Consider the following 55,267-nt stretch of genomic DNA (forward strand, 5'->3'; position numbering starts at 1 on the left):
CCCCCACGAGGGGGGTGGTCGCCGAGGCTCTGGTAGGCGAGGGCCCACCAGAGCTCGGCGAGGGTCGCGTGGTCGCGGAGGTCGGCGCCGGTGACCTCCTCGAAGCGGCGCAGGCGGTTGCGTAACGTGTTGGGGTGGATGAACAGCGTGCGTGCCGCGTCCTCGACGTGCATGCCGCCCGAGAGGTACGTGACCACCGTGCGTTCGATGTCGGGCAGGTCCTGCACGGGGGCCAGGTAGCGCTCGTACAGCAGCGTCCCGACCTCGTCCTCGGTGACGACCGCGGAACGCAGCCCCAGGTCCGACAGGTCGTACACGCCGCTCAGCCCGAAACGTGCGGCGGTGTCGAGCGCGCGGGAGGCCCGGTCGAACGCGTCCACCGCGTCGGCGGGACGGACCGAAGGGCCGATGCCGACCACCACGTCGCCCGGGACGCGCTCGCCGGGACGGCGGGCGAGCAGGCCCGCCACGTCGCCGTCCAGCAGCGTCACGGGCGGGCTCGTGTGCGGGAAGTAGGGCACCAGGGCCGTGACGATGCCGCGGGCGTCACCACCGCCCCTGGCACGGAACGGGACGTACTCGCGATCGGCGTTGAGCCCGAACGCGGCCGCCTGCAGATGCAGCCCGGCACGGTCGAGCGTGCCCGACAGCAGGGCCCGGATGAACGCCCCGCGCCGCTGCTGGGCGTCCAGCGCGGTCTCCAGGTCGACCCGGCGATGCTCGCGGGCGGCCCGGACCATCACCCCGTCGGCCCACTCCCACACGCGCTCGGCCAGCTGGAGGACCTCGCCGGGGTCGGCGTCGTTGCGGCGCGCCTCGCGGGCGAAGCGTTCCCAGACCGTACGGACGCCGATGCGGTAGGCATGCATCACATCCTCGACCGGGATGCCGCGTTCGGCCCGGTCGGCGCCCACCGCGGCCGCGTCCGCCGTCACCGGCAGCCGCTCGCCGTCGACCAGGAACTCGATCCCGTCGTGCACGCTGGCGGCCACACCGGGCCGCAGCCGGTCGCGCGGGACGGCGGCATAGGACGGGATCTCCGCGACGATCCGGTCCACCACCAGATCCACGACCCGTTCCGCCTCACGCCGCAGGGACACGACGGTCTTGGCCACCACCGCGGACCTGTCCACCGCAGCCTCCCAGAAGACGGCTCTGTAACCGGGGACTGACAGGTTACGAAGATCTCACCGCCCGGTACAGGGCCGATCAACCATGGGCTGAATCAACCATGGGCTCGATCGACCACGGGATTCGGCCGACCGCGGGGCCGGGCGGCCGCGGGCGCGTTCAGCTGACCTCGATCGGGCTGGTCGGGTCGTCGTGGTCACGCTGCGCCACCTCCGCGACGCCGTCGTCGGGTACCGAGACGGCACCGGGCAATTCCCAGCCGTGGGCGCCGAGGGCCCGCAGGAACGCCGCCACCATGTCGGGGTCGAAGTGGTCGCCGGCGCAGTCGCGCAGCTCCGCCACCGCCTCGTCGATCGTGCGGGCGGCACGGTACGAGCGGGTGGAGGTCATCGTGTCGAACGCGTCGGCGACGGAGATGACCCGCGCGAACTCGGGGATCTCGTCGCCGACCAGGCCCATCGGGTAGCCGCGGCCGTTCATCTTCTCGTGGTGGTGCATGATCCCCTCCAGCGCCTCGTCCAGGAACCCGATGTCCCGGACGATCTCCAGCCCGCGCATCGGATGCAGCTGGATCGCGGCGAACTCCTCGTCGGTCAGCGGGCCGTTCTTCTGCAGGGTCTTGGTCGGGACGCCGAGCTTGCCGACGTCGTGCAGCATCCCGGCGTACCGGATGGCCTCCACCCGGTCCGAGCGCATCCCGATCTCACGAGCGATCATGACCGAGCCGCGCGACACCCGCTCGGAGTGCCCCCGGGTGTAGTAGTCCTTGGTCTCCACCGCCTGGCACAACGCCGCCAGCGTCGCCGCGTACGCCTGCTGCTTGGCGCGGGACTGCTCCAGAGCCCATCGGGCCACGAACAGCGGCAGCGCCACCATCACCGCCGCGTACGGGCCCACCGAGGACCACAGCCCCGCGATCAGCAGGCCGAACATCCCGTACCCCAGGCAGCCGAACGCCAGCTGCCCGCAGTCGCCCAGCAGCTCGCACGGCGTCGCCTGCTTGCTCAGCAGCAGGATGCCCGCCACCAGCAGCAGGTTGACCAGCATGAACGTCACCTGCGCGGCCAAGAACGGGCCGATCACGTTCAGCACCCAGCCGACCTCACCGGCCCGGAACCGGTCGCCGCCGAGCAGGTCGAACACGACCCCGGCGCCGTAGCCGCCCAGCGCGAACTGCGCGCCGTTGAACAGGCGCTTCACCGGGGAGATCGAGCGCTGCGCGTTGACGATCGCGCACGCCCCGACCAGCGCGGCGCCCGCGGGGCCCAGCAGCACCGCCGAGGCCAGGCTCGCCGCGAAACTCAGCGACACCCTGGCACGCTCCACGTTCAGCAGCGCCGGGGAGGAGTCGCAGACCAGGAACAGCAGGGCAAGGACGACGAGGGTCGGCCAGGCCATCCCCTCGTACGACGACGTCGCGATGAGCCCCGCCGCCAGCGCGACGACTCCGCAGACGTACGCCCAGGCGGCGAGGGGTAGTCCGGGCATGCGGTTCCTCCAGGAATCGTGCTTTGTCCCTCACGATAACCAATCCATGCGCGCTGGGTGAGCGATTCATCACACACAGCAGCAGTGGGGACCTCCGGAGGATCGGGCGGCGGCCCGCTGAGGCGCGCGGCGGCGCGGCCGCGTACACCCGGATATGACGGCGACACGGAACGGATTGCGGTCCCTGGCCGCCCTGGTCCTCGGCGTCGCGCTCGCCGCGACGGGCGGCTGCGATCTCGCGGCCATGGACTTCGGTGACCCCCTCATCAGCGCGGCTCCGCCCCAGGACCAGCCGCGTGCCACGGCCGAGGCCCCTCCCCCGGCCCGCCCCTCGCCCCAGGCGCGGGCCACACCGGACGGCGGTACGGGCACGCCCGGCGAGGCCGAGTTCGCGGCGGATCTGCGGACCGCCGAATCGGTCGTGGACGGGTTCTGGCGCACGCACTGGCAGGAGCTGTTCACCGGCGACTACCGGCGGCCGACCGTGCGCGGGCTGTACGACGGGCGCGACCCGGCCGGCGCGCCCGTGTGCGCGAACGAGCGGCTGGAGCCGGACAACGCCGCGTACTGTCCCTCCGCCGACTTCCTGGCCTGGGACGTCACCCTGATGCGTACCGGCTACGCGCGGGGCGACTCCTGGGTCTACCTGGTCATCGCGCACGAGTGGGGCCACGCCGTCCAGAACCGGCTGCGGCGCGGGCTGGTGTCGGCGGCGGCCGAACTGCAGGCCGACTGCCTCGCGGGGGCGGCGCTGTACGGGGCGGCCGCGGACGGGACGCTGGCGTTCGAGCCGGGCGACGCGGAGGAGATCGTCCGCGGGTTCCGGGTGATCGGTGACGACGTGCCGTGGACGCGGCCCGGCGACCACGGATCCGCCGCCCAGCGGCTGCGCGCGTTCTCGCGGGGCGGTGACGGCGGCGTGAAGTCCTGCTTCACTTGAGTCCTGCATCACTTGAGCGGAGAGGGAATCACCGGCCGGAGGGTTGGCAACGTTGCGCGTACGCGCGATGCTTTCGTGTCACCGCCAGATCCGTGTCACTGTGTATTCGTGTCGCCGTGACACCGTGGCGCCGTGCCACTGCGTCAACGCATCATCGCGCCACCGCGTCACCGCGGACATCGGATCACGCAGGACATCGGGTCTCGGCGGACATCGGGTCTCGGCGGACATCGGTCACGGCGAGCATCGGGTCACCGTGGACATCGGGCTCCGGCCGGACACGGCACCGGCCAGACACGGGTCCGGCCAGACACGGGCTCCTGGGAGCCCAGAGTGAGGACGCCATGAAGGACACCGCCGTCGACATGGTGGTCGTTGAGGGCGACCGGCATACCGACGTGCTGCTCGCCGGCGAGATGGACCTGCTCTCGGCCCCCTCGGTCAAGGGCCGGCTGCGCGATCTGGTCTCGGAACGGCCCCTGGTGCTGGAGGTCTCCGGGGTCTCGTTCTTCGACGCGGAGGGGCTGCGCACGGTCGCGGCGACGGCCCGCCGCGGGCTGGAGTGCGGCACCGGGATCGCGCTGGTGGGGATGCGCCCGTTCCAGGCGAAGATGTTCCGCATCCTGCGGATGCACGAGGAGGTCCCGCTGTGCTCGTCGGCGGAGGAGGCGCTGTGGTGCCTGCTGCCGCGCACCGACGACGAGATCCGCGGCTGGCTGGGCCGCTGAGCCGCTGGGCCACTGAGCCGCCGGCCCCTTGAGGTTCGGGTCTCAGGGCTGGTCGGGTCTCAGCGCTGGTCGGGGTCTCAGGGCTGGACGACCTGGCGGACGACGATCTCGTGCAGCCGGCGCTCGACGACCACCCCCACCGGCCAGTCGCGCACCAGGCAGCGCAGCAGCGCGGCCTCGTGCTCGGCGAACGACGGATCGCAGCCCTGCTGCTCCAGGCTGGAGCGGATCGCCAGCACGTAGTCGTCCTCGGTGAATCCGGGCACCTCGCGGACCATCGCCGTCGTGGTGGCGCGGTGCGAGTTGAGCCCGGCGAACGAGCGCGCGCAACCGCACCCTCCGTCGGGGTCGCCGTCGTCGCGCGGGCAGACCACGCCTATGTGCACGAGCTCGCCCTCAACGCACAAGGCGAAGTCGTTGCCGCGCAAACCCTGGGAAACGTTGGTGGCGGTGAGCAGCTTCAAGGCCGTACCCCCTTGGCGCGTCCGTCGACACGCCTACGGTACGACGCGGGTCCGACAACCTGACGGCGGGTACGGGGGTGGGCATGAGTGATGTCCTCACCGAGCGCGACGGCGGCCCCTTCACCACGATCACGATGAACCGCCCGCGACGGCGCAATGCGCTCTCCCGCGACTTCCTTCTCGAGTTGACCGAGGCCTTCCGCGAGGCCGGTCGTACCGACGCGCTCGGCATCGTCCTGGCCGCGGAGGGGCCGGTGTTCTCCGCCGGGCACGACTTCGCCGACATGGCCGGGGCATCGCACGCGGACGCCCGGAGCCTGCTGCTGACCTGCGCCGATCTCATGCGGACGATCCAGTCCGTACCGCAGGTCGTGGTGGCGCGGGTGCACGCGCTGGCCACGGCGGCGGGCTGCCAGCTGGTCGCGAGCTGCGATCTGGCGGTGGCCGCCGAGAGCGCGGGCTTCGCCGCGCCGGGCGGCAAGGGCGGCTGGTTCTGCCACACGCCGATGGTCCCGATCTCCCGCGGCGTCGGCCGCAAGCGCGCCATGGAAATGGCGCTTACGGGTGACATCGTCAGTGCCCGTACGGCAGCCGAGTGGGGCCTGATCAACTACGCCGTACCGGACGGGGAGCTGGAGAAGGCCACCCGCGAGCTTCTCGAACGGGCCACCCGCGGCAGCGCCCGCAGCAAGGCCCTCGGCAAGCAGGCCATGTACGCGCAGCTCGACCGTCCCGAGCAGGACGCCTACACGTACGCCATCGAGGTGATGGCCGCCTCCAGCCAGACGCCGGAGGCGCAGGAGGGCATGAACGCCTTCCTGGAGAAGCGCCGCCCGGCCTGGCCCGCATAGGCGGCGGCTCCAGGCCGGACGGTGGACGTCAGAGGCGGGCGGGGCAGGGGCGGGCAGGGGTCAGGAGCCCGCGGCCGCCGTCAGGGCCGGGAGGTAACCCTTCAGGTGCCCCTCGGCGTTCGGGTGGACGTTGCCGCCGTCGATCCAGGGATCGGTGGTGCAGACCTCGTGGCCGGCGAACGCCGGTCGCGCGTCGGCGAAGGTGAATCCGGCGGCCTCGGCGCGGGCCTTGATGGCCTCGTTCAGGCCGTCCGAGCCGTCGTTGATCAGCGAGCGCTTCTCGGCGCTGAGCGAGCCGGAACCGGTACAGGTGCCGCCCTCCTTGTAGAGGTACGGGTAGCCCAGCACGACGACCTTGGCCTGGGGCGCGCGGGACCGGATCTCGCCGTACAGGGTGTCCAGCCGTCCCGGAAGCTCCTCCTCGATGAACTCGCGGCCGTTCTCCAGGACCGACCGGCACCAGCGCGCGCTGAACAGCTGGCAGACGATCATCGTCGAGGCGAAACCGGAGTCGTTGCCGCCGATGCTGATGCTCACCAGCTCGGTGTCCGCGCTCAGCGCCGACAGCTGCCCGCTGCGCACATCGGGGATCTGCGCGCCGCCGCACGCCACGAACTTGAATGACGCGGGCGCGTTCGCCTCGGCCCATTTCGCGGGGAACGAATTGGCGCTGCGGGTGCATGCCTGATCAATGTAATCACCGGCGCCGCTGCCGGACGAATAGGAGTCGCCCATCGCGACATATTCACCCGCGGCGGCGGGAGCAGCGGCTACGGTAGGGACGGGGAGCAGGGAGGCCGCGGCGAGGGCCAGTACGCCCACGGCGGTCGACGCGGCACGGGAAAAACGCATGGATGTCCTCCAGCGGACGAGACGGGGCCCTCAGTATCACCGCGCCCCGTGCAGCGGAATAGCCGTCGCGCCAGTGAATCCAACCAATTCGTTCATGCCGCGAATGTGACATCACACATTCTTGACAAAAAGGCGCGTGTCAGCGGGCTGCGCATTCCTGTCCCCGCGACCCCCGGCCATCGCCCCCCGACCACCGCTCCCCCGGCCACCGCTCCCCCGACCACCGGCGCCGAGCACTCATCGGGCATCATGCCGGGACCGGAGAGGAGCACCATGAACCCGTCCCCCGACATCCGCGAGATCCTCGGTGAATCGCCCGGGCCGTTCGACCGGCTCATCGGACTGCGGCTCACCCACGCCGACGAGGTCCGCGTCGAGGCGGTCCTTCCCGTCAAGCCCGAACTGCTGCAGGCGCACGGCATCGTGCACGGCGGGGTCTACTGCTCGGCCATCGAGGTCACCGCCAGCGTGGGCGCGTCACTGCGCGCCGGGCTGGACCGCCAAGTGGTCGGGATCAGCAACCGCACGCAGTTCCTCCGGGCGACGACCGAAGGCACGCTGACCATCACGGCCACCCTGGGCTCGGACGACGACGGCCGCTACCTGTGGGATGTGGTCATCGCCGACGACCGCGGCCGCAACGTCGCGATCGGCCAGGTCCAGCTGCTCCGCCTCGACCCGAAGGACTGAAGCGCCCCAAACAAGAATCGACCCAAAGCACCGAATCGTCCCGAAGGAGTGAGGCCTCGCCCAGACCGAGGCCTCGCCCCAGGGGAACGGGGCGGGCGTCTCCGGTAGGGCGGGCGGGACTCGAACCCGCGACCCAGAGATTATGAGTCTCCTGCTCTAACCAGCTGAGCTACCGCCCCGGGCGTGCGGGCCGGAGATCCGGTGGTCCGGTGATCCCTGCCACGCCGGGAGCCATCCTAGCGGCGGCGCTCGCTCGCGGGCCACCGGGAAAGGCAGGCTCAGCCGCACGGGGGACGCGATGTCATACCCGGTACCGAGTGACGGGGCGGGTGACCGGTCGGTAGGGTCCGCCTATGTCCAGACTGCGCGGTCGTCATGTGCTGTTCATCCCGATCCTGTCCGCCGCCCTCGCGGTGAGCGGCTGCTCGGGCGGCAGCGGCGACGGGAACGGGAACGGCGACGCCAAGCCGCCCGCCGCCGCGCCGGCCTTCGACGCGACGCAGACGCTCCAGAAGGCCGCGACGGCGATGGCCGATCTCAAGAGCGTGGGGCTGACGCTGGCCAGCGAGGGCAAGCCCGCCGTACCGGTACGGGGCGGCGACCTGAAGCTGCTGCGCGGCGGCGACGCCGACGGGACGATCATGCTCGAGCAGTCCGGCCAGACGGTCGAGATGAAGCTCATCGCGGCCGGGGACGGCGTCTTCATCAAGGGCCCGACCGGCGGATGGCAGCGCTATCCCAAGGCGGTCGCGGCGACGATGTACGACCCGTCGGCCGTGCTCGATCCCCAGCGCGGCATCTCGGCCCTGCTGAAGAAGGCGACCGCGCCCAAGGCCGAGGCCACCGAGAAGGTCGGTGGCAAGGAGGCGCACCGGATCCGCGCCACGCTGCCGGGCGACGCGATCGGCGGGCTGGTCCCGGGCATCACCACCGACGTCTCCGGCCAGATCTGGGTGAGCGCCACCGACCACCGGCTGCTCAAGGTCAAGGGCGAGATCCCGGCGGCGGCCGGCGGCCAGAGCGGCTCGGTCATCATCACGTTCACCGAGTTCAACGCCCCGTACAAGATCAAAGCACCGGCGTGAGCCACCGCCGGGTCGCGATCGGGGCCGGCGGCGCGGTGGTGCTGCTGGCCGCCCTGGACGCCTACGTCGTCACCACGATCCTGATCCCGATCGTCGAGGATCTGCGGATCCCGATCAACCGGCTGGAGCGGGTGACGCCCGTCCTGACCGGCTTCCTGCTGGGGTACGTGGCGGCGATGCCGCTGCTGGGCCAGCTGTCGGACCGGTTCGGGCGCCGGGTGCTACTGCAGGCGTGCCTGGTGTTCTTCGCGGTCGGCTCGGTGGTCACGGCCCTGGCGCAGGATGTCCCGGTCCTGACGGCCGGACGGGTCGTGCAGGGCATCGCGGGCGGCGCGCTGCTGCCGGTGACGATGGCCCTGGCCGGTGATCTCTGGGACGAGCGGCGCCGGTCGGTCGTCCTGGGCGCCGTGGGCGCCGCGCAGGAGCTGGGCAGCGTGCTCGGCCCGCTGTACGGGGTCGCGATCGTCGCGCTGCTGGACGACTGGCGGATGGTCTTCTGGATCAACCTGCCACTGACCGCGCTGGCGATGATCGCGGTACAGGTGTCGGTCCCCGGCGGCCGGCCCCCCGGCCAGGACGGGCAGGACGGCGCCGGGCGGCCCGGCGTCGACTGGGCCGGCGGGCTGCTGCTGGCGGCCGGGCTCGGGCTGCTGGTCGGCGGCCTCTACAACCCCGAGCCGGAGGAGTCGGCCCTGCCGCCCTGGGGCCTTCCCGTGGTGGCGGCGGGATTCGCCGTCCTGCTGCTGTTCGTGCTGTGGGAGACGAGGGCGCGCACCAAGCTGCTGGACCTGTCCGGCGTACGGCGCGGGCCGCTGCTGGCGACGCTGGGCGTGAGCCTGCTGTCCGGGGCGGCGCTGATGGTCACGCTGGTGGACGTGGTCCTGGTCGCGCAGACGCTGCTGGGCAAGGACTCGATCGAGGGCGCGCTGCTGCTGACGCGGTTCCTGGTGGCGCTGCCGATCGCAGCCGTCCTGGGCGGGCTGCTGGCCCGGCGGGTGGGCGAGCGGTGGCCGATGGCCGCGGGGATGGCGATCTCGGCGATCGGCTACCTGCTGATCGCGGGCTGGCCCGCGGACCTGGCGAGCGCCTCGTACGGTCCGCTGCCCCGGATGGACGTGGACCTGATCGTGACCGGGCTGGGGCTCGGACTGGTGATCGCGCCGGTCTCGTCGGCGGTGCTGCGCGCCGTTCCGGCGGCCCGGCACGGGGTGGCCTCGGCGGCGGTGGTCGTGGCCCGGATGATGGGGATGCTGCTCGGGATCTCCGCGCTGTCGGCCTGGGGGTTCTACCGCTTCCACGCGCTGACCGCGGACCTGAAGACGCCGCTGCCGTTCCTGAAGCCGGCCGCGCAGTTCCAGCGCGAGTTGGCCGCGTACCAGACCGCCCTCCAGGACGCGCTGCGCACCGAGTACCGGGAGATCTTCTGGATCACCGCCGCGCTCTGCGCGCTGGGCGCGGTGCTGGCGCTGGCGGCGGAGGCCCGCGGCCGGGACGAGGACAGCCCGGCGGCACCCGCCGAACGGATCACCACGAGCTGACCGGGCTCGCTCCCTCCCCGCACGATCCCGCGCGCCCTTTCGGTCGCCTGCCCCGTCTGGCGCCCGCCCTTTCTGGCGCTCGCCTTTTCTATCCATGTCTGACAAGGGACGGCCGCCCTTTTGTGGCGCAACAGCGTTCTCAACCGTCCCTTCTTGACACATGATCCACCCTGGTGCGAGGTTGATCCGAGCCGAAGTGACCGCTAGGTCAGTACGGTCCGGTCCGCTGGGAGGCCCGATGGAACCGCTGGTGGAGTCGCGTCCCGGTACGACTTTGCGGTCCCGGCTGACCGCCCGCGGGCTGCGGATGACGATCGGCCCGGTGCTGTCGCACTGGCCGCTCAGCCCGCGCGGGCTCCGGCCGGCGTTCGCCATCGACCTCGCCGCCCCGCTGGCGCTGCCGGCCCCGCGCTGGGCCGCCGTGGAACGGCTGGACTTCACCGACTTCCCCGCCGAGTGGGTCCGGGCGCCGGGCGCCGAGGACGGCCGTGCGGTGCTCTACTTCCACGGCGGCGGGTTCTTCTCCTGCGGGCTGCGCACCCATCGCCGGATGATCGCCAGGATCTCGGCGGCGTCCGGGGCACCGGTGCTCTCGGTCGCCTACCGGCGGCTTCCGGCCGTACCGCTGGCGGTGTCGGTCGCCGACTGCGTCGCCGCGTACCGGCGGCTGCTGGACGACGGCATCCCGCCGGAACGGATCGTCGTGGCAGGTGACTCGGCGGGCGGCTTCCTTGCGTTCGCGGCCATCCTGCGGGCGATGGAGGAGGGACTGCCGTCCCCGGCCGGGATCGTCGCGCTGGCACCGCTGACCGATCTGGACCACACCGCCAAGGTCGCGCACGCCAACGCAGCCCTGGACGCCTACCTTCCGGCACGGCGCGTGCAGCGGCTGGCCGAACTGCTCGCGGGCGCCGAGGGCCCGCTCGACCCGCTGCTGTCGCCGGTGAACGGCGGCCTGGCGGGACTCCCGCCGGTCCTGATCCAGGTCGGGTCGACCGAGATGCTGCTCCCCGACGCCGAACTGATGGCGCGGCGGCTGGCCGAGGCGGGCGTACCGTGCCGGCTCCAGGTCTGGGAAGGGCAGATGCACGTCTTCCAGGTCTTCGCCGACCTGGTCCCCGAGGGGCTGGCGGCGCTGCACGAGGTGGGCGCGTTCGTCCGCGAACGCATGGCCGCCGAAGACAGCCACCGCTGCACGGACAGCACCGTCGCCGCCTGAGGCCCCGCTCGCCAGCCCGCCGCCACTTGAGGCCCCGCCACTTGAGGCCCCGCCGCTTGAGGACAATTGTCATCTTGTCCGATTGGGCGGGGCATCGCCGGGAAGGCCCAGACGAACCTTCCTCGGTGAGAACGGACGATGCGCCATGGCGACAGGCGGCGGAACGGACACCCCCGGGACGGGTACCCCGGGAACGAGTAGCCCAGGAACCGGCGGCGGCTGGGAGCGGCTGAGCGGGCTGGACGCCGGGTTCTACTTCGCGGAATCCCCCGATACTCCCCTGCACATCGCGTCGGTGACGGTCTTCGAGGGACCGGCGCCGTCGTACGGGGAGATCGTCCGGGCGGTCCTGGGCAAGCTGGCGGGGATACCGCGCTACCGGCAGCGGGTCCGGACCGTACCGCTGCATCTCGGCAGACCGGTCTGGGTGGACGACCCGCACTTCAACATCCTGTACCACGTACGGCATACGGCCGTACCGGCGCCGGGACGGCCCGAGGAGCTGCGCAACCTGGCCGGGCGGGTGCTGTCGCAGCGACTGGACCCCGACAAGCCGCTGTGGGAGATCTGGCTGGTCGAGGGGCTGGAGAACGGCTGCTGGGCGGCCATCACCAAGGTCCACCACTGCGTCGTCGACGGGGTCGGCGGTGTTGACCTGATGACGGCGCTGTTCGACATCACCCCGGACGTGAGACCACCGGAGTCGACCGAGCTCCCGCCCGCCGAGCCCGCCCCGTCCGGCGTGTCGCTGCTGGCCGGTACGGCGCGCGGCGTGGTGGCCGCGCCCCTGCGCGGCGTGGCGGGGCTACCGGGCCTGGCCCGCCGCATGACCAGCCCGCAGACGCTGCGCGGGCTCGGGATCGAGCTGCCCAAGGCGCTGGAACGGCTGGCCCGTCCCACCACCGGCTCCCTGAACGGCCCGATCGGCCCGCATCGCCGCTGGATGTGGACGCACGCGGACCTGGACGAGATCCGGCAGGTGCGCAAGGCGTTCGGCGGGACGGTCAACGACGTGATCCTGGCCGCCGTCACCCGGGGGTTCCGGGACGTCCTGGACGGGCGCGGCGAGCTGGAGCCGGGCACCCGGGTACGGACGCTCGTCCCGGTGTCGGTACGGGCCGAGGCCGAGCGCGGCGATGTCCGCAACCGGGTTTCGGGCGTGCTGGTGAACCTGCCGGTGGGCGAGGCGGACCCGCGCCGCCGGCTGTTCAAGATCCGCAGCCAGATGAACGAGGTGAAGCGGACCCATCAGGCGGCGGGCGGGGAGGCGCTGGCGAAGCTGGCCGGGTTCGCGCCGACACTGATGGCGCTGGGCTCGCGGTACGCGCTGAGCCAGACCCAGCCGCTGGTGCAGACCGTGGTGACCAACGTGCCGGGACCGCCGTTCCCCCTGTACGTGCTCGGCCGCAAGCTCGTCGGGCTCTACCCGTTCGTCCCGCTGGCGCTGGGCGTGCGGGCCGGGGTCGCGGTCTTCTCGTACGAGGGGCGGCTGACGTTCGGGCTCACCGGCGACTTCGACGGGATGCCGGATCTGGACGTGCTCGCCGCCGGGATCCGGGCCGGCTTCGACGAGCTGGTAGAGCGCGCCAAGGACGCCTGACCAGGCCGGACCGGACGGTCCTTACCGGCTCGCCGGGCGCGCTGACCGGAACCGGCCCCCCTGTCAAGACGAATAACCGTGAAGCTGAGTCAGGGCCCGAGTCAGAGGTCCGAGTTCATTAAGAGGACTGAGCCGACGCGGCGAGTCGGCCCGACCCCGCGACGAAGGCCCCGCACTGAGGGACCCCGCGACAAGGATGGTGTGGCCGTGCAACGGATGAGCGGACTGGACGCCAGCTTCTACCTGCTGGAGGACGAGAACACCCCCCTGCATGTGGCCTCGGTGATCGTCTTCGAGGGCCCGGCCCCCTCCTACGGCGATCTGGTCCGCCAGACGGTCTCCCGGCTCCCCCTCGTACCGCGCTACCGGCAGCGCGTCCACTCCGTACCGCTGAACCTGGGCCGGCCCGTCTGGGCCGACGACCCGCACTTCCAGATCCTCTATCACGTACGGCACGCCGCGCTGCCCGCCCCGGGCACCGGCGAGCAGCTGCGCAACCTGGCCGGGCGGGTGCTCGCCCAGCGGCTGGACCCCGGCAAGCCGTTGTGGGAGGTGTGGCTGGTCGAAGGGCTGGCGGACGGCCGCTGGGCGATGATCGCCAAGGTGCACCACTGCATGATCGACGGCGTCGCCGGGATGGACCTGATGACCGTCATGTTCGACATGTCTCCCGAGCATGAGATCCCGGGCGAGCCCGCCGCATGGGAGCCCGAGCCGTACCCCTCCCCCGCCGGCCTGCTGCTCGACGCGGGCCGGCGGAGCGTGACCCAGCCCGTAAAGCAGTTCGGCGACATCGCGCGCAGCGCCGGGATCGTCCGCAACGCCCGGCAGCTCGGCTCGTTCGCGCTGGGCCTGTCGCGTACCACCGCCCGCTTCACCCGCCCCTCAGCGGGCAGCCTGAACGGCCCGATCGGCCCGCATCGCCGCTGGTGCTGGCAGGACGTCCCACTCGCCGACGTCAAAACCATCCGCGCGGCCTCCGGCGGCACCGTGAACGACATCGTGCTCGCCGCCGTGACCGCCGGCTACCGCGACCTGCTGAACGCCCGCGGCGCCCTGGGTCCCGGGACGATCGTGCGCTCGGCCGTCCCGGTGTCGGTCCGGACCACCGGCGAGCGCGGCGAGCTGAACAACCGGGTCGCGGCGGTGTTCGTGAACCTCCCGGCGGGCGTCGCCGACCCGCTGGAACGGCTGCGCCTGATCCGCGAGCAGACCGACGACCTCAAGCGCAGCCACCAGGCGGCGGGCGCCCAGACCATCACCCGCCTCACCGACACCGCCGTGGCACCCGCGCTGCTGTCGCTGGGGGCCCGTATCCCGGTACGGCTGCGCCAGGACATCGTGCAGACCGTCACGACCAACGTTCCAGGACCACCCGTCCCGCTGTACGTACTGGGCCGCAAGGCACTGGCGATCCACCCGTACGTACCGCTCACGGGCGGCATCCGGGCGGCGACGGCGATCGTGTCGTACTGCGGCACGCTGCATTTCGGCGTGAACGGCGACTTCGACGCCATGCCCGATCTCGAAGTGCTGGCCAAGGGCGTCCAGGGAGGCATCTCCGAGCTGCTCTCCATTCATTAAGCCCCGGCCCACGGTGCTCGCCTAGCGGCTCGCACCGTGACCGGTTCTTGGGCGAGCGCGGCATCGCTTCGCGATCTGGCCGGTGAGGCTCGCCTTCGGCTTTGCCTCACCGGCCAGGTAGCGCGCTCGCGCGGTGGCTGAGGCCGCTGCGAGACAAGCCCTAGACCCCGAAATCCCGCTGTGCTTTCCGGACGGCTGTGTTGTCTGGACGGCTGAGCTGTCTGGACGGCTGAGCTGTCCGGATGGCGCAACGAGGAATATTCTGGATGGAGAAGGCAAGGGCCTCATACCGGGAGTACGGCGGACATGCGCTCCCCGGGAGGTGACGAGGATGGGCGGCGAGGGTGGTCGGCGTCCCATGGCGGGGCGCCCCTGGCCGCGGCGCAAGCTCCGGCGGCGGCTCGGCCTGGAGCGCAACCGACTGCGCCGGCCGATCGACCGGGTGCAGCGCTGGATCGCGCTCGGCCTGCTCCTGCTGCTCGCGGTGATCGCCACGCCCGCCGCCGTCTGGGCGGCGGGGCTGGCCTACGACGGCGGGATGCGGGTCGAACGGACCGAACGCGCCGAGCGGCACCAGGTCGTCGCCACCGTCGTGGCCACCGGGGTCGGCTCGTCCGGCGACCACTACGTCCACGAGACCGTCCAGGCCAACTGGCCGCGCCCGGAAGCGGGATCCGGCCAGGACGCGGCCAAGACGCGGACCGGCACGCTGCCCGGCTGGAAGGACGCCGAACCCGGCCAGAAGAAGCGGATCTGGGTCGACCGGCAAGGCGATCCGGCCGTACAGCCACGGCCGCACAGCCGGACCGTGACCGACGCGGTGTACGCCGCGTTCGCCGCCGTGCTCGGGGCCGGGACGCCGATCCTGGCGATCTACCTGCTGGTACGCCGCCGCTGCGACCGTTACCGCGACGGCCTCTGGGACGAGGCCTGGGCCAGGATGGACGCCGACCGGCACCGCAACCATCCGTTCTGAGCCCGCCTTCCTCACTCAGAACTCAGCCTCGTTCAGATGCGTCCCGACTTGCGCTGGGTGGCCAGGAGCCAGACCAGGTAGGCGCCGCCCAGCAGTCCGGTCACCACGCCCACCGGCAGCTGGTGGCCGGGGAACAGCCGCTGCCCGGCGAAGTCGGCGGCGATCATCAGCGCCGCCCCCATGAACAGCGAGGGCAACAGGTTGGGCCCGGTCGTCCGGGTCAGCCTGCGGGCGAGTTGCGGCGCGGTCAGCGCGACGAACGCCACCGGCCCCGCCGCGGCCGCCGCGAACGAGACCAGCAGCACCGCCGCGGCCAGCAGGATCAGCCGGGTCCGCCCGATCGGTACGCCGAGCGCGTTCGCGGCGTCGTCGCCCATCTCCAGCATCCGCAGCTGCCGGCCGAACGCGAGCACGAGCGGGACCAGCACGGCCATCGCGATCAGCAGCGGCGCGGAGTCGCCGAAGTCGCGCCCGTCCAGGCTGCCGGTCAGCCACAGCACGGCCCGGGCCGCCTCGGTGATCTGCGCCCGGGTGATCAGGTAGCCGTTCACCCCGGTGAGGATGGCGGCGAGGCCGATCCCGACCAGGACCAGCCGGGTACCGTGCGCGCCGTTCCGGCCGGTGATGGCGATCATGACCACGCCGGTCAGCAGCCCGCCGCCGACCGATCCGGCCGCGACCGCCAGGCCGCCGCCGCCGAACAGCACGATCATGGTGAGCACTCCGGCCGCGGCCCCCTGGGTGAAGCCGAGGATGTCGGGGCTGCCCAGCGGGTTGCGCGACAGCGACTGGAACAGCGCCCCGCCCAGCCCGAGCGCGGCGCCGACCAGCAGCGCGGTCGCGACCCGGGGCAGCCGCAGCTCGTGCACGATGAACGTCTCGGCGGTCCCGCCATCGCCCAGCAGTGTCCGCAGCACGACGCCGGGGCTCATCGGGTAGTCGCCGCCGCCGATGGACAGCACGCTCACCGCGAACGCGACCAGCAGGCAGGCCAGGGCGACCGCGAAGCCGCGCGGGGGCCAGCGCAGCGAGAAGCCGCCGGCGGTACGGATGACCAGGTCGCGGCTCATGTCGGGAGCGTTCATGAGGCGCTTCACGCGGCTGCCGCCTTTCGCGAGGGGGTGCGCTTCATGAGGCGGCTGCGTTTCATGAAGCGGCCACCCGGCGGCTGCGGACGAGCCACAGGAACAGCGGGCCGCCCAGGATCACGGTCACGACTCCCACCTGGATCTCGGAGGGACGGGCGATCACCCGTCCGATGACGTCGGCGCCCAGCATCAGCGCGGGTGCCAGGACGGCCGCGTACGGGAGCACCCAGCGCAGGTCCGGCCCGGTCAGCGCGCGCACCAGGTGCGGCACCATCAGGCCGACGAACACGATCGGGCCGCACGCGGCGGTGGCGGCACCGCACAGCAGCGTGACCGCGACGATCGAGACCGCGCGGGTACGGCCGGGCCCGGAGCCGAGCGCGCGCGCCGCGTCCTCGCCCATGGACAGCGCGTTCAGGGGGCGGGCCAGCGCGAGCGACAGCAGCACGCCCACCGCGATGAACGGCAGTACCCGCACGATCGTGCTCGTCTGGGCCGAGGCCAGCGAGCCGACCGTCCAGAAGCGCATCCGGTCCAGCGACGCGGTGTCCAGGAGCTGGACCGCGTTGACGTAGGAGTAGAGCGCGGCGTTGAGCGCCGCGCCCGCCAGCGCGAGCCGGGCCGGGGTCGCGCCGCGGCCGCCGCCGACCGCGTACAGCAGCACCGCGACCGCGCCGGCGCCCGCGAAGGCGAACCACACGTAGCCGGTGAACGAGCTGATCCCGAGGAACGAGATCGCCGAGACCACGGCCGCCGCCGCGCCGGCGTTGATCCCGAGGATGCCGGGGTCGGCGAGCGGGTTGCGGGTCAGCGACTGCATGACGCCGCCGGCCAGGCCGAGGGCCGCTCCCACCAGGAGACCGAGCACGGTACGCGGCAGCCGCATGTCGTGCACGACGGTGTAGTTCGCGGACCCGGCGTCGAATAGACCGTTCCAGGCTTCGCCCGGCGACAGCTGCCGGGCACCGACCGCCAGGCTCAGCAGGACGACGACCGCCAGCAGGACCAGCGCGGCGAGCAGGCCGGCGGCCCGGCCGAGACGCCGGCCGGAGCCCGCGCGACCCGCGGGAACCCCTGGCGGGGCCGATGCGCGCGGGGATTTCGTGAGTGACACCTACGGACTCCGGGGGCTGCCGGCGCGGCTCTCTCAGGAGGGACGACGCCGGTCTCTGGACTGGACCCTCTGGACAGGGCTTCTGGACAGGGCCTCTGGACGGGGCCCTCAGGGCAGGGACTTAGGTTAGGTTAACCTAAGCCACCACAAAGGATCATCTTCGCAAGGCAGGACGGAACACCCATGTCGATTTCCCGGGCCTCCCAGCTCTCCCGCCGCGGCCTGCTGGCCGGCGGCGGCGCCGTCGCGCTCGGCGCGCTGATCAGCGCGTGCGGCGGTGGCGGCGACGGCAAGGCGACCGCCTCGGGCGGCGGGGCCTGGACGTTCACCGACGACCGCGGGCAGAAGATCAGCCTCAAGGCCCGGCCGCAGCGGATCGTCACCTATGTCGGCTCCGGTGCCGCGCTGTACGACTACGGCATCACCGACCAGATCGTCGGCGTCTACGGCCCGGCCAAGCGCAAGGACGGCAGTCCCGACCCGCAGGCCGGCTCGCTGCCGGTGGACAAGCTGACGATCATCGGCAACGCCTACGGCGAGTTCAACCTGGAGAAGTACGCGGCGCTGCGTCCCGAGCTGCTGATCGACAACATGTTCGTCCAGGGCGAGCTGTTCTACGTCCCGGCCGAGAGCAAGGACAAGATCTACGCGCTGGCGCCCGGGCTGGCCGTCTCGGTCGGCGCGAGCGCGCTGCCCAAGCCGCTCCAGCGCTACGCCGAGCTGGCCGTCGCCCTCGGCGCCGACCCCAAGTCGGCCAAGGTCGCCCAGGACAAGGCCCGCTTCGAGAAGGCCGCGCAGACGCTGAGCGCCGCCGCCAAGGCCAACGGCGGGCTCAAGGTGCTGGCCGCGTCCGGCAGCCCGGACCTGTTCTACGCCTCCAGCCCGGCCAAGAACTCCGACCTCACCTACTTCAAGGAGCTCGGCGTCGAGCTGATCGACCCGAAGAAGCTGAGCAAGGACGGCTACTTCGAGGAGCTGAGCTGGGAGAACGCCGGCAAGTACCCGGCCGACCTGATCATGCTCGACAGCCGCACCCAGGCGCTGCAGCCCGATGACCTGGCCGCCAAGCCGGCCTGGCGCGACCTGCCCGCCGTCAAGGCCCGGCAGGTCATCGGCTGGAACCCCGAGCCGGTCTTCTCGTACGCGGGCTGCGCGCCGATCCTGGAGGCCCTCGCCAAGACCGTCCAGACCGCGAAGAAGCTCTGACGCGGCGGCTCTGACGCGGCGACTCTGGAGTACCCGCGGCGAGCGACCGTCAGAGGCCCGCGCCCCTGACGGTCACCTCTACCTATGCCGCGTTACTGGTAGGCCGGACGGGTCACTGGTACGCCGGACGGGTCACTGGTACGCCGGGACGAACCAGCGGATCTTGTAGAACTGCGCGCCGGGCAGCGTGCGCGTCGCGTCCATGGCACCGGTCCCGAAGAACTCGGCGGTGTCGGTACACCATGTCGTCGCGCACCCGGTCCTGGGACGGGTCAGTACGACCTGCCCGGTGGCCGGGTTGTTGCCGACGGCCTTCACGATCGGCAGGTCGACGTCGCCGGAGTGCCGGTACGAGGTCGTGAACGACTTCTTGGACTTCGCGTACTGGTACACGCCGTAGTTGGTCGTGATCCAGAGCCGGCCGCGGTTGCCGTACACGGGAGCCAGGTCATGCCCGCCCTGGGTCGGCAGGGCCACCCGGCTCGCTTCCGTGAGAGTGGGCTTGCTCGCGGTACCGCCCACCTTGAGCGACACCAGGTGGTCGTCGCCGATGGCCCAGAGCACCTTGCCCGCCGGGTCCCACAGGACTCCGTGACCGCCCTTGAGCTTGAACTCGGTGTACGAGGACGACGACTTGCCCTGGGAGGCGGTGTACACCCGGATCCAGCCACCCGTACTCGCAGCCGCGGCGACGTTGCCGTCGGGCAGCAGCTCCGTGGCATGCGGATTGTTGGGGGCACCCGCGTCGGTCGCCCATAGGCGCTTGCCGGACGGGTACTGCACCGCTCCGAGGAATCCCTTGGAATCGGCCGACAGCACGTACACCTTGCCCTTGGCCGTACGGACCCGTACGTCGGACGGAAGGCTCCAGGCGTGCGCGACATCGCCGAAGCCGTTCCCGGCGGTCGGCGTCCACGTCCACTTGGCCGTCTCGGCCGACCACGTCCGGGGCCGGGCGTTCATGACGACGACCCGGTGGCCGCCCTGGTCACCGCCGATGACGACCCCTTCGGCGTTGCCGCCTGGCTTGGCGGGGCTCGCCATCATCGGAAGCAGCTCGGCCGGGAGCGGGTCGGTCCGCGGAACGAAACCGGGCGGCGTGGGCGGCGGGCCAGGCGGCGACGGCGCGGCTTGGGCGGGCGCCGTCACGACCGTGAGGGCGCTGAGGATCGTGAGCGTGCCGGCGAGAAGGTGGCGGGCCCGTGGGAAGGGAACACGGTTCGGCATGGACGCTCCTGTGCTGGATGGCTCTCAGAAGCGTCCCCGACGCGCATGTCAGGAACCGGGCCTGCACGTGATCAATGGAGGACGGGTACGGAACGGATTCCGTACCCCTCCGCCACCAGGCCGTCACCGTCCTCGTTCCACCCTCCCTACCGCCCTCGTTCCCCCTCGCTACCGCCCTCTCCGCGCCGAGAGTCAGCAGTAGAGCGCTCAGCAGTAGAGGGCATCGTGGAACTCGATCTCGGCCTTCAGCATGCCGATGAACCAGTGCGCGAGTTCGGAACGCGGCGTCTCGAGCCGGTCGACCTGTTCCCCCAGGGCCGCCACTCCCCCGCGGAACGGCTCGCGCGCGTGCAGGGCCACCCAGTCCGCGATCGGGCCGGGCCGTACCGCCCCCTCCTCGTGCGCGCGCGTGCACCAGGTGAGGTAGAGCGTCTCGGCGGCGAACAGCATCGTCATGACCGCCGCATAGCCACCGGTACGCGCTGACGTCAGCGCGAACGTCGTGAGGTGGTTGGCGCGCGCGAGCGCCGTGTCGCTCAGGTTCGCTTGGACGGGCCATGCCGCGCGGGCCGTACGGAAGTAGTCCGCCTGCTCGGTGGTCAGAGCGTGCACGGCGGCGGAGTTGCGTTCCAGGGCCTCGCGGTCCGGGGCGTCCCAGACCGCGAGGCCGTGCAGCCGCGCCGCCGTCTCGACGAACGACTCCTCGATCAGCAGGTAGTCGGCGTACACCTGGTCGCTGACGGCGCCCTTGCGGACCTCGTTGACGAAGCGCAGGTCCAGGGCGACGTCCAGGACGCCGGAACAGCTCTCCAGCAGCTCTTGAGAATGACTCATGCGGCGAGCCACTCGACGAGACCGCCGAAGACCTTGGCGTAACCGTCCCAGTCCTCGCAGAAGGGCGTCGGCGCCCAGTGCGGGGAGCAGTCGGAGGTGAAGACCGCCGAACGGCCCTGCCCGTACTCGGCGACGGCCACGAGCGGGTCGTCGTTCAGGGTCGCCAGCACCTTCGTACCGGAACGGGGCCGCACACGGTTGTAGCCCAGCAGCACGGGCCAGTCACCGGCGACTCCGCCCAGGGCGGGGTGGGACGCGTCGGCCACAGTGGCGCTGCCCCCGGCCGGAAGCTCGACGCGGTCGTCCTCGGCGAGCAGCTCGACCGGCAGCACCTCGTGCAGGACGGTGTTGCGGAACGCCGCCTTGCCCTCGAAGCCGGTGAACGACAGGTAGCCGCCGACCATGAGGAGGCCGCCGCCGTCCGCCACCCACGTACGCAGTGCGCCGAGCCGGTCGGCCCCCGGCCGTGCCTGCTCGAACACCTGCGGCGCGAGCTGGATGGAGTTGGCGCCGATGTCGGACAGGACGACGACGTCGTACTCGGACGGGTCGTCCGGGAACTCCGCGGGAACCAGGTGCGCGGGCAGGTGCACGACCTCGTGCCCGCGGCTCTCCAGCGCCTTGCGCAGCGGTTCGACGCCGACGACGTACGAGCTGGTCGTGAAGTGGTCCACGCCCTTGATGTGCGTGGACTGCGTGACCCAGCTCTCGCCGGCGATGAGAACGCGGCTCATTCAATGACTCCCTGTGGTCGGTACATAGCGTGGTCGGTACATAGCGTGGTCGGTACATGGCTTGTGCTGATGGCGTTGCTTCTGATGGCGTGGCTGCTAGGACGGGACGGCCGCCGACTCGAACAGCCGGACGGGATTGCCCCGCAGCAACTCTTCGGCGGCCTCGGGCGTGATGCCCAGGTCGGTCAGGCGTTGCAGGAAGAGTGCGGGGACGTAGCGGAACCCGTTCCCGCCGTACCGGGTGAGCATTCCCTTGAGGAACACGTCATGGCTCAGCAGGAGCTGCCGCGCGTGCCCCCGTCCGATCAGCCCGGCGACGGCGCGGGCGGTCTCGTGGGGCGCCGGCGACTGGCCCTCGCCGGGATACAGGTACGGCATCCCGATCATGTCGAACTCCAGCCAGACCCCCCGTTCGGCCACCGCGTTCTGGTACGCGGCGTCGCCGCCCGAGGGATCCATGTGGCACAGCACGACGGCGCCCGGAGGCACCCCGTACTCCCCCAGGACGATGTCGAGGACCTCGTGCGCGCGCCGCTGCCACCCGGGCAGGTGGATGTAGAGCGGCACGCCCGTCTCCCGCTGGGCCCGGGCCGCCGCCCGCAGCGCGAGGTGCTCGGCGGGCGTGAAGTCCGGGGAGACGCCGATCTCGCCGATCACCCCGGGCGCGATGCCCGTGCCATCTCGCTGGCCATCCCCCCGGTCGTTCACCCCGCCGGTGAACTCGGCGACCAGTTCGGCGGCCAGATCCTGCTCGGACGTCGAGGACAGATGCGGCGGGTGGTAGCCCTCCAGGTACCAGCCGGACCCCATGACGACGCGCAGCCCACTGCGTTCCGCCAGCGAGCGCAGCACCAGCGGATCGCGGCCGAGGCCCGGCGGGGTGACATCCACGATCGTGCCGCCGCCCGAGGAGGCGAACGCGAGCAGGTCCTCCAGTATCGCGCCGGTATCGTCCAGCACGCAGTGGTCCAGGCAGGCGTACGGGTTCTCGCGCAGCACCCAGGCCAGTTCCGGTGAGGCCTTCGCCTCGCGCAGGAAGCGCAGCCCGGGATCGGCGGGCTCGCCGACCGCGCCGCGGACGTCGTTCCACAGGTGCTCATGGGTGAGCGTCAGGCCGAGCCCCGCCGCAGGGACGGGCCCCGTCACCGTCATCACACTCGTGCCCGTCACGCTCGCGCCCGTCACGGTCGTGCCTGCCGCGCTCGTGCCTGCCGCACTCGTGTCCGCCACCCTCTTGCCCGTCACCCTCGTGCCCCCGCACTCTTGTCCGTCACTGCTTCCGTGTCACTGCCCCGTGTCGGGGTTGCTGCGTCACTGCTTCCTTGTCGGGGTTTCCGCGTCGGGCTTGCGGGTCAGGTGGGCGAACAGGTCGGTGAACGTCCGGCCGCGCAGGTTGATCCAGATCGCGGCGATCAGGACCAGCCCGGTGACGATCGGGGTCAGGAACGGGCTGACGCCCAGCAGCGTGAGGCCGTTGGCGATCACACCGGTGATCATGGCGCCGATGATGGTGCCGACCACCGTGCCGCGCCCGCCGAACAGGTTGGTGCCGCCCAGCACCACCGCGGCGATCACGGTCAGCTCCAGCCCCTCGCCGGAGTTGGCCGAGCCCGAGCCCAGCCGCGCGGCGGTGAGGATCCCGGCCGCGCCGGCCGCGAGCCCGGCCAGCATCAGCGTGATCATCTTGATCCGGTCGGTGTTCACGCCCGCCCGCCGGACCGACTCCTCCTGGGAGCCGATCCCGTTGACGTACGTACCGAACCGCATCTTGGCCAGCAGCACCGCACCGACCGCCACGACCACGATCGCGATCCAGGCCAGCACCGAGATGCCGAGGAACTCCGCGTCCCCGATCTTGGCGACGAACAGCCGCTTGTCGATCGGGACCGAGAAGCCCTCCGTCCACAGCTGCGCCAGCCCGCGGATCACCGACATGGTGGCCAGCGTGACGATGAACGGCGGGATCTTCTGGTACGCCGACAGCCAGCCGTTCACCGCGCCCCAGAACAGCCCGGCCGCCAGCCCGGCCACGATGACCAGCGAGGAGTCCCAGCCGGCCTGGAGCAGTTCGGCGGTGGCGACCGCCACGAACGCGACCGTCGAGCCGACCGACAGGTCGATCTGGCCGGTGCTGATCACGAACGTCATCGCCACGGCCACGATCAGCGTGATCGAGATCTGGGTGGCCAGGTTGGACAGGTTCCCGAAGGTCAGGAAGTTGTCGGCACCGATCCCGAAGCCGAGGAACAGCAGCACGGTGACACCGGCCATCGCCAGCGTCGCCTTGTTGGCACGTTCCCACAGACTCGGATGCGACGCCGTCACGGTGCCCTTGGCAGGGGCCGTCTGGACGCTCATGCGGCCTCCTCGGCGTTCGCACGGGTGATCATGCCGACCAGCCGCTCGATGTCGAGATCGGCGATCGCCTCGTCCTCGACGCTGCGGCCCTCGTACATCACGGTGATCCGGTCGCAGACCTCGAACAGGTCCTGCAGCCGGTGCGTGATGAGGATGACCCCGACGCCCTGCTCCGCCACCCGGCGGATCATGCTCAGCACCTGCCGGACCTCGGCGACCGCGAGCGCGGCCGTGGGCTCGTCCAGGATCAGCACCCGCGGCTGGAACGAGACCGCCCGCGCGATCGCGACCGCCTGGCGCTGCCCGCCGGACAGGTGGCCGATCTCCTGGTACGTGGACCGCACCCGCACATGCAGCTCCGAGAGCATCTCGGCGGCCTTGCGGTGCATCTCCTTGCGGTCGATGAACGGCCCGCGCCGCGGCTCGCGGCCCAGGAACAGGTTGGTGCCGACGTCCAAGGTGTCGCACAGCGCGAGGTCCTGGTAGACGATCCCGATCCGCTCGGCCCGCGCGTCGGCGGGGCTGCCGAAGCGGACCTCGCGGCCGTCCAGCTCGATCGTCCCGGAGTCGTGCCGCAGCGCCCCGGCCAGCACCTTCATCAGCGTCGACTTGCCGGCGCCGTTGTCGCCGACCAGGCCGAGCACCTCGCCGGGCTTCAGGGTCAGGTCCACGCCGCGCAGGGACTGCACCGCGCCGAACGATTTGGTGATGCCGCGCAGGCTCACCAGCGGTGTGTCGCTCATGCTCACTTCCCCGCTCACTTCCCGCTCACTTTTCCAGGTAGTACAGGTAGTCCCGCACGTTCTCCGGCGTGACGATCTGCGTCGGTACCGGGACGTCCTTGGCCGGGGTACGGCCGCAGGCCAGGTCGATCGCCGCGTTCATCGCCTCGTAGCCGAACCTGAACGTGTTCTGCTGCACGACACCGGCGATCCAGCCGGCCCGCAGCCCGTCGGCCGCCTGCGTGGACAGGTCCCAGCCCACGACCTTGAGGTCCTCGGTGCGCTGCTGCGAGGTCACCGCCGCGGCCAGTCCGATCAGCGCGGGCTCGCCGGTCGCGTACGCGTACGGCAGGTCCGGGTCGCCGGTGAGCAGGTTCTCGGCCGCCGTCTGCGCGTTCTCCTGGACGTTGCGGCCGTCCACCACCGTCTTGATCTTCATGCCCTTGGCGGTGGCGGTGTCGGTGAAGCCCTTCTGGCGCTCCAGCTGGACGGTGCTGTTGAGCGCGCTGACGACGCCGATCTCGCCCTTGCCGCCGCTGATCTTGTTCAGATGCTCGGCCAGCAGCCGGCCGCCCTCGGCGTTGGCGGTGCCGACCTGGGTGGACACCGCGTCGTCGTCCACGGTCGCGTCCACCGCCACGACCGGGACCCCGGCCGCGTCCGCCCGGCGGATGGCGGGCTTGATCCCCTCGGTGTCGACCGCGTCCACGATGATCGCGTCGTACCGGTTGGCGACCAGGTCGTCGATGGCGTTCGCCTGGGTGGTGGAGTCGTCGTTGCCGTTGACCACCTGCACGTCGGCCCCGGCCTTGCCGGCCACCATCCTGGCGCCGGTGTTGATCTGGTTGAAGAACAGCGCCTGGAGGTTGATCGGCACGATCCCGATCTTGGGAGCGCGCCCCTCGACCTTGCACGACTGAGCGATCTTCTCCGGCGGAGGCGGACCCTGCCGCTGCGCGTTCTTCTCGGCCGCGATCTCCTTGCGGGCCTGGACGTCGCAGCCCACGGTCGTCACCGCCAAGGTGAGCGCGGCCAGCGCCGTCACCGTTCTTCTCATCCTGGCCGTCCCTCTCGTACTGGCCGTCCCTCTCGTACTGGCCGTTCCACTAGTACGGGCCGTTCCTCTCATGCTGGGTCTCCCTCGCGGTCGAGATAGGCCTGGACGACGGCGCGGGTCGGCAGGCCGTCCCGCGCGCCCGGCCTCGTACAGGACAGGCCGGCGGCGACCGCGGCGAACCGGGCCGCCTCGACCGGTTCCGCGCCGCGCTCGATCTCGGCGCAGTACGTACCGGCGAAGCAGTCCCCGGCGCCGGTGGCGTCCACGGTCCGCACGCTGATCGCGGCGCCGTCGTACCGCTCGCCCGACGGCGCGTACAGCGTCCAGCCGCGCGCCCCGTCGGTGACGATCAGGTGCGTCCCGTAGGCGGCGCCCGCTTCGGCGAGGGCACCGTCGTCCCCGATCACCCGGGTGGCCCGCTCGCGCCCGACGATCACGTGGCCGGCGGCGCGCAGCGCGGCCCGCGCCGCCTCCGCCGTCTCGGCCCCGTCCAGGTCCACGACGACCCGCGCGCGCTGCCCAGGGACCTGCCCGAGAACGTCCGCGACCTCGGGGAAACGGTATCCGTCCAGGTAGAGCAGGTCGTCCGGATCCATCTTGGACGTGACCTCAGCGACGTGCGCCACGGTGAGCTCGTCGTCCTGGCTGACGATGGAACGTTCCCCATCGGGGGTCAGCAGGATCACCGACGTCGTCAGCGTCCCCGTCCGTGCCGTCCAGGAGACATCGACGCCGTCCTCCCGCATCCGGGCCAGGAAGACCTCGCTCATCGGGTCGCCGCCCACGGCCCCCGCGAATCGGGTGCCGGCCCCCATCCGCGCGGCGGCCACGGTGGCGTTGGCCCCCATGCCGCCGTCGCCGCGTTCGATCCTGGTGGCCTGCACGCGATCCCCGGCGCCGGGCAGCACCGGGACACCGACGATCAGGTCGGTGTTCGCGTAGCCACAGAACACGATCACGGGAGTTCGGCCCCCGCGGCCTGGGCGGCGGCGGTCAGCTCGCGGACCTTGGCCGGGTCGACCCGGCCCCACCAGCGCCCGTTGTCCTTCACCGAGGACGCGACGATCACGCCGGAGCAGGCGGGCAGCAGCGTGCCGATGTTGGCCGCGCTGATCCCGGAACCGATGATCACCGGCAGCACGGTGGCGGCCACGATGCCCTGGACCTCGTCGATCGCGGCCGCGTCGCCGGTCCGCGAGCCGGTCGCGATCAGCACGTCGGCGTCGAAGAACTCGGCGTCCTCGGTCTGCTCGGCCAGCGACCGGTCCGCGACGATGGAGTGCGAGCCGTGCTTGACGTGCACGTCGGCGAACACCTTGACCGGCTTGGCGCCGATCCGGCTGCGGTAGCGGGTCGCCTTCGCCGCCTGGCCCTCGATGATGCCCTCGTTCGCCACGTACGCGTTCGCCCACTGGTTGACCCGGACGAACCCGGCGCCGCCGGCCCACGCCGACGCGATCGAGCACTCGGCCGCGTTCGACAGGACGCTCACGCCCACCCGTCCCCCGCGCCCGCCGGCCAGGGTCTCCCGTACCCGCTGGGTCACCACGGCCATCGACGCGGCGGTCTCGTACCCGTGCTCGCCCGGCTTCGGGAACGGGATGTCCCAGTGGTTCTCGACGATGACGCCGTGGCACCCGTTCTCCAGGTACCCGCGGGCCTCCTCGATCGCGAAGGCCGAGATCTCGTCGATCGGCACGCCCTCGTAGTGCGGGCTGCCCGGCAGCGGCGGCAGGTGCACGGCACCGATGACGGCCTTGCCCGTACCGAACAGCTCCCTGATCGCGTTCGGCTTGGGCGGGAAGACCCCCAGCCCGCTCCCGGACGTCCCCGCCACACCCGCTGTTCCCCCCGCTGTTCCCGCCGCACCGATCGTTTCCGCCATCCTGACCCCTTGCTGTAATCGATTGCAGTAGAAGTGTGGATGAACGTTAGGTATATATCCGCAGGTAGTCAAGGACCTATACTCGGACAAGCCTCACCCAGCCACCCCACGACCGTGGCTTTCCGGTCCCGGGGCGTTTCATGGAGGTAAACGATTGCATCGGGTCACCATCGCCGACGTCGCGGCGCGGGCCGGAGTGTCCACCGCCACTGTGTCGCGCGTCCTGTCCGGCCGGGGCCCGGTCTCGGACGCGATGGGACGCCGCGTGCGCAGCGCCGCCGAGGACCTGGGCTACCAGGTCAACACCATCGCCCGCGCCCTGCGCGACGGCCGTACCGGCACCGTGGGCATGGTCGTCCCGAGCATCACCAACCCGTTCTTCACGTCCCTGGTCGAGAGCGTCGAGCACGTGCTCGGCCAGGAGGGCAAGGAACTGTTCCTCTGCGACGCACGCTCCGACGCTGAGATCGAGGCCCGCCGGCTGGCCTCCCTCGTCGCCCGCAACGTCGACGGCATCATCGTCAGCCCCAGCCACGGCACCGAGAGCGGCCGCGCCGTCCAGGAGACCGCCGACCGGCTCCCCCTCGTCCAGCTGGACCGGTTCGTCGGCGGCACCGAGACCGACTGGGTCGGCGTGGACGACATCGCCGCGATGCGCCAGGTCATCGACCATCTCCACGCCGGCGGCGCCCGTTCGGCCGCGTTCGTCGGCTCGCGCCTGACCAACTCCTCCACCGAGCAGCGGCTGTCCGGCTTCCGCCGCCGCGCCGCCGACACCGGCATGACCGTCCGCGACGAGTGGATCCTGCTGGACGACTACACCGTCGAGTGGGGCGAGGACGCCGTCGCCCAGCTGGCCACCGGCGCGGCGTTCCCGGACGCCATCGTCTGCGCCGACGACCTGATCGCCCTGGGCGTCACCCGGGCCTGCCGCGCGCACGGCATCTCCGTACCGGCCGAGGTCCAGGTCACCGGCTTCGACAACATCCAGTTCGCCCGCCTGGGCGAGCCCGCGCTGACCACCGTCGACCAGCCCACCGACCAGATCGCCGCCGAAGCGGTCCGCCTCCTCGGCGCCGTCGGCGGTACGTCCCGCGCCCACATCGCGCTGGTGCCCAAACTGGTCGTCAGGGACAGCACCCGCGGAGGAGACAGCGCGCCCAAAGGAGACAGCGCCCCCGGAGGAGAGAGATGAACGCCGTAGAGCTCGCACAGGAACTCGTCCGCCTCGACACCCGCGCCGGCAACGAGCGCCAGGCCGCCGACCTCGTCGCGGCCGCCCTGGCCGGCTCCGGCTTCGATGTCCGCATCCAGGAGCCGATCCCGGGCCGCGCCAACCTCATCGCCCGCCGCGGCGCCCCGTCCAGCACGCTGCCGTACGGCACCCGCCCGTCCAGCCCCCGCCCGTCCAGCACCCCGCCGTCCATCACTTTCACGGGCCACCTCGACACCGTCCCGGCCCGCGAGGACGAATGGTCGTTCTCCCCGACCAGCGGCGACATCCGCGATGACCGCCTGCTCGGCCGGGGCAGCAGCGACATGAAGGCGGGCGTCGCCGCCCAGGTGGCCGCCGCCGTGCGCACCTCCACCCCGCTCCAGCTGATCTTCACCTTCGGCGAGGAGACGGGCTGTGACGGCGCCGCCCTCATCGACCCGTCGGACCTGATCCCCACGGACCTGCTCCTGGTGGCCGAGCCCACGTCCAACCGCGTCGTCCTGGGCCACAAGGGCGCCCTCTGGCTCCGCGCGACGGCCCGTGGCGTCTCCGCCCACGGCTCCCGCCCCGAACTGGGCCGCAACGCCATCGCCGCCCTCGCCGAGGCCGCCCTGCGCGTCCACGACCACCGGCCCTGGCCCGAAGGCGCCACGGTCAACGTCGGCACCTTCCACTCCGGCGTACAGCCGAACCTGGTACCCGACCACGCCGAAATGACCCTGGACATCCGGACGACCCCGGCCTACGACTCCACCCAGGCCCGAGCCGCGATCACCGACCTCTGCGGCCCCGAGATCGAACTCGAGACCCTGATGGATCTCCCAGGAATCGGCACCGACCCGGCAGGCATCAAGAAGGCCCTGGAAACCCTGTCCCCGGGCACTTCGCCCCAGCCGCAGGCGACCTACTTCACCGACGCCTCAGTGCTGAAGTCCAAACTGGGCGACCCGGCCGTCATCATCTACGGCCCCGGAGACCCGGACCAGGCCCACGTCACCAACGAGACCTGCTCCGTCCCCAACATCGAAGCCTGCGCCGAAAACCTCCAGCGCCTCCTCCTCAGCTGAAGACTCCTCAACAGCCGAAGGTTCCTCAACAGCTGAAGACGTCCTCAACGGTCTCCGCTGTGGCGGCACGCTCCTGCCAGCTCGCGTACTGGTCGAAATCCGTGCAATCGATGACCCGTTCCAGAATCTCGTCCGGAACGACCAGGCCACGCTCCGAGAGGGCGCCGAGGAGCACCGTGAGCTCTCCGAAAGCCCTGCCCCTTTCCATGCCCAGATGGTAGAGCTTCCTGGCAGATTCGCTTCGGAACGGACAGGGAGAATTTTCGGGCTCGTCAACCACGATCGGCCTGATGTCTCCCTCTCCGAAGATCTCCCGAGCCGCCTCCGCTCTCACGGCTCGCCGGATCCACGTCTCCAACTGGCCCGCGTCTCGACATGGAATCACGCGTTCCAGGACATCCCTCGGCGATCCCAGTTCGCGCGCAGCGAAAACGACCAGGATCAATTCGACCGATCGCACAACGTCCAACAAGGCTCGATTCGCGTTGGAGAAGTTTCGATCGAAGGCGCTCTCGGACGTATTGTCGACTTCCTCGCTCGCTCTGTTCATTCCTGACCGAAGACCTCGTCAATCGCCTCGGCCGTGATGGCTTTCTGCAGCCAGCCCGTCACCTCCACCAGATCCGTACACGCCTCAATGCGCGACCGATTCTCCGCTGAAGGACTCAGGCCTCGCCGTGACAGGGTGTCGAGAAGCACTTGGGCCCGCCCTCGAATCTCTCCTTGAAAGAAGTACTCGCAGGCGAAGGCGCTGCCCATGGTTACGAGCATGCGGAACTCACTTGAAGATCTCGTCGACCGTACCGGCGGTGATGGACCGCTTCACCCAGGTCTCCAACTGGTCCAAGTCCCGGCAGGACTCGATCCGCACCCGCTCCTCCTCCGAGGGGTTCAGGCCCCGTTCCGAGAGAACCTGGAGGATCGACTCGGCCTTGCCCTCAGCCTTGCCTTCGGCCTCGTACCGGAGAGCGAATTCGCTCTGGAGTTTGTAGGTTTTCGTATCCACGAGTTCCTCCAGGATCGAGCGTGCCAGCGCGGGCAGTCGTGACACTACGTGGTCATGATACTTCCAGCGGATGTCGACGGGCAGGACCTCCAGAGCGGCCCAGAGCGCCCGCAGTGCCGGCCGTGTCTCAGGGCCGCCGGTCACACCCGTGACGCCGAGGACGGCGAGTTCGGGCAGTTGCTGCGCCCGGACCGGGTCCGTGATCGGGGGCAGGCCGGCCATGTTGATGACCAGTGGCATGAGTACCCAGCCGGGATGGCCGGTCTCGATCGCTTTGGCACACCGACGAGCGGTCGCCTCATCAGGGCAGAACACGAGGAGGACCACATCGCACTCGTGGCGGGCGCGCAGGTTGGCCATGTACGCGGGCCAGGTGAAGTTCTTTCGGTCGCTGGGCCGGGACTGCACCTCGATGATGATGCCCAGGTCGGGCTTCTGGGGATCGCCCAGCATGACTGCGGCGTCGCAGCGGTACTCCTTCGGGTCGCAGTCGTTCAGCGTCTCCGACCCCAGGAAGGCCTGCATGGCCTCGGGGATGGTGTAGCCGAACATGGTCCGGAGGAGTTCGGGGGCGAGAGCCGGCCGGTTCCGGACCATTTCCAGCGGCATCTCGTGATCGATTGATGGCACGAGAGGAAGTTAGCCCAGGCCGGTAGATCCCTCCACAGGATTCACGCAGGGAAAGGTAAAGAAATCTGAGTACATAAAGCCCTTTGATCTACAAGATGTAGATATCTCACTAAAGAACGAGAATGCCTGGTTCGCAGGCATGTGCTGTGCTTGCTGCCGCTTATTCCCTGGACCTGCCGTACGAGCGGAAGGGTCACTGCGGGGTGGCCTCGCCTGCCGAGGTCTGGTGGGCCAGCTGGCGTCGCAGGTTGCGCGGGGCCGCATCCGTCATGAATTAGGTGCCCGTTGACGTGCGGGTCGTCCAGGTCCAGGAGTCTGCCCAGCAGGCAGGGTGAGCCGTTGCCCAGCAGGGCTTGTTCTGCCAGGTGTTCCAGATCCGACGGCTTGCCGCGGCGCAGGATGGCTTCGGCGACGACGCGGTTCGGGAGGCCGGCGGCGCAGCGGGCCGCGTCGAGGACCCGGGTGATCCGGGACTTACGCGGCGGGTCGGGGATCTTGGGGGGGGCACGGGACCGAACGTACAGCGGCCCCGTCCCGTGGGGGACGGGGCCGCAGTCCGCGCGGCACCGGGCGCTGGTCGGCCGCGCGGGGTCAGTGCCCCAAGGCCCTGCCGGCCGGCGAGACTCTGCCGGCTGATGGACCTCTGTCTGCTGATGGGGCTCGGTCGGCTGATGGGCTCGGTCGGCTGATGGGCTCGGTCGGCTGATGGGCTCTGTCTGCTGATGGGGCTCTGTCTGCTGACGGGGCTCTGTCTGCTGATGGGGCTCTGTCTGCTGACGGGGCTAGTGGTCGGTGGCCCGTTCGGCACCCGCTCCGGTGAGGGAACGGACCTCGATCTCGGCGTACTTGGCGGCGTTGTACTCCTTGCTCAGCACCGCGCCGAGCCAGCCGCACACGAAGCCGATCGGGATGGAGACGATGCCCGGGTTCTCCAGCGGGAACCAGCTGAAGTCGGTGCCGGTGAACAGGGCCTTCTCCGAGCCGGAGACGACCGGGGAGAAGATGACCAGGAAGATCGCCGAGCCGAGGCCGCCGTAGATGGCCGCGACGGCGCCGGCGGTGTTGAACCGCTTCCAGAACAGGCTGTAGATGATGGCGGGCAGGTTGCCGGACGCGGCGACCGCGAAGGCGAGGGCGACGAGGAACGCCACGTTCAGCCGCTGGGCGAAGATGCCGAGCACGATGGCGACGGCGCCGATGACCAGGGCGGCGATGCGGGCGACGCGGACCTCTTCGCGCTCGGTGGCGGTGCCCTTCTTGAAGACGTGCGCGTACAGGTCGTGCGCGAAGGAGGACGAGGACGCGAGCGTGAGCCCGGCCACCACCGCGAGGATCGTGGCGAACGCGACCGCGGCGATGATCGCCAGCAGGATGGTTCCGCCGGCTTCACCGAAGACCAGTTCGCCGACGCGCTGGGCCAGTTGTGGCGCCGCGGTGTTGCCCGCGGAGTTCTCCGCCCTGATCTCGTCGCTGCCGACCAGCGCGGCGGCACCGAAGCCCAGGACGAGGGTGAGCAGGTAGAAGGAGCCGATGATGCCGATGCCCCACAGCACCGACTTGCGGGCGTCGCGGGCGGTCGGAACGGTGTAGAAGCGGATCAGGATGTGCGGCAGGCCGGCGGTGCCGAGCACCAGGGCCAGGCCGAGGCTGATCAGGTCGAGCTTGCCGGTGAGGCCCTGCGCCTCGGTGGCGTACCGCAGGCCGGGCTCCAGGAACGCGCCGCCCTTGCCGCTCTGCTCGGCCGCGTCGCGCAGCAGGGTGGAGAGGTTGAAGCCGAACTTGCCCAGGACGAGGATCGTGACCAGGGTCGCGCCGGTCATCAGCAGGATGGCCTTGACGATCTGGACCCAGGTGGTGCCCTTCATCCCGCCGAACACCACGTACACGATCATCAGGGCGCCGACCAGCGCGATCGTGGCGGCCTTGGCGCCCTCGCCGGTGAAGCCGAACAGCAGCGTGACCAGCGCGCCCGCGCCGACCATCTGGGCCAGCAGGTAGAAGATCGACACCGCGATGGTCGAGACGCCGGCGGCGGTACGGACCGGGCGCGGGCTCATCCGGAACGCCAGCACGTCGGCCATCGTGAACCGGCCGGAGTTGCGCAGCAGCTCGGCGACCAGCAGGAGTGCGACCAGCCACGCGACCAGGAAGCCGATCGAGTAGAGGAAGCCGTCGTAGCCGTACAGGGCGATGAGCCCGGCGATGCCGAGGAACGAGGCGGCCGACATGTAGTCGCCGCCGATCGCCAGGCCGTTCTGGACGCCGGAGAACGAGCGGCCGCCGGCGTAGAAGTCGGTGGCGTCCTTGGTGTTGCGGCCGGCCCAGACGGTGATGGCCAGGGTGCCGGCGACGAAGATCAGGAACAGGGTGACCGAGAGGGCCTCGTGGCTCATCGCTTCACCACCGGGCCCGGGGGGATCTCGGCCTCGACGGCGGTGCGCAGGCCGTCGGCCAGCGGGTCGAGTCTGCGTTCGGCGTACCGCGAGTACAGCCAGGCGATCAGGAACGTGGACACGAACTGCAGCAGCCCGAAGACCAGCGCCACGTTGATCTCGCCGATGATCTTGGTGCCCATGAAGTCGCGCGTCCAGCCCGACAACACGACGTAGAGCAGGTACCAGGCGAGGAACGCGGCGGTCATCGGCAGGACGAAGCGCCGGTACCGGCGCCGCAACTCCTGGAACTCCGTGGTTCCCTGGAACCGTTCGTAAACGGTTCCACCGGCTTGCTTATCGATGGCCACGATCCCTCCTTCGATGTGATGCCGCCGTGCTCGGTGGTGCTACCTGATGGCGGTGTCTTCGGGCGATGCTCGATGACGCTGCTCAGTGACGCTGCTTGATGACACTGCTCAGTGACTCGGCTTGATGACGCTGCTCGATGACGCTGCTTGTGGTGGCACCGAATGTGACGACGGTCACGCGCAACCGTAAGAAATCACCCGTTTTCGATCGAGGGGCTGGGGCGGTGGCTGCGGTCAGCCGCCGTACGCCAGCGCCGATCTACGGCCGGTGTCGATGAACGGTCGTCCCCATGCGGTGAACGGCGGCCCGGCGGCGGGCGATTCGGCGGTGAACGGTCCGGCGGCAAGTGATTCGGCGGTGAGCGGTCCCGGCGGTGAGCGATGGTTTCGGCCGTGAACGGCGGCAGGGCCGGCCTTACCGGCGGTCAGACCCGTTTGGGACGCCACGTACCGCGGTCGACGTCCAGCGACTCCGGAGCGTGCAGCCGCACCATCATCCGGGCCACGCCGGGCGGGATGCGGCCGGGCGTGCACCAGGAGACGACGATCATGACGGCGAACGCGATCGGGACCGTCCAGGCCGCCGGCTGGGCGAGCAGCGCCCCGGCCAGCCCGCCCGGCGGACCGGCCGCGATGGTCACCACGACGGCGGCGCCGGCGAGCGTACCGCCGGTCACGAGCCCGGCCAGCGCGCCCGCCACCGTCAGCCGCCGCCACCAGATGCCCAGCACCAGCAGCGGGCAGAACGTGGACGCGGCGACCGCGAACGCCAGCCCCACCACGTCCGCCACCGCCAGCGAGCGCGCCGCGACCGACAGGGCGAGCGGGACGGTCAGCGCGAGCAGCGTCGCGACACGGAACGAGCGAACCCCGCCGCGCAGGATGTCCTGGCCAAGGACGCCGGCGACCGACACCGTGATGCCCGAGGACGTCGACAGGAACGCCGCGACCGCGCCGCCGGTCACGAGGGCGCCGAGCAGGTCGCCGCCGAGCCCGCCGATCACGCGGCCGGGAAGGGTGAGGACGACGGCGTCGGCACGGCCGGTCATCAGCAGCTCGGGCGTGTAGAGCCGGCCGAGCGCCCCGTACAAGGACGGGAGCAGGTAGAACGCGCCGAGCAGGGACAGCACCAGCACGGTCGTACGGCGCGCGGCCCTGCCGTCCGGGTTGGTGTAGAAGCGGACGAGGACGTGCGGCAGCCCCATCGTGCCGAGGAACGTGGCGAGGATCAGCGAGTACGTCGCGTACAGCGAATGCTCGCGCCCGGTCAGCGGCATCCCCCACTCGCGGTCGGTGACGGCAGCGGTCCCGTCGACGTGCGGGACGTCCGCGCCCTTGGGGAACGTGACGGCGGTGTCCTGCTCGAAGCGGTGCGGCCCGGGATCGAGCGTCAGCGCGCCCCCGTCGTGCGGCCGCCCGCCCCCGTACTCCCTGCCGCCCCCGTACTCCCTGCCGTCCACGCGCCCGTCCACCGTGACCGTGACCGGAGCGGTGACCTGGACGGTGACCGCGAGGCCGATCGAGACGGTGGTGCGCTCGGTGAAGCGGGGCGGCATGTCGCGATCGAGGCCGGGCGACCCGTCGAACCGCCAGGCCAGCGCCAGGAAGATCAGCGGTACGGCCAGCGCGGTCAGCTTCAGCCAGTACTGGAACGCCTGCACCATCGTGATGCTGCGCATCCCGCCCGCCAGCACGGCGGCGGCGACGACCACCGCGATCAGTACACCGCCCGCCCACGCCGGCGCGCCCGCGACCGTACGCAGCACCAGCCCGGCGCTCTGGAACTGCGGCAGCAGGTAGAGCCAGCCGATCAGGACCACGAGCACGCTGGTGACGCGGCGTACCGCCATCGACTCCAGCCGCGCCTCGGCGAAGTCGGCGAGGGTGTACGCGCCGGAGCGCCGCAGCGGCGCCGACACCAGGACCAGCAGGACCAGGTAGCCGCCGGTCCAGCCGGCCGGCAGCCACAGCATGTCGGCGCCGTAGGCGAGGATGAGCCCGGCGATGCCGAGGAACGAGGCGGCCGACAGGTACTCGCCGCCGATCGCCGAGGCGTTGCGCAGCGGCGTGACCGTACGGGACGCGACGTAGAAGTCGGACGTGGTGCGCGAGATGCGCAGCCCGAGCGTGCCGATGAGGACGGTGGCCGTGACGACCAGAACCACCCCGGCCAGCCCGTACGCGGCGCTCACCGGACCGGCGGACGGCCCGGGCCGTTCATCGGTCCTCGCCCGGGGCGCGGTCGACCAGCTCGGCGAAGTCGCGCTCGTTGCGCTCGGCGTGCCGGACGTACCACCAGCCGCACAGCACGAACCAGGGATAGATCAGCCCGGCCAGGACCAGCCAGGCCAGCGGGACGCCGAGCAGCCGCTGCTCGCGCAGCCCGGGGAACATCGAGAACAGCGCGGGAAGCCCGAACACCACGCACGACAGCACCAGGCACAGCCGTACCGCCAGGCGCAGCTGCGTCTGCACGAGTGAGCGCATGTACGCCTCGCCCAGCCCCGTCTGCTCGTCGATCTCCCGCGTGACGGGATAGCGGGGACGGCGCGCCGCCCGCGAGCGCGGCCCCGTGACCAGCACCCGTCCCGGCGCGGGGGCGGGCCTCGGTCCAGGAGGCGGGTCCGGCTTGCCGGGGTCGTTCACGGGGACCGCCTCGCCCGGCGGACGAGCAGGTCGCGGAGTTCGCGGATGTGCCGGCGACTGACCGGCAACTCCGCTCCGCCGACCAGGATCGTGCAGCGTCCCGAGTCCAGCCGCAGCTCCTCGATCGCCGGCAGCGCCACCAGATGGCTGCGATGCACCCGGACGAACCCGGCGCCGCGCCAGCGCTCCTCGAGTGCGGCCAGCGGGATGCGCACCAGGTGGCTGCCGCCGGCGGTGTGCAGCCGCGCGTAGTCGCCCTGCGCCTCCACGTACAGGACCTCGGCGGGGGCGACGAACCTGGTCACTCCGCCCAGCTCGACCGGCATCGGCTCCGGCTCGGCCTCGGGTGTCCGACCCGCTCCGCCGGGAGTCCCCGTTCCGGCGGATGCCCTCTCGGAGACCCGCTCGGTGACTCGCCGGATCGCCTCGGCCAGCCGTTCGGGACGGACCGGCTTGAGGATGTAGTCGGTGGCCTTGATCTCGAACGCATCGACCGCGTGGCCCTCGTAGGCGGTCACGTACACGATGTGCGGTGCCCGGGCGAACTGCGCCAGGACCCGGCCGAGCACCGTTCCGTCCAGGCCCGGCATCCGGATGTCGAGAAAGACCGCGGTGAACGGCCGGCCCTCCGCGAGCGCCCGGTCCAGCTGGCGCAGCGCGGTGGCGCCGTCCCGGGCGGTACAGATCTCGCCGATCCGGGGGTCGGCGCTCAGCAGATGGACGAGGTCGTCCAGCGCGGGCGCCTCATCGTCCACCGCCAGGACCCGCAGCCCCACACCAGCGTCGTCCACTGCCGCCCTCCAGTGCCGTGGGTCACATTCCAGCGGGCGGCCACCGTCAAGTCAACCGGCCCTCATCGACGCCTTGCGAGGCGGTGACGCCGGGACGGTACTTGGGGACCCGCAGCGTCACCTTGGTTCCGGCGCCCGGTCCGGTCTCGACCGCGAGACCGTAGTCGTCCCCGTACACCTGGCGCAGCCGGTCGTCGACATTGGCCAGCCCGATCCCGGCCGCTGCCTCTCCCCCGGAGTTTCTCCCGCCGGAGTCGCCGGCATCGGCTTGGCCGGAGCCGGCTGTGTCTGCATTGACCTGGCCGTTCTCGCCTGGTCCGTGGTCGCCTGGTCCGTGCTCGCCGGTACGGTGCTGCCCGGACAGGAAGCGCCGTACCTCTTCCGGGTCCATCCCGATCCCGTCGTCCTCCACGCTGATCGCGCAGTCGGACCCGGCGTCCTCTGCCACGATCGTGATCCGGCCGGGTGCCGAACGGTCCTGCAGCCCGTGCCGTACGGCGTTCTCGACCAGCGGCTGCAGGCACAGGAACGGCACCGCGACCGGCAGCACCTCGGGCGCGATCCGCAGCGTCACCCGCAGCCGCTCGCCGAACCGGGCCCGCTGGAGCAGCAGGTAGCGGTCGATCGAACGCAACTCCTCGGCCAGCGTGGTGAAGTCCCCGTGCCGCCGGAACGAGTAGCGCGTGAAGCCGGCGAACTCCAGCAGCAGCTCGCGGGCCCGTTCCGGATCGCTGCGCACGAACGAGGCGATCGTGGTCAGCGAGTTGTAGATGAAGTGCGGCGAGATCTGCGCCCGCAGCGCCCGCATCTCGGCCTCCATCAGCAGCGTCCTGGAGCGATCCAGCTCGGCGAGCTCCAGCTGGGAGTCCATCCAACGGGCGACCTCCTCGGCGGCGCGGATCAGGCCCGCCGGCACCTCCTCGCCGTAGACGGCCAGCGTCCCGACGACCCGGTCGTCGGTGGTCAGCGGCACCACGACGACCCGGCGGATCGGGCAGTCGAGCAGGTCGCAGCCGACATCGTGGACCTGGGTGCGCCCGTTGCCGAGCGTGACCTCGGCATGTCCGGGCACCTCGCCGGCATGGTGCTCGTACGCGCCGTCCCAGGTCAGCATCCGCTCGCCGTCAGTGATCGCGAGCGCGGGCGAGCCGAGCAGGACGCGCAGGTGGCGAGCCGCCTTCTGCGCACCCTGCCCGGTCAGCCCGGCGCGCAGCGCGGGCGCGGCACGCGACGCGGTGTGCAGGGTCTCGAACGTCGCACGCCGCGCCGGGCCGCCCAGATTGCCGCCGCGGCCCTGCACCCGCCACCACAGCAGCGCCGGAACCCACGTGACGGCCAGGGCCGCGATCACGGCGATCACCACGTTCATCCGCGCAACGCTACGCCGACCGTGCTCGCAGCGGCAGTGCTCGCAGCACCGGACTCACACCGGCAGCGCCCACACACCCGGAGACAAGACTCATTGCTAGTGCAATTGCTAGCAATTGCTATGCTCAACCGTGTGGATCCCGAACAGACCGCCGCGGCGCTGCGCCAGATCTCCCGTGGGCTGGCGGCCCTCGCCGACGCGATCTCACCCCCGTCCGGGCCGGCCGCGCTGTCCGATGAGGACCGCTACCGGGCGATCATGAACGACTGGGGGCGGCGCGGCCTGACCCGTCCCGAGGCCGGCGAGCTGTTCCGCCGGCACGGCTTCTCCCCGCAGGCCGCTGGCGGCTGGGCCCGCGGCGGGTGGATGGAGGTACGCGACGACGGGCTCCGCCATCTCACCGAACGCTCGCACCAATGGCTCGCCGAGCAGGAGGCACCCGATGAGCAACATGACTGGCAGCGCCGCTGACGGCGTGACCGTGACCGACAGCGTGAACGCGGCCGACGGCGTCGACGGAACCGGCGGCGAGAACGCGGCGGGCCCGTTCTCGGTACGGCTGGACGTCCGGCTCGACGACCTCGATCCGCAGCTGCACGTCAACGGCGCCGTCTACCAGAAGTACGCCGACCACGCCCGGTTCTCCTGTGTCGAGGCGGCCGGGATCTCCGTACCGGACCTCATCGGCGGCGGTCTCGGCCCGGTGAACCTGGAGACCGTGATCCGCTACCGCGCCGAACTGCGTGCTCGCGACCAGGTCGACATCACGTGCGCGTGGATCTGGGGCGAGGGCAAGACGTACCGCGTCGAGCACGTGCTGCGGCGCGCCGACGGCACCGTGGCCGCCGAGGTCTCGCACGTCAGCGGCCTGCTCGACCTGCGCACGCGCCGCCTGGTCACCGACCTGGCCGCGGAATGGCACCGCCGGGCGGCCCGCCCCGAGCTGCTCGGCTTCGGTACGGGCGCGACTCCCTAGGACACGGCTCTCCAGGACACGACTCCCTAGGACACGACTCCCTAGGACCGACTCTCCAGGACACGGCTCTCTAGGAGAGGTCGTCCTCGAGCCGGGTGATGATCGGGGTGAGCAGCTCGTTCAGCTCGGCGACCATGACGGTCAGGGCGCGGTACGCGGTCTCGGCGACCGCGGCGTGGTCGGTCATCGTCTCGGGGGCGGCCGGGAGGTGGTCCAGCGGTACGGGCGCGTCCACGCGCAGGGTCGCGCGCAGGTGGGGCGACTTGGCCACGTCGCGGTCGGCGGGTTCGACGAACTGGCCGAAGATCTCCGGCCAGCCCTGCCAGCCGCGGTCGCGCCACCATTCGCGGGACGTGGTGAGCGCGGCGGGCGGCGGCGACACCAGCGCGATCCGGGCGGTCATCGAACCGTCCCAGGCGTTGCGGACGCATTCGGCCGACAGGATCCGGCGGTGCCGGCGCACCAGGCCCGGGTCCATGATCGGCGGGGTGGCGACCCGCCAGGCGGCGCAGCAGAACGTGACCGGCGCGATGTCGCCCCAGGCACCGTCGAACTCACCGATGTTGGCCCACAGCTGTTCGGTGTAGAGGCCGTCGCTGAACCGGGCACGCTCCCTGTCGTACCGGCCGTCGATCCAGAAGGCCCGCTGAGCGACCATCCGCCGGCTCAGAGCGAGGTGATGCCGGCGGCGGGCGGGACGGCGGACGCCTTGGGGACACCCTTGAAGGTGAACTTGGCCTCGTCGCTCGCACCCTTCTCGCCCGTGCCCTCGACGCCGATGATGACGATCTGGCCGGGCTGGAGCTCGTTGTAGAGGATCTTCTCCGAGAGCTGGTCCTCGATCTCGCGCTGGATCGTGCGGCGCAGCGGCCGCGCGCCCAGCACCGGGTCGTAACCGCGCTCGGCCAGCAGGTCCTTGGCCTCCTGCCGCACCTCCAGGCCCATGTCCCGGTCCTTGAGCCGCTCGTCGACCTTGGCGACCATCAGATCCACGATCTGGATGATCTCCGCCGGCGTCAGCTGGTGGAACACCACCGTGTCATCGACACGGTTGAGGAACTCGGGCCGGAAGTGCTGCTTGAGCTCCTCGCCCACCTTCGACTTCATCCGGTCGTACGAGCCCTGCTCGTCATTGGACCGGGCGAAGCCGAGGGACTGGCCCTTGGAGATGTCGCGGGTTCCCAGGTTCGTGGTCATGATGATCACGGTGTTCTTGAAGTCCACCACCCGGCCCTGGGCGTCGGTCAGCCGACCGTCCTCCAGGATCTGCAGCAGCGAGTTGAAGATGTCCTGGTGCGCCTTCTCGATCTCATCGAACAGCACCACCGAGAACGGCTTGCGCCGCACCTTCTCGGTCAGTTGCCCGCCCTCCTCGTACCCGACATAACCGGGAGGAGAACCGAACAGCCGCGAGACCGTGTGCTTCTCCATGAACTCCGACATGTCCAGCTGGATCAGCGCGTCCTCATCACCGAACAGGAACTCCGCGAGCGTCTTGGACAGCTCGGTCTTCCCCACTCCCGAAGGACCGGCGAAGATGAACGAGCCACCCGGACGCTTGGGATCCTTCAATCCCGCCCGGGTACGGCGGATGGTCTGCGACAGCGCCTTGACCGCGTCCTCCTGGCCGATGATGCGCTTGTGGAGTTCGTCCTCCATCCGCAGCAGCCGGGTGGACTCCTCCTCGGTGAGCTTGAAGACCGGGATACCGGTGGCGGTGGCCAGGACCTCGGCGATCAGCTCCTCGGTCACCTCCGCCACGACGTCCATGTCGCCGGCCTTCCACTCCTTCTCCCGCTGCGCCTTCTGCGCCAGCAGGCGCTTCTCGTTGTCACGCTGCCGGGCCGCGCGCTCGAAGTCCTGGGCGTCGATCGCCGATTCCTTCTCGCGCCGCACTCCGGCGATCTTCTCGTCGAACTCGCGCAGGTCCGGCGGCGCCGTCATCCGGCGGATCCGCATCCGCGACCCCGCCTCGTCGATCAGATCGATCGCCTTGTCCGGCAGGAACCGGTCGCTGATGTAGCGGTCGGCCAGCTGCGCCGCCGCCACCAGCGCGGCGTCGGTGATGGACACCCGGTGGTGCGCCTCGTACCGGTCCCGCAGGCCCTTGAGGATCTCGATCGTGTGGCTGAGCGACGGCTCGGCCACCTGGATCGGCTGGAACCGCCGCTCCAGCGCCGCGTCCTTCTCCAGGTACTTGCGGTACTCCTCGAGCGTCGTCGCGCCGATCGTCTGCAATTCACCGCGCGCGAGTTTCGGCTTCAGAATCGACGCTGCGTCAATGGCGCCCTCGGCCGCGCCCGCACCCACCAGCGTGTGCAGCTCGTCGATGAAGAGAATGATGTCGCCGCGCGAGTGGATTTCCTTGAGGACCTTCTTCAGCCGCTCCTCGAAATCACCGCGATAACGCGAGCCGGCGACCAGCGCGCCGAGGTCGAGGGTGTAGAGCTGCTTGTCCTTGAGCGTCTCGGGGATCTCCCCCTTGACGATCTTCTGGGCCAGGCCCTCGACGACGGCCGTCTTGCCGACGCCAGGCTCGCCCACCAGTACCGGGTTGTTCTTGGTACGGCGGGACAGCACCTGCATGACCCGTTCCATCTCCTTGTCCCGGCCGATGACCGGGTCGAGCTTGCCCTCGCGCGCCGCCTGGGTCAGGTTGCGGCCGAACTGGTCGAGCACCAGCGACGTCGCGGGCCCGCCCGCCTCCACCGGCTCGCCGGGACGGCCCGGGTCCTTCTCCTGGAAGCCGTGCAGCAGCTGGATGACCTGCTGGCGGACCCGGTTGAGATCGGCCCCCAGCTTGACCAGCACCTGGGCGGCGACGCCCTCACCCTCGCGGATCAGCCCCAGCAGGATGTGCTCGGTACCGATGTAGTTGTGGCCGAGCTGCAGCGCCTCGCGCAACGACAGCTCCAGCACCTTCTTGGCGCGCGGAGTGAACGGGATGTGCCCCGAAGGCGCCTGCTGGCCCTGGCCGATGATCTCCTCGACCTGCCGGCGCACCGATTCGAGACTCACACCGAGACTTTCCAGTGCCTTGGCCGCGACGCCCTCACCCTCATGGATCAGACCCAGGAGAATGTGCTCGGTACCGATGTAATTGTGGTTGAGCATTCTGGCTTCTTCCTGCGCCAGAACGACGACCCGCCGCGCCCGGTCGGTGAACCTCTCGAACATCACGTGCCCCCTGCTGCCGCGGGCCGATGCCGCGGCCGGACGAAAGCGGAGTCTATACTCTGCTTCAGATTACGGAGCGGCGACTCGGAATGTCAACGCACACGATTGCCGGTACAAGAGCCGCCGGCGAACAGAGTTGTCAGCACAGGGTCGGCGGCACAGCGTTGCAAGCACAGGGTTGCCAGCGCAGGGTTGTCGACAACGCGCCGTCGACACAGCAGCGTTGTCAGCACAGCGTTACCTGCACAGGGTTGTCAGCACAGCGTTACCTGCACAGCGTTGTCAGCACAGGGTCGCCAGCACACAGGGTTGCCAGCACACAGGAGACCGACGATGGCCCCGTATGAACCCGCCACCGCCGGCCGGTCCCTACGCGCCGACGCGCGGCGGAACCGGACCCGCATCCTGGAGTCCGCCGAAGCGGTCTTCGCCGCCAAGGGCCCGGCCGCCTCCACCGAGGAGATCGCGCGCCGTGCGGGCGTGGGCGTCGGAACCGTCTTCCGCCACTTCCCGACCAAGGAAGCGCTGCTCCAGGCCATCATCGGCGAACTTGCGGCCCAACTCGCCGGGGACACCGAGTCCCTGGCACGGCACGGTGATCCCGCGACCGGCTTCTTCACGTTCTTCAGCCGCCTGGTCGAACGGTCGTCCCGTACCAAGACCGTGGTCGACCTGCTCGCCGAAGCCGACACCGCCGTCACGGTCGTCAAGCCCGTCCACCTGCTGCGGCGGAGCATCGAAGACCTCCTGGCCAATGCCCAGCGCGCCGGCACCGTACGCGAGGACGTCCGCACACCCGAGGTGATCGCCCTCCTCGCCGGAATCTGCCAGGCAACCCTGTACACCGGCGGGGATCCCGAACTCCGCGACCGGACCCTCGCCATCGTCTTCGACGGCCTGCGCCCCGACCGCGACGCCCCCTCACGTTGACTCGTGGCGTGTTCGCCTCTGGCGGCGTCCTTGGAAGCGAACACGCCACGAGTCAACGAGGGGGGCGCGGTCCGGGAGCAGGTGTGTGCGTAGGCGGTCACCGCATTAGAGGATCCGGCGGGGGCCGTTGGGGGTCTCCCCGCGCTTGCGCCACTCCTTGGGGTAACCCACCGATACCTCCTCGAACGGCACCCCGTCGCTATGCATCGTCCTCGGGATGTGCAGGTGCCCGTATACAACGCAGGTCGCCCCGTACCGTACGTGCCAGTCCCCGGTACGCACAGTGCCGCACCACTGCGCGAACTCCGGATACCAGAGGACTTCCGTGGGATCGCGTACGAGCGGGAAGTGGTTGACCAGCACGGTCCTGGTGCCTTCCGGCAGTTCCTTCAGACGCCGTTCGGTCTCGGCAATGCGGGCATCGCACCAGGCCTCACGACTCGGGTACGGGTCGGGATACAGCAACGCCTCATCGGTGCACACGATCCCGGCCTCGTACGCGATGGCCAGGGCCTCCTCCTTGTTGGAGGCACCCTCCGGCCGGAACGTGTAGTCGTACAGAACGAACAGCGGCACCACCGTGACCGGCCCGTCCGTCCCGTCCCACACCGCGTAGGGGTCCTCCGGAGTGAGCACGCCCAGGCCCCGGCACATCTCGACAAGCCTGCGGTAACGCTCCTCGCCCTTGGCCTGTACGGGGTCGTCCTTGATCGTCCACAGTTCGTGGTTGCCCGGGACCCACACCACCTTGGCGTACTTCTCGCTCAGCGTCCGCAGCGCCCACTCCACGTCCGAGAACCGTTCGGCGACGTCCCCGGCCACCAGGAGCCAGTCCCCCTCGTCCTCGGGACGCAGCCCCTCCACGAACCGCTTGTTGTCCTCGAACCCCACATGCAGATCGCTGATGGCGAAGAGACCACTCATGGCCGGATCATAAGGCCCCCGCCAAATGTCCCGTTCTGGGAGTATTCGCGCGTGGAACTCGACGAGATCAGCGCCATCGCCGACGATTACGCGGCACGGCTCGGCATCCGGGCCCCGAAGGTCAAGCAGGGCCGCGTGCTCCGTTACCGGACGGGAGGCGCCTGGCTGCGGCTCCGCGGCAGGTGGCCGATGCTGGTGGTCGATTCCAGGTTCGGAGCTCTAGAACCGGCGGAACAGGAAGCATGGCTCGCGTATGTCATGAGCGCCGCTCCCCGTTTCCGGCGCTGGCACTGGCAGCAGTTCCTGGCATGGTTCCCACTCGTACTGATCATGGTCATCGTCGTGATCGCTGTAGAAGAGCTGCTCCCCCAACTGGGGGAGATACCCTTCCTGATCGTCGTGCTCGGAGGGTCTCTGCTTATCATGCGGTGGTACCAGGAGGTCTGCTTCAAGGCCGATCGCGCGGTGGTGGACGTGTTCGGCTGGCCCGTCATGGACACGATCCTCGACCTCGAGCGCAGGCTCTCATCCCGAGTAGGACGCGCTCTCTTCAGCACCCCTTCGCCGGCCCGGCGGACGGCGCGTCTCGAGCAGTTCACGCGCGTGCCTGAATGACCGCATGTGCCTCAGTGAACTCGCATCTCAGTGAACCCGCATCTCAATGAACCTGTATCTCAACGAACTCGTATCTCAACGAACTCGAAGGCGTTGCGCACGGCGGCGCCGCCCGGGTCGTTGTTGAAGTAGACGTACGCGTCGTCCCCGATGAGGCGGGCCCAGGTCTCCAGTGCCCTCTTCCCGTACCGTGGCCACGGACGGGCGGCGCCCTCGTGGAAGCGCAGGTACGTCCAGTCCGCCGTACGCCACAAGGGTGTGACCGGGCGTCCTAGCCGGTCGGCCCAGCAGAGCGCCGCGCGGTGCCGTTCCAGCACCTCGCGCGTCTCGTCCGTCCACCAGGAGATGTGCCGGGGCTCGACGGCCACGCGCACATCAGTTGGGAACAAGGCCAGGCATTCCGCCAGCCGTACGGGATCGACCTGGAGGGTCGGCGGGAGTTGGAGCAGGATGGGGCCGAGTTTGTCGCCCAGTCCTCGTGCCACGCCCATGAGCCGTTCCACGGGCTCGGCCGGCTCCTTGAGCCGTTTGATGTGCGTCAGGAAACGGCTGGCTTTCACCGCCATCACGAAACCGTCCGGAGTACGCTCCCGCCAGCTCTCGAACGTCTCCCTTTTGGGCAGCCGGTAAAACGCGCCGTTGTTCTCGACCGTGGCGAACGATTCTCCGTACCGTTCCAGCCACAGGCGCTGGGGAAGCCCGTCCGGGTAGAGCACTTCGCGCCAGTCCGCGTACTGCCATCCGGACGTACCGACGAGCACCGGCATGCCGCCGTACCTACCCCAAGACGCCGTGCGAACCCAAGACCTGTGTGAACCCCAAGACGCTGTGCGAACCCAAGACCCTGTGCGAACCCGAAGAAGTCCGTACGGACCGCTCCAGGCACAGACCCGTCCCGCACTCCCGTTGATCGGGAATCACGGGTGCACGCCACTCCCGCCGTGCCTAGGCTCCCCGCAACGCGCGCAGACACGGGTGGTTTGCAGACACGGATGGTTTGCTGGCACGGATGGTTTGCTGGCACGGATGGTTTGCTGGCACGGATGGTCGCAGACACAGAGGGGTGGGGGACGCATGAGCACAGAGATTCAGGCCCTCGAACGCCGGATCGCCCGGCTCGAGGCCGTCGAGGCGATCAAGGCGCTCAAGTACCGGTACTGGCGTGCCTGCGACGGTAAGGACCCCGCGGCATTCCGGGGCTGCTTCATCCAGAAGGGCGCCTCGGTGGACTTCGGGCGGCTCGGGCGGTTCGACGACGCGGATCCGATCGCCGAGATCTTCGCGGACGTGGCGCTGGCCAAGCAGGACGGCCGGTACATGATCCTCGACATGCACCACGGCGTTCACCCCGAGATCACGCTGCTGGACGACGGGTCCGCCGCCGGCCGGTGGACGCTGCGGTTCCGCAACCTCAACCTCGTGGACGGGACCGAGACCGTCATGGCCGGGGAGTACGACGACCGGTACGTGATCGAGGACGGCGAGTGGCGGATGGCGCAGTGCCATTTCACGATGCTGTGGAACCGCACGTTCCCGCTCCCCGCCGAGGCCAGCGTCGTCCAGTAACCCAGGCACCCCTCACCTAACCCACGGCAACCGTCGAGCGGTTCGGCTGCTTGCTACGAGCCACTTTGCAGCAGCCACCACAACGTCCCTGCCAAGAGCAACGCGAATACCCCCATCCGAACGAACAATTGGAACGTGGTCCGACGCATTCCCGGAATCGCCGCCGCCGTGCGCCGCAGATCCGCCAGCGCACGCTGCCATCGCGCGAACGCGACCCCCGTGAGCCCCGTGACGACCAGCGCCAATGCGACGAACATCGCCGATGAGCTGTTCATGGCGCCCATGCTGACCCGGAAGCAATATCAACACTGCCGGGTGGCCATGCCCGGCCTACCCTTTCGCCGCATCCGGCCACCACCGCCGCGCCCACCCCGGCACCGCCGACGCCTCCTGACGCTGCCGGCCCATCCCGGCACCGCCGGACGCTGGCAGCGCCACCCGCGTTCCGGTGCTTCGCCCCGACCCGCCTGCGGCTCCGCCCCGTCAGCCGCCTTCGTCCACCTTCAGCCGTCGGCCCTCAGCATGGTCAGGAGTGCCGCCTCCGTCTGGGCGCCGGTCAGCGCGGGCCGTTCGCCCACCTGGAGGACCGGGACGCCGCGCACACCAGAAACACGCACCCGGTCGAGCTCGGCGCGCGTCTCTTCGGCGCCTTCGTCGCTCCATTGAACGCCGGCTTCGGCGGCGAGCTTCTTCAGAGTGTCCGCGTCGGCAATGTTGAGCTCGTCGGTGTGATGGGCGCGGAACAGCCGTTCCACCATCTCCTCGGCCCTTCCCTGCCCGGCGGCCACCGCGATGAGGCGGTGCGCCTCGAAGGTGTTGGAGAAGATCGCCCTGTCGTGCCGGAACTCCAGCCCTTCATCGGCGGCCTTGGCGGTGATCCCGACGACGGCGTCGGCCGTGCCGTCACCGAACGAACGGCGCAGCACCTCGATCTTGAGTTCGCCCTCCACGGTCGCGTCCGGACTGAGCTGGTACGGCGCGAAGGCGACCTCGGCCTGCCCGCCTTCCGCCCGGAAGCGGACGAGCGCCCGCTGCAGGCGCGCGAATGCGAAGTAGGACCACACGCAGGGAATGTCGAGTACGAAATGCACGGTCGTGTTCATACCGAGAACGCTACGGAGACCCCACGGCCAGAGAATCTGTCACGTGACTGGTGCGTCGGCACGGGACGCCTCCAGCAGGGAGAACGGACCCGGCGGCCGTACGACGCGTTCCAGCGAGAAGCCCGTTCCACCGAGAAGGTTCCGCCAGTCGCTTTCGGTACGTTCGCGCCCGCCCGTGATGCCCATCATGGTGAGGTCCATCAGAGCGGCGGAAGCCGAGACGCCTTCGTCGGGAAGAACGGCATCCAAGGGGGCGGCGTTCATCAGAACAAGACGGGCGCCCGCCGGGGCCGCGTCGTGAACGGTACGAAGGGATGCGGCGGCCCGCTCGTCGTTCCAGTCGTGCAGGATCAGGCAGGCCAGATACAGAACCGCGCCGGCCGGGCCAAGCTCGAATAAGTCGCCTCCCGCGGTGGTGACACGGACGGCGATACCCGCGCCCGCGAGCCGCCTGGCCGCCTGGCCGCCTGGCCGCCACCCACGGGTGGTTCACCCCTGGCCCGGTCAAGCTCGGCGAGCACGTCACCCGACTCGTTACCACCGCTGCAACCGAACTGGAGGACGGACCGAAGTGACGCCCACGACCGCGAACCCGTCCCCGCCCGGGGGCCACGCCCGCAGCATCACGCACACCGATGGAAGACAAGCGCATGACCACCACCAGCTCCATCCAGGCCCGCTGGGAGAGGCCATCACCCCGCATGTGATCCAGATGAGCGGAGGTATCGGTGTTCCGCGACCAGCGGTCCTTGGGCAACAACCGGATCGCGCCGTGCACGGTGCACCTCAAGCAGAGGCCGTGCCGCGAATGGCTGATCGCCAACGCCGACCCTGCCGACACCGTCCTGTACGTTTGGCGTCGACTGGCCGGAAGAGTGTTGGCGGCCAGTTCCGACTCCCCGCCCATGGCCAGTTGGTAGGGAGCTGAATGGCCGTGGACATCATTTGTAATGAGATAGCCGGAAGTTAGCTGCTGCCGTTGTGGTCTGCCGGAAGGCAGATCGTGGTGAAGGCTTCAGTCTCCGCCGGGGAGGGCCGGAATGAGGGTGCCGTAAAGGGCACTCCGGGGCCGGGTACCTGCGGTCCGCACTACCGAGGGGAGACCCGGGGAATCGGTCGGGATGACGCGGGGGCGCCCAGTCGATACCACTGCCCGATTCCGGCTCGTGCTCTCCTTGGCCAGGCAGTGAATGTCCCCACCCCGCCGATGCGCGAGCCTGGATCGGTGTGGGTCGAACCTCCCCGCCCCGCAACCGCAACCGCTGGCGCTGGCGCTGGCGCTGGCGCTGGCGCTGGCGCTGGCGCCGACACCGAACCGTCCGGACACGCGCGGATCGGCTACGCCCGTGCCTCCACGCTCTGCCAGTCCCTGGACACTCATCTCCGCCAGTCCCTGGACGCCCAACTCGACTCGCTCAAGGGTGCTGGCGTCACGCGGATCTTCTCCGAGAAGATCTCCGCCCACGCCAGGACGCGGCCCGAACTCGACAAGGCCGTCATGCGCACGTTCCGCGACCACGGCGGCCTCACCGAACAAAGTTGACCGCCCGCCGCGCCCATTCGAGGGCGCCAGGAGCCCCGGCTCATACGAGGTCAGGGGCGCGGCTCTCCGGCATCAGGTCGGCACTGGACAAACCCGATGGTTGCCCGCCGGCTGGGCTTCAACGTCGGGCTCTTGGGAGCTGTGGTGGGAGTGGGCGTCGCGATGATGGTGGCGGGTGACTGTGTCAAAGGCGTTGAGGCCTGCGAAATCGGTGGCGACCAAGCTCACCGGACCGGCAGGCCTTGACTTGTCCGAGCCCGCAGCGCGTGTTGCTGCGCGCTGCCGCTACGCGATGCCGCTGCGCGATGCCGTCACGACCCGGGCGGTGGCGGGTGGGAGTGGTCTATCGGTCTGTCTCACCCGCACGAGTCGCGTCTGTGCCCTGTGTCGTGGCCCAGTTGCGGAGCGCGGCGACGAACTCCTCGGGCGCGTCGGACTCCGTGTAGAGGCCGGCGCCCTCGACGATCACGGTCTCGTGCTCGGGGAAGGTCGTTTCCAGACGTTCGCGCTCCTGGGGACGGAAGGCGATGTCGGCGTCACCCCACACGATCAGTGTCGGCAGGTGGGCGATGCTCGCAAGGCCGGCCTCGACCTCGGCGAAGAAGGTCCGGCTGGCGAGGACCCGGGCGGGGAACATGGCGGAGGCTTGGCGTCGCTGGGGGGTGTCCAGCGCCTGGCGGTAGTGGGTCATCTCGGCTGCGGTCAGCTTCCGCCTTCGGTGGCCTGCGGGCATGAACCAGTTGACGAGGACGTTGAGCCGCCGGACCAGGAAGCGGAACGGGGGTCCGCCGATGATGCGGCCGAACCACTCGAAGTGGAATACCCCGTTGACCGGCCAGGCGAAGGTGTTGGCGAGCACCAGCCGTTCGAAGATGCCTGGCCGCCGCTGCACGGCGGCCAAGCCGATCATGCCTCCCCAGTCCTGCCCGACCAGAGTGACCCCGTTGAGGCCGAGCGTGTCGACGAACCCGGTGACCACGTCTGCGTGCTCCTCGGGCAGGTAGCGGTAGCCGGGCTTCGGCGTCGACAGCCCGAAGCCCGGGTAGTCGAGGGCGATGCACCGGAAGTCGTCGCGCAGCGCGCGGATCACCTCGCGCCAGAGGAACGACCAGGTCGGGTTGCCGTGCAGGAGCAGCAGGGTGGGACCCGACCCCTCGTCGACGTAGTGCACGGTGTGCCCATCGATGTCGACGAAGCGGCTCTCGAACGGGAACAGGTCGTCGTCGACCCAGTCGGGCCGCGCGCTCTTGGTGGTGTCGGCCATGGCGGCACCCCTCCCAGTTCGGTTTCTCCCAGCCCGGCCTCGCGGTAGGCTTGAGTCTGTCAAGCATGCTTGAGATAATCAAGTAGAGGAGGATGATGCGTAGCTACGGCCAGTACTGCGGGCTTGCCCGGTCCCTCGACGTCGTCGGCGATCGGTGGAACCTGCTCATCGTCCGCCAGCTCCTCATCGCCCCCGCCCGCTACCGGGGCCTGATCGACGGCCTCCCCGGCATCGCGACCAACCTGCTCGCTGACCGCCTCCGCGTCCTCGAGGCCTCGGGCGTGGTCGAGCGGCGACTGGCCGACGAGGGCAGCGTGGTCGAGTACGCCCTCACGTCCTGGGGTACCGAGCTGCGCCAGCCGATCGAGAGCCTGATCCGCTGGTCCACCCCGCTGATGGTCGGCGGCCCCGACGGCGACTCCTTCCACCCCGAGTGGCTCACCCTCGCCGTCCCCGCCCTGCTCGACACCCGGGTCAAGGTCCGCCCCGCCGCGACGGTCGGCCTCGAAGTCGGCGGCCCGCCCTTCCAACTCCGCGCGACGTCCTCCGGCTTCGAGGTCGGCCCGCATGACGGCCGCGACCTCGACGCCACCGTCCGCGCCGATCCCACCTACGTCCTCGGCCTCGCCGCCGGCGCCCTCACCCTCAGCGACGCCCGCGCCCTCGGACTGGTCGAGATCGACGGCGAGGAGTCCGTCGTCCGCACCGTCTTCGCCGCCTGACGGGGCCGCTCCGTCAGGCCCGCCGGCGGCAGCATCCCGTAGAGATACCGCTGAACCTTGACGGTCGTGGCGTACGAACGGACGGATTCTCTCGGGCGTCGGCGACGACGGTGTAACTGGTGCCGTCGTCGCGCCGCGCCGCGCCGGCCAGTCCTCGTCGTCGTCGGGGTCGGGGAGTCCGCTGGAGCATCTTCATCACATCGTGTGCACGGACCTGCCCGGTGTAGATCGACACCACCACCCGCAGGCAGGGGCGCGTCAGCTTGTCCCGGTCGACCTCTCCGACGTCGGGGCGGCGGCTGCGTCACCGAGGCCTTCGCCGCGGTGCTCGTGACGGAACGCTGCGCGCTTTCGTCCCCGGCCTGCAGGGCGGCCGGTGCTACAGGCGGGCAGCGGGGTGCCGTACACCGGGCATATCCCGGTGGCTGCAACCGTCGTCGCCTTGATCATCGGCCGCTCCAGCCGCGGGGGCCGGGCTTGGGGCGGTCCTGGCCGAGCGCGGCGCGCCTCAGGCCCGCAACGTCCTCGCGGGTGTGCGTTTTCTAAGCCGGCCCGCTTGGTGGGATGTTGTGGTTGAGGTGGAACACGTTGTCGGGGTCCCACGTGTTCTTGAGAGGGATGAGTCGAGCGAGCTTCTCCGGCGGGTAGGCGCGCTGAACGCCCGTCCGCCCCTCGTCGGTGAGGGCGTTGACGTAGGCGCCGCTGGAGTACGGAGCAAGCGACGTACCGAACAGCCGGGCCGCCGCGATCCGCGACTCGTCCTCAGCCGAATCCGTCCATTTCGCGGCGGCGACGAACTCGACAAGGGCGTCGCGGTGGCTGAAGGCCGTCGCCTCGTCCGGGATGTCGGCGATCGCCCCACCGTAGGCTTGCAGGCTCGCGTACGGCAACGCCTTGCCATGCCCGTCCTGAGAGCCGCGCAGGATGAACGCTTCGATCGCGGCGTCCGACAGGTCGCGGAGAAAGTGGCCCTTCCAATATCGCCGGTACGCATGGCCTTCGATATCGTCGTCCATTCGCTGCAATTCCAGGTAGGACGGCTCGCTCGTGCGCTCAGCAACCGGTGTACCGAGGGACCGCAACTCGGCCAGCAACTCGCCGGCACCTTCCGGAGGGCCGATCCAGACGAAGCCGGCACTCACGCGTGGCTCGCCGTCCACCTCGCCGACCCATGCCGTCAGCGTGGCCGCACGAGACACCGTCGGCGCGAGATCGCGCCATCCGCGTAGGACTCCAGCGGCATCGTCGAGGGTGAACCAGAGATCCGCCACCAGCGTCTGTTGCGCGACCGGGTGCAACCGGAACTCGAATTCGGTGACCACCCCGAAGTTCCCTCCACCGCCGCGCAGGCCCCAGTACAACTCCGGGTTCTCCTCCGCGTCGGCCCGGACCGTCCGGCCGTCCGCCGTCACCACCTCGAACGAGATCACGTTGTCGCAGGTCAGACCGTACTGCCGGGCAAGCCAGCCCATCCCGCCGCCGAGCGTGAGTCCGCCGACACCGGTGTGTGAGACATTGCCTGCGGTGGTGGCAAGCCCGTGTGGCTGACTGGCCCGATCCAGTTCACCCAGTAGCGCTCCGCCCTGGACCCAGGCCCGGCGCCGCTGCGGATCGACCCGTACCCGGTTCAACGGCGTCAGGTCGATCATCAAGCCATCATCGGGCACGGCGTGACCGATGATGCTGTGCCCGCCGCTGCGCACACCGATCTCGAGGTCGTTCTCCCGCGCATGCCGGATCGCGGCGACCACGTCGTCCCGGCTTGCGCACTGCACGATCAGCCGAGGCTTGCGATCGACCATCGCATTCCACACGGCGCGGGCGCCGTCGTATCCCTCATCGCCTGGAGTCAGGACACCGCCGTCGATGTGCTCCATACAGCCCACCCACTCCTTCGCTCGTGCGACAGTGAATCAGGTGCTGGGGACATTCCTACGCAGCCGTCCATGGGACGGAACTGGATCAGTAGCTGTGGGCAGACCCGCCTAATGGAAAATCTGGCGGGCACGGAACGACCGACGTATTCGAAATGACTTTGCCACCACAGCCTCTCCGCGCAGAACGTCCCGTACCCGTCTTGCGCCCGCAGTTTCTCGAACGAGGGTGGCAGCCGACCACAACCCCGCAGGCCAGTGGCCGAGGTCGGCCAGCACCCCGGGAACGGCTCCTTGTTCAGAGTCGAAAATCTGCGGGCGGTCAGTGTCGTAGCGCGGCCGCCGACCCGAAGTCAGGTCTCTGACTGCTGACCGTTGACGAGCAGCCCACGCTGCGGCGGGGGCGCGCTTGATCTGTCTTCCCGCGCCGCCGCTCCGCGGACCTGGGCCGAAGCACCAGAACCGGGCCCCTCCGTCCGCACCGCTCCTCCGCGGACCTGGGCTGGGGGATCAGGGCCGGGTCCGTCCTTACGCACCGCCGCTCTCGACGTCCCGCGTGTGGTTCGGGGACCGGATGGTGGCAGGAGCCGGTAGATGAAACGTCCGTCCTGGCCTTTGCTGATGTGGGTCCGGTCGGGGTTGGTGTACACCCAGCGGTTGTGCCAGCCGCAGGTGAGGGCAAGCCGGTCGATGTCGGTGGGGCCGTTGCCGAGGGCCCAGCCGTCGACGTGGTCGACTTCGCACAGCGTGCCGGGGACTTCACAGCCCTGTACAACGCAGGTGGGATAGAGCGTTTCCAGGACGCGGCGTTGGGCGGGGGTGGCGAAGCGGACCCGGCGGCCGAGGTAGAGCGGAAGGTGGCCGGGCCCTAACAGGAGCGGGGACACGCCGGCGGCCAGCGCGATGCGGCGGGCCTGCGCGGCAGGGATGGGGGTGCCGTCGACCAGCCTGGCGGGAGTACGGCCGCCGGTGAGGGTGTCCAGGTCGACGATGAGGGTGACTTTGGTGGCGCGGTGCCCACCCGACAGCACGCTGGACAGCACCGCCGCCGTTCGTTCCGGCAGGTCCCGAAGATCTTCGGGACCGGTGGGCTTGGCCAGCGGGGCGAGTGTGCCGTCCCAGAGCGCGGCATCCTCGGCATTCAACCAACCCTTGATGTAGCGGCCACCGTCCAGCGAACGGGTCGAGGTGATCCAGGACCGCTCGTACCCGCGAGCGGCATCCTCGGGTATCCGCTCCGTGCCGTCGCGTTCCGCGATGACATCCCGGATGCGGGTACCGAACGCGGCGACCTTGCCTGCGGAGAAACCGTCGTCGACCATTTCCAGCAGTACTGTCTCGGCCTTGCCACAGTCATCGTCGTCCAGGCGCGCGACCGACTGCACCACCGCGGTCGCGTACCCGCCCGACAGCGTTCCGCCGGCCAGGCGTGCGGCGACCTTGGGCAGGCGAGGCAGTTGGCGGGCCAGGAGGACGCGCTCCTTGGCGCGGGCGTCACGCATGCCCAGGCCGGACCGGAGCCAAGCCTGGGTGGACGGATAGCCCCAGCGGCGCATCTCGCCGGCGCCGTCCACCACACCGATCAGGCCGGCCAGCGCACTCTCTTGCACGTCGGCGGCGCGGACCAGCGTCGCGGTCCATTCCATGCACTCCGCCGCCGAGCCGGACGCCCGATCAGAGACCGAACCGGGGCCGAAGCGGCGGGCCAACTCGGACATGATCGCGGCCGCCGCG

At 70.3% G+C, this 55,267-nt stretch carries 52 protein-coding genes, 1 tRNA gene and 1 pseudogene (1 of these 54 cut by a window edge); 19 read left to right on the forward strand and 35 right to left on the reverse strand.

Annotated elements, in window-relative coordinates; translation table 11 throughout:
• Together ACH34Q_RS44545 and ACH34Q_RS44550 are read right to left on the reverse strand one after the other, a co-directional pair.
• Positions 1-1,133, reverse strand: a 1,133-nt coding sequence (locus ACH34Q_RS44545) for a PucR family transcriptional regulator (protein ID WP_395989306.1), incomplete at its 3' end; no start/stop codon positions are given.
• A gap of 157 nt (positions 1,134-1,290) precedes the next feature.
• Positions 1,291-2,619 (reverse strand): HD-GYP domain-containing protein, encoded by a 1,329-nt coding sequence (locus ACH34Q_RS44550; RefSeq protein ID WP_395989307.1) that lies wholly within the window; start codon positions 2,617-2,619, stop codon positions 1,291-1,293.
• Positions 2,620-2,773: 154 nt separating this feature from the next.
• Between ACH34Q_RS44550 and ACH34Q_RS44555 the strand changes: the two genes are divergently transcribed.
• Both ACH34Q_RS44555 and ACH34Q_RS44560 read left to right on the forward strand, forming a co-directional pair.
• Complete coding sequence (locus ACH34Q_RS44555) at positions 2,774-3,559, forward strand: neutral zinc metallopeptidase (protein WP_395989308.1); 786 nt, start codon at positions 2,774-2,776, stop codon at positions 3,557-3,559.
• A gap of 344 nt (positions 3,560-3,903) precedes the next feature.
• On the forward strand, positions 3,904-4,287 hold the full coding sequence (locus tag ACH34Q_RS44560; protein ID WP_395989309.1) for an STAS domain-containing protein: 384 nt from the start codon (positions 3,904-3,906) through the stop codon (positions 4,285-4,287).
• 77 nt (positions 4,288-4,364) lie between these two features.
• On the opposite strand, the gene ACH34Q_RS44565 is transcribed toward ACH34Q_RS44560, so the two are convergent.
• The gene (locus ACH34Q_RS44565; protein ID WP_395989310.1) at positions 4,365-4,751 is read right to left on the reverse strand and encodes a hypothetical protein; all 387 of its coding nucleotides are present in this window, start codon (positions 4,749-4,751) and stop codon (positions 4,365-4,367) included.
• 83 nt (positions 4,752-4,834) lie between these two features.
• Between ACH34Q_RS44565 and ACH34Q_RS44570 the strand changes: the two genes are divergently transcribed.
• On the forward strand, positions 4,835-5,602 hold the full coding sequence (locus tag ACH34Q_RS44570) for an enoyl-CoA hydratase-related protein (RefSeq protein ID WP_395989311.1): 768 nt from the start codon (positions 4,835-4,837) through the stop codon (positions 5,600-5,602).
• Positions 5,603-5,662: 60 nt separating this feature from the next.
• Here the strand turns inward: ACH34Q_RS44570 and ACH34Q_RS44575 are convergent, their stop codons facing one another.
• On the reverse strand, positions 5,663-6,454 hold the full coding sequence (locus ACH34Q_RS44575; protein ID WP_395989312.1) for an SGNH/GDSL hydrolase family protein: 792 nt from the start codon (positions 6,452-6,454) through the stop codon (positions 5,663-5,665).
• A gap of 273 nt (positions 6,455-6,727) precedes the next feature.
• On the opposite strand from ACH34Q_RS44575, the gene ACH34Q_RS44580 reads away from it, so the two are divergent.
• Positions 6,728-7,144: a PaaI family thioesterase gene (locus ACH34Q_RS44580; protein ID WP_395989313.1), complete on the forward strand. Its 417-nt coding sequence runs from the start codon at positions 6,728-6,730 to the stop codon at positions 7,142-7,144.
• A gap of 105 nt (positions 7,145-7,249) precedes the next feature.
• Here ACH34Q_RS44580 and ACH34Q_RS44585 read toward each other — a convergent pair.
• A tRNA-Ile gene (locus ACH34Q_RS44585) sits at positions 7,250-7,323 on the reverse strand.
• Positions 7,324-7,497: 174 nt separating this feature from the next.
• Between ACH34Q_RS44585 and ACH34Q_RS44590 the strand changes: the two genes are divergently transcribed.
• The 6 genes from ACH34Q_RS44590 to ACH34Q_RS44615 all read left to right on the forward strand — a co-directional run bounded on the left by ACH34Q_RS44590 (position 7,498) and on the right by ACH34Q_RS44615 (position 15,146).
• Positions 7,498-8,229, forward strand: a complete 732-nt coding sequence (locus tag ACH34Q_RS44590; protein ID WP_395989314.1) for an LppX_LprAFG lipoprotein — start codon at positions 7,498-7,500, stop codon at positions 8,227-8,229.
• Entirely contained in the window at positions 8,226-9,767 is a 1,542-nt protein-coding gene (locus ACH34Q_RS44595; RefSeq protein WP_395989315.1) for an MFS transporter, read from the forward strand. Before ACH34Q_RS44590 ends, ACH34Q_RS44595 begins: the two co-directional genes overlap by 4 nt.
• 238 nt (positions 9,768-10,005) lie before the next feature.
• On the forward strand, positions 10,006-10,986 hold the full coding sequence (locus tag ACH34Q_RS44600; protein ID WP_395989316.1) for an alpha/beta hydrolase: 981 nt from the start codon (positions 10,006-10,008) through the stop codon (positions 10,984-10,986).
• Between the two features lie 145 nt (positions 10,987-11,131).
• On the forward strand, positions 11,132-12,586 hold the full coding sequence (locus ACH34Q_RS44605; RefSeq protein ID WP_395989317.1) for a wax ester/triacylglycerol synthase family O-acyltransferase: 1,455 nt from the start codon (positions 11,132-11,134) through the stop codon (positions 12,584-12,586).
• Positions 12,587-12,802: 216 nt separating this feature from the next.
• A complete protein-coding gene (locus tag ACH34Q_RS44610) occupies positions 12,803-14,170 on the forward strand; it encodes a wax ester/triacylglycerol synthase family O-acyltransferase (RefSeq protein ID WP_395989318.1) in 1,368 nt (455 codons plus the stop codon).
• A 358-nt stretch (positions 14,171-14,528) separates the two neighbouring features.
• Positions 14,529-15,146 (forward strand): hypothetical protein, encoded by a 618-nt coding sequence (locus ACH34Q_RS44615; RefSeq protein WP_395989319.1) that lies wholly within the window; start codon positions 14,529-14,531, stop codon positions 15,144-15,146.
• A 32-nt stretch (positions 15,147-15,178) separates the two neighbouring features.
• Here the strand turns inward: ACH34Q_RS44615 and ACH34Q_RS44620 are convergent, their stop codons facing one another.
• Together ACH34Q_RS44620 and ACH34Q_RS44625 are read right to left on the reverse strand one after the other, a co-directional pair.
• Positions 15,179-16,231 carry a FecCD family ABC transporter permease gene (locus tag ACH34Q_RS44620; protein ID WP_395989320.1) on the reverse strand — a complete coding sequence of 351 codons (1,053 nt, stop codon included), beginning with the start codon at positions 16,229-16,231 and terminating at the stop codon, positions 15,179-15,181.
• A gap of 61 nt (positions 16,232-16,292) precedes the next feature.
• Positions 16,293-17,348: a FecCD family ABC transporter permease gene (locus ACH34Q_RS44625; RefSeq protein ID WP_395989321.1), complete on the reverse strand. Its 1,056-nt coding sequence runs from the start codon at positions 17,346-17,348 to the stop codon at positions 16,293-16,295.
• Between the two features lie 183 nt (positions 17,349-17,531).
• On the opposite strand from ACH34Q_RS44625, the gene ACH34Q_RS44630 reads away from it, so the two are divergent.
• Positions 17,532-18,554 carry an ABC transporter substrate-binding protein gene (locus ACH34Q_RS44630; RefSeq protein WP_395989322.1) on the forward strand — a complete coding sequence of 341 codons (1,023 nt, stop codon included), beginning with the start codon at positions 17,532-17,534 and terminating at the stop codon, positions 18,552-18,554.
• Between the two features lie 132 nt (positions 18,555-18,686).
• On the opposite strand, the gene ACH34Q_RS44635 is transcribed toward ACH34Q_RS44630, so the two are convergent.
• The 9 genes from ACH34Q_RS44635 to ACH34Q_RS44675 all read right to left on the reverse strand — a co-directional run bounded on the left by ACH34Q_RS44635 (position 18,687) and on the right by ACH34Q_RS44675 (position 27,371).
• Positions 18,687-19,781, reverse strand: coding sequence for a DUF6528 family protein (locus ACH34Q_RS44635; RefSeq protein WP_395989323.1), 1,095 nt, complete (start codon positions 19,779-19,781; stop codon positions 18,687-18,689).
• Positions 19,782-19,988: 207 nt separating this feature from the next.
• Positions 19,989-20,615 carry a TenA family protein gene (locus tag ACH34Q_RS44640; protein WP_395989324.1) on the reverse strand — a complete coding sequence of 209 codons (627 nt, stop codon included), beginning with the start codon at positions 20,613-20,615 and terminating at the stop codon, positions 19,989-19,991.
• Positions 20,612-21,349: a glutamine amidotransferase gene (locus ACH34Q_RS44645; RefSeq protein ID WP_395989325.1), complete on the reverse strand. Its 738-nt coding sequence runs from the start codon at positions 21,347-21,349 to the stop codon at positions 20,612-20,614. The genes ACH34Q_RS44640 and ACH34Q_RS44645 overlap by 4 nt, the downstream gene beginning before the upstream one ends.
• Before the next feature lie 96 nt (positions 21,350-21,445).
• Entirely contained in the window at positions 21,446-22,501 is a 1,056-nt protein-coding gene (locus ACH34Q_RS44650) for a phosphotriesterase (RefSeq protein ID WP_395989360.1), read from the reverse strand.
• Between the two features lie 159 nt (positions 22,502-22,660).
• Positions 22,661-23,707, reverse strand: a complete 1,047-nt coding sequence (locus ACH34Q_RS44655; RefSeq protein ID WP_395989326.1) for an ABC transporter permease — start codon at positions 23,705-23,707, stop codon at positions 22,661-22,663.
• Positions 23,704-24,450, reverse strand: a complete 747-nt coding sequence (locus ACH34Q_RS44660; RefSeq protein ID WP_395989327.1) for an ATP-binding cassette domain-containing protein — start codon at positions 24,448-24,450, stop codon at positions 23,704-23,706. The genes ACH34Q_RS44655 and ACH34Q_RS44660 overlap by 4 nt, the downstream gene beginning before the upstream one ends.
• Positions 24,451-24,475: 25 nt before the next feature.
• A complete protein-coding gene (locus tag ACH34Q_RS44665) occupies positions 24,476-25,486 on the reverse strand; it encodes a substrate-binding domain-containing protein (RefSeq protein WP_395989328.1) in 1,011 nt (336 codons plus the stop codon).
• A 68-nt stretch (positions 25,487-25,554) separates the two neighbouring features.
• Positions 25,555-26,445 (reverse strand): carbohydrate kinase family protein, encoded by an 891-nt coding sequence (locus tag ACH34Q_RS44670; RefSeq protein ID WP_395989329.1) that lies wholly within the window; start codon positions 26,443-26,445, stop codon positions 25,555-25,557.
• On the reverse strand, positions 26,442-27,371 hold the full coding sequence (locus ACH34Q_RS44675) for a BtpA/SgcQ family protein (RefSeq protein WP_395989330.1): 930 nt from the start codon (positions 27,369-27,371) through the stop codon (positions 26,442-26,444). Before ACH34Q_RS44675 ends, ACH34Q_RS44670 begins: the two co-directional genes overlap by 4 nt.
• 154 nt (positions 27,372-27,525) lie before the next feature.
• On the opposite strand from ACH34Q_RS44675, the gene ACH34Q_RS44680 reads away from it, so the two are divergent.
• Both ACH34Q_RS44680 and ACH34Q_RS44685 read left to right on the forward strand, forming a co-directional pair.
• On the forward strand, positions 27,526-28,566 hold the full coding sequence (locus tag ACH34Q_RS44680) for a LacI family DNA-binding transcriptional regulator (protein ID WP_395989331.1): 1,041 nt from the start codon (positions 27,526-27,528) through the stop codon (positions 28,564-28,566).
• On the forward strand, positions 28,563-29,654 hold the full coding sequence (locus ACH34Q_RS44685; protein ID WP_395989332.1) for a M20 family metallopeptidase: 1,092 nt from the start codon (positions 28,563-28,565) through the stop codon (positions 29,652-29,654). Before ACH34Q_RS44680 ends, ACH34Q_RS44685 begins: the two co-directional genes overlap by 4 nt.
• 25 nt (positions 29,655-29,679) lie before the next feature.
• Here ACH34Q_RS44685 and ACH34Q_RS44690 read toward each other — a convergent pair whose 3' ends face one another.
• The 9 genes from ACH34Q_RS44690 to ACH34Q_RS44730 form a co-directional block, all read right to left on the reverse strand.
• Complete coding sequence (locus ACH34Q_RS44690; protein ID WP_395989333.1) at positions 29,680-30,204, reverse strand: hypothetical protein; 525 nt, start codon at positions 30,202-30,204, stop codon at positions 29,680-29,682.
• Positions 30,201-30,413: a hypothetical protein gene (locus ACH34Q_RS44695; RefSeq protein ID WP_395989334.1), complete on the reverse strand. Its 213-nt coding sequence runs from the start codon at positions 30,411-30,413 to the stop codon at positions 30,201-30,203. Before ACH34Q_RS44695 ends, ACH34Q_RS44690 begins: the two co-directional genes overlap by 4 nt.
• Before the next feature lie 19 nt (positions 30,414-30,432).
• Positions 30,433-31,290 (reverse strand): hypothetical protein, encoded by an 858-nt coding sequence (locus tag ACH34Q_RS44700; RefSeq protein ID WP_395989335.1) that lies wholly within the window; start codon positions 31,288-31,290, stop codon positions 30,433-30,435.
• Positions 31,291-32,072: 782 nt separating this feature from the next.
• Positions 32,073-33,683, reverse strand: a complete 1,611-nt coding sequence (locus ACH34Q_RS44705) for a cation acetate symporter (RefSeq protein WP_395989336.1) — start codon at positions 33,681-33,683, stop codon at positions 32,073-32,075.
• Positions 33,680-34,027 carry a DUF485 domain-containing protein gene (locus ACH34Q_RS44710; protein ID WP_395989361.1) on the reverse strand — a complete coding sequence of 116 codons (348 nt, stop codon included), beginning with the start codon at positions 34,025-34,027 and terminating at the stop codon, positions 33,680-33,682. The genes ACH34Q_RS44705 and ACH34Q_RS44710 overlap by 4 nt, the downstream gene beginning before the upstream one ends.
• A 431-nt stretch (positions 34,028-34,458) precedes the next feature.
• On the reverse strand, positions 34,459-36,225 hold the full coding sequence (locus ACH34Q_RS44715) for a cation acetate symporter (RefSeq protein ID WP_395989337.1): 1,767 nt from the start codon (positions 36,223-36,225) through the stop codon (positions 34,459-34,461).
• A gap of 25 nt (positions 36,226-36,250) precedes the next feature.
• Complete coding sequence (locus ACH34Q_RS44720) at positions 36,251-36,679, reverse strand: hypothetical protein (protein ID WP_395989338.1); 429 nt, start codon at positions 36,677-36,679, stop codon at positions 36,251-36,253.
• Positions 36,676-37,470, reverse strand: a complete 795-nt coding sequence (locus ACH34Q_RS44725; protein ID WP_395989339.1) for a LytR/AlgR family response regulator transcription factor — start codon at positions 37,468-37,470, stop codon at positions 36,676-36,678. Before ACH34Q_RS44725 ends, ACH34Q_RS44720 begins: the two co-directional genes overlap by 4 nt.
• Positions 37,471-37,516: 46 nt before the next feature.
• Positions 37,517-38,839, reverse strand: coding sequence for a sensor histidine kinase (locus ACH34Q_RS44730; protein WP_395989340.1), 1,323 nt, complete (start codon positions 38,837-38,839; stop codon positions 37,517-37,519).
• A 132-nt stretch (positions 38,840-38,971) separates the two neighbouring features.
• Between ACH34Q_RS44730 and ACH34Q_RS44735 the strand changes: the two genes are divergently transcribed.
• On the forward strand, positions 38,972-39,310 hold the full coding sequence (locus ACH34Q_RS44735; protein WP_395989341.1) for a hypothetical protein: 339 nt from the start codon (positions 38,972-38,974) through the stop codon (positions 39,308-39,310).
• Positions 39,282-39,815, forward strand: coding sequence for an acyl-CoA thioesterase (locus ACH34Q_RS44740; protein WP_395989342.1), 534 nt, complete (start codon positions 39,282-39,284; stop codon positions 39,813-39,815). Before ACH34Q_RS44735 ends, ACH34Q_RS44740 begins: the two co-directional genes overlap by 29 nt.
• Before the next feature lie 70 nt (positions 39,816-39,885).
• Here the strand turns inward: ACH34Q_RS44740 and ACH34Q_RS44745 are convergent, their stop codons facing one another.
• Together ACH34Q_RS44745 and ACH34Q_RS44750 are read right to left on the reverse strand one after the other, a co-directional pair.
• Positions 39,886-40,473: a hypothetical protein gene (locus ACH34Q_RS44745; RefSeq protein WP_395989343.1), complete on the reverse strand. Its 588-nt coding sequence runs from the start codon at positions 40,471-40,473 to the stop codon at positions 39,886-39,888.
• 8 nt (positions 40,474-40,481) lie between these two features.
• Positions 40,482-42,992: an ATP-dependent Clp protease ATP-binding subunit gene (locus ACH34Q_RS44750; protein WP_395989344.1), complete on the reverse strand. Its 2,511-nt coding sequence runs from the start codon at positions 42,990-42,992 to the stop codon at positions 40,482-40,484.
• A 333-nt stretch (positions 42,993-43,325) separates the two neighbouring features.
• On the opposite strand from ACH34Q_RS44750, the gene ACH34Q_RS44755 reads away from it, so the two are divergent.
• The gene (locus ACH34Q_RS44755; RefSeq protein ID WP_395989345.1) at positions 43,326-43,922 is read left to right on the forward strand and encodes a TetR/AcrR family transcriptional regulator; all 597 of its coding nucleotides are present in this window, start codon (positions 43,326-43,328) and stop codon (positions 43,920-43,922) included.
• 105 nt (positions 43,923-44,027) lie between these two features.
• On the opposite strand, the gene ACH34Q_RS44760 is transcribed toward ACH34Q_RS44755, so the two are convergent.
• Positions 44,028-44,846: a metallophosphoesterase family protein gene (locus ACH34Q_RS44760; RefSeq protein WP_395989346.1), complete on the reverse strand. Its 819-nt coding sequence runs from the start codon at positions 44,844-44,846 to the stop codon at positions 44,028-44,030.
• Positions 44,847-44,897: 51 nt separating this feature from the next.
• Here ACH34Q_RS44760 and ACH34Q_RS44765 point away from each other — a divergent pair, with 51 nt between their 5' ends.
• On the forward strand, positions 44,898-45,461 hold the full coding sequence (locus tag ACH34Q_RS44765) for a hypothetical protein (RefSeq protein WP_395989347.1): 564 nt from the start codon (positions 44,898-44,900) through the stop codon (positions 45,459-45,461).
• 59 nt (positions 45,462-45,520) lie between these two features.
• Here the strand turns inward: ACH34Q_RS44765 and ACH34Q_RS44770 are convergent, their stop codons facing one another.
• Positions 45,521-46,228, reverse strand: coding sequence for a DUF72 domain-containing protein (locus tag ACH34Q_RS44770; RefSeq protein WP_395989348.1), 708 nt, complete (start codon positions 46,226-46,228; stop codon positions 45,521-45,523).
• A 307-nt stretch (positions 46,229-46,535) separates the two neighbouring features.
• On the opposite strand from ACH34Q_RS44770, the gene ACH34Q_RS44775 reads away from it, so the two are divergent.
• Positions 46,536-47,027, forward strand: coding sequence for a nuclear transport factor 2 family protein (locus tag ACH34Q_RS44775; RefSeq protein WP_395989349.1), 492 nt, complete (start codon positions 46,536-46,538; stop codon positions 47,025-47,027).
• A 53-nt stretch (positions 47,028-47,080) separates the two neighbouring features.
• Here ACH34Q_RS44775 and ACH34Q_RS44780 read toward each other — a convergent pair whose 3' ends face one another.
• From ACH34Q_RS44780 to ACH34Q_RS44795, 4 genes and pseudogenes are all read right to left on the reverse strand, one after another.
• A complete protein-coding gene (locus ACH34Q_RS44780) occupies positions 47,081-47,302 on the reverse strand; it encodes a hypothetical protein (RefSeq protein ID WP_395989350.1) in 222 nt (73 codons plus the stop codon).
• A gap of 228 nt (positions 47,303-47,530) precedes the next feature.
• Positions 47,531-48,130, reverse strand: coding sequence for a DsbA family protein (locus tag ACH34Q_RS44785; RefSeq protein ID WP_395989351.1), 600 nt, complete (start codon positions 48,128-48,130; stop codon positions 47,531-47,533).
• A 39-nt stretch (positions 48,131-48,169) separates the two neighbouring features.
• Positions 48,170-48,577, reverse strand: a pseudogene (locus ACH34Q_RS44790) (methyltransferase); the annotation flags it as partial.
• A gap of 1,439 nt (positions 48,578-50,016) precedes the next feature.
• Positions 50,017-50,937, reverse strand: a complete 921-nt coding sequence (locus ACH34Q_RS44795; protein WP_395989352.1) for an alpha/beta fold hydrolase — start codon at positions 50,935-50,937, stop codon at positions 50,017-50,019.
• Positions 50,938-51,029: 92 nt separating this feature from the next.
• Between ACH34Q_RS44795 and ACH34Q_RS44800 the strand changes: the two genes are divergently transcribed.
• Positions 51,030-51,659, forward strand: coding sequence for a winged helix-turn-helix transcriptional regulator (locus tag ACH34Q_RS44800; RefSeq protein ID WP_395989353.1), 630 nt, complete (start codon positions 51,030-51,032; stop codon positions 51,657-51,659).
• Positions 51,660-52,201: 542 nt separating this feature from the next.
• Here the strand turns inward: ACH34Q_RS44800 and ACH34Q_RS44805 are convergent.
• Both ACH34Q_RS44805 and ACH34Q_RS44810 read right to left on the reverse strand, forming a co-directional pair.
• Positions 52,202-53,536: an FAD-binding oxidoreductase gene (locus ACH34Q_RS44805; RefSeq protein WP_395989354.1), complete on the reverse strand. Its 1,335-nt coding sequence runs from the start codon at positions 53,534-53,536 to the stop codon at positions 52,202-52,204.
• 350 nt (positions 53,537-53,886) lie between these two features.
• Positions 53,887-55,267: the 3' portion of a DUF222 domain-containing protein gene (locus tag ACH34Q_RS44810; RefSeq protein ID WP_395989355.1), read on the reverse strand. The gene runs 53 nt beyond the window's last position; the window shows 1,381 of its 1,434 coding nt (coding positions 54-1,434); the start codon falls outside the window, past its right edge; it ends in the stop codon at positions 53,887-53,889.

The organism is Actinomadura sp. 9N407, assembly GCF_044326315.1.
Lineage (GTDB): Bacteria > Actinomycetota > Actinomycetes > Streptosporangiales > Streptosporangiaceae > Spirillospora.

Excerpts from the sequence above, each read along its gene's own strand:
- ACH34Q_RS44590 (WP_395989314.1), top strand. The coding sequence starts at position 7,498 with ATGTCCAGACTGCGCGGTCGTCATGTGCTGTTCATCCCGATCCTGTCC.
- ACH34Q_RS44580 (WP_395989313.1), top strand. The coding sequence starts at position 6,728 with ATGAACCCGTCCCCCGACATCCGCGAGATCCTCGGTGAATCGCCCGGG.
- ACH34Q_RS44690 (WP_395989333.1), bottom strand. The coding sequence starts at position 30,204 with ATGAACAGAGCGAGCGAGGAAGTCGACAATACGTCCGAGAGCGCCTTC.
- ACH34Q_RS44795 (WP_395989352.1), bottom strand. The coding sequence starts at position 50,937 with ATGGCCGACACCACCAAGAGCGCGCGGCCCGACTGGGTCGACGACGAC.
- ACH34Q_RS44770 (WP_395989348.1), bottom strand. The coding sequence starts at position 46,228 with ATGCCGGTGCTCGTCGGTACGTCCGGATGGCAGTACGCGGACTGGCGC.
- ACH34Q_RS44675 (WP_395989330.1), bottom strand. The coding sequence starts at position 27,371 with ATGGCGGAAACGATCGGTGCGGCGGGAACAGCGGGGGGAACAGCGGGT.
- ACH34Q_RS44800 (WP_395989353.1), top strand. The coding sequence starts at position 51,030 with ATGATGCGTAGCTACGGCCAGTACTGCGGGCTTGCCCGGTCCCTCGAC.
- ACH34Q_RS44805 (WP_395989354.1), bottom strand. The coding sequence starts at position 53,536 with ATGGAGCACATCGACGGCGGTGTCCTGACTCCAGGCGATGAGGGATAC.
- ACH34Q_RS44615 (WP_395989319.1), top strand. The coding sequence starts at position 14,529 with ATGGCGGGGCGCCCCTGGCCGCGGCGCAAGCTCCGGCGGCGGCTCGGC.
- ACH34Q_RS44695 (WP_395989334.1), bottom strand. The coding sequence starts at position 30,413 with ATGGGCAGCGCCTTCGCCTGCGAGTACTTCTTTCAAGGAGAGATTCGA.
- ACH34Q_RS44640 (WP_395989324.1), bottom strand. The coding sequence starts at position 20,615 with ATGAGTCATTCTCAAGAGCTGCTGGAGAGCTGTTCCGGCGTCCTGGAC.
- ACH34Q_RS44775 (WP_395989349.1), top strand. The coding sequence starts at position 46,536 with ATGAGCACAGAGATTCAGGCCCTCGAACGCCGGATCGCCCGGCTCGAG.
- ACH34Q_RS44630 (WP_395989322.1), top strand. The coding sequence starts at position 17,532 with ATGTCGATTTCCCGGGCCTCCCAGCTCTCCCGCCGCGGCCTGCTGGCC.
- ACH34Q_RS44605 (WP_395989317.1), top strand. The coding sequence starts at position 11,132 with ATGGCGACAGGCGGCGGAACGGACACCCCCGGGACGGGTACCCCGGGA.
- ACH34Q_RS44665 (WP_395989328.1), bottom strand. The coding sequence starts at position 25,486 with ATGAGAAGAACGGTGACGGCGCTGGCCGCGCTCACCTTGGCGGTGACG.
- ACH34Q_RS44745 (WP_395989343.1), bottom strand. The coding sequence starts at position 40,473 with ATGGTCGCTCAGCGGGCCTTCTGGATCGACGGCCGGTACGACAGGGAG.
- ACH34Q_RS44660 (WP_395989327.1), bottom strand. The coding sequence starts at position 24,450 with ATGAGCGACACACCGCTGGTGAGCCTGCGCGGCATCACCAAATCGTTC.
- ACH34Q_RS44750 (WP_395989344.1), bottom strand. The coding sequence starts at position 42,992 with ATGTTCGAGAGGTTCACCGACCGGGCGCGGCGGGTCGTCGTTCTGGCG.
- ACH34Q_RS44740 (WP_395989342.1), top strand. The coding sequence starts at position 39,282 with ATGAGCAACATGACTGGCAGCGCCGCTGACGGCGTGACCGTGACCGAC.
- ACH34Q_RS44575 (WP_395989312.1), bottom strand. The coding sequence starts at position 6,454 with ATGCGTTTTTCCCGTGCCGCGTCGACCGCCGTGGGCGTACTGGCCCTC.
- ACH34Q_RS44730 (WP_395989340.1), bottom strand. The coding sequence starts at position 38,839 with ATGAACGTGGTGATCGCCGTGATCGCGGCCCTGGCCGTCACGTGGGTT.
- ACH34Q_RS44650 (WP_395989360.1), bottom strand. The coding sequence starts at position 22,501 with ATGACGGTGACGGGGCCCGTCCCTGCGGCGGGGCTCGGCCTGACGCTC.
- ACH34Q_RS44685 (WP_395989332.1), top strand. The coding sequence starts at position 28,563 with ATGAACGCCGTAGAGCTCGCACAGGAACTCGTCCGCCTCGACACCCGC.
- ACH34Q_RS44555 (WP_395989308.1), top strand. The coding sequence starts at position 2,774 with ATGACGGCGACACGGAACGGATTGCGGTCCCTGGCCGCCCTGGTCCTC.
- ACH34Q_RS44560 (WP_395989309.1), top strand. The coding sequence starts at position 3,904 with ATGAAGGACACCGCCGTCGACATGGTGGTCGTTGAGGGCGACCGGCAT.
- ACH34Q_RS44645 (WP_395989325.1), bottom strand. The coding sequence starts at position 21,349 with ATGAGCCGCGTTCTCATCGCCGGCGAGAGCTGGGTCACGCAGTCCACG.
- ACH34Q_RS44600 (WP_395989316.1), top strand. The coding sequence starts at position 10,006 with ATGGAACCGCTGGTGGAGTCGCGTCCCGGTACGACTTTGCGGTCCCGG.
- ACH34Q_RS44635 (WP_395989323.1), bottom strand. The coding sequence starts at position 19,781 with ATGCCGAACCGTGTTCCCTTCCCACGGGCCCGCCACCTTCTCGCCGGC.
- ACH34Q_RS44610 (WP_395989318.1), top strand. The coding sequence starts at position 12,803 with ATGAGCGGACTGGACGCCAGCTTCTACCTGCTGGAGGACGAGAACACC.
- ACH34Q_RS44780 (WP_395989350.1), bottom strand. The coding sequence starts at position 47,302 with ATGAACAGCTCATCGGCGATGTTCGTCGCATTGGCGCTGGTCGTCACG.
- ACH34Q_RS44570 (WP_395989311.1), top strand. The coding sequence starts at position 4,835 with ATGAGTGATGTCCTCACCGAGCGCGACGGCGGCCCCTTCACCACGATC.
- ACH34Q_RS44755 (WP_395989345.1), top strand. The coding sequence starts at position 43,326 with ATGGCCCCGTATGAACCCGCCACCGCCGGCCGGTCCCTACGCGCCGAC.
- ACH34Q_RS44785 (WP_395989351.1), bottom strand. The coding sequence starts at position 48,130 with ATGAACACGACCGTGCATTTCGTACTCGACATTCCCTGCGTGTGGTCC.
- ACH34Q_RS44550 (WP_395989307.1), bottom strand. The coding sequence starts at position 2,619 with ATGCCCGGACTACCCCTCGCCGCCTGGGCGTACGTCTGCGGAGTCGTC.
- ACH34Q_RS44760 (WP_395989346.1), bottom strand. The coding sequence starts at position 44,846 with ATGAGTGGTCTCTTCGCCATCAGCGATCTGCATGTGGGGTTCGAGGAC.
- ACH34Q_RS44705 (WP_395989336.1), bottom strand. The coding sequence starts at position 33,683 with ATGAGCCACGAGGCCCTCTCGGTCACCCTGTTCCTGATCTTCGTCGCC.
- ACH34Q_RS44655 (WP_395989326.1), bottom strand. The coding sequence starts at position 23,707 with ATGAGCGTCCAGACGGCCCCTGCCAAGGGCACCGTGACGGCGTCGCAT.
- ACH34Q_RS44620 (WP_395989320.1), bottom strand. The coding sequence starts at position 16,231 with ATGAACGCTCCCGACATGAGCCGCGACCTGGTCATCCGTACCGCCGGC.